The 53,920-nt window shown below is 56.2% G+C and carries 55 protein-coding genes; 25 read left to right on the forward strand and 30 right to left on the reverse strand.

The window, feature by feature from the left end; all coding sequences use genetic code 11:
- Window positions 1-115: 115 nt before the first annotated feature.
- Complete coding sequence (locus RBB62_RS17735) at window positions 116-673, reverse strand: NUDIX hydrolase (RefSeq protein WP_309400525.1); 558 nt, start codon at window positions 671-673, stop codon at window positions 116-118.
- Between the two features lie 169 nt (window positions 674-842).
- Between RBB62_RS17735 and ispH the strand changes: the two genes are divergently transcribed.
- From ispH to RBB62_RS17750, 3 genes are all read left to right on the forward strand, one after another.
- On the forward strand, window positions 843-1,718 hold the full coding sequence (gene ispH, locus RBB62_RS17740; RefSeq protein ID WP_309400526.1) for a 4-hydroxy-3-methylbut-2-enyl diphosphate reductase: 876 nt from the start codon (window positions 843-845) through the stop codon (window positions 1,716-1,718).
- A 126-nt stretch (window positions 1,719-1,844) separates the two neighbouring features.
- Window positions 1,845-3,254, forward strand: a complete 1,410-nt coding sequence (locus RBB62_RS17745) for an aspartate aminotransferase family protein (protein WP_309400527.1) — start codon at window positions 1,845-1,847, stop codon at window positions 3,252-3,254.
- A 147-nt stretch (window positions 3,255-3,401) separates the two neighbouring features.
- The gene (locus RBB62_RS17750; protein WP_309400528.1) at window positions 3,402-4,490 is read left to right on the forward strand and encodes a serine hydrolase domain-containing protein; all 1,089 of its coding nucleotides are present in this window, start codon (window positions 3,402-3,404) and stop codon (window positions 4,488-4,490) included.
- Window positions 4,491-4,743: 253 nt separating this feature from the next.
- Here RBB62_RS17750 and RBB62_RS17755 read toward each other — a convergent pair whose 3' ends face one another.
- The 3 genes from RBB62_RS17755 to RBB62_RS17765 form a co-directional block, all read right to left on the reverse strand.
- A complete protein-coding gene (locus RBB62_RS17755) occupies window positions 4,744-6,303 on the reverse strand; it encodes a DHA2 family efflux MFS transporter permease subunit (protein ID WP_309400529.1) in 1,560 nt (519 codons plus the stop codon).
- Complete coding sequence (locus tag RBB62_RS17760; RefSeq protein ID WP_309400530.1) at window positions 6,293-7,528, reverse strand: HlyD family secretion protein; 1,236 nt, start codon at window positions 7,526-7,528, stop codon at window positions 6,293-6,295. The genes RBB62_RS17755 and RBB62_RS17760 overlap by 11 nt, the downstream gene beginning before the upstream one ends.
- Before the next feature lie 78 nt (window positions 7,529-7,606).
- Window positions 7,607-8,368: a class I SAM-dependent methyltransferase gene (locus tag RBB62_RS17765; RefSeq protein WP_309400531.1), complete on the reverse strand. Its 762-nt coding sequence runs from the start codon at window positions 8,366-8,368 to the stop codon at window positions 7,607-7,609.
- A gap of 234 nt (window positions 8,369-8,602) precedes the next feature.
- On the opposite strand from RBB62_RS17765, the gene RBB62_RS17770 reads away from it, so the two are divergent.
- The 7 genes from RBB62_RS17770 (at window position 8,603) to RBB62_RS17800 (ending at window position 16,971) form a co-directional block, all read left to right on the forward strand.
- Complete coding sequence (locus tag RBB62_RS17770) at window positions 8,603-9,334, forward strand: IclR family transcriptional regulator (RefSeq protein ID WP_309400532.1); 732 nt, start codon at window positions 8,603-8,605, stop codon at window positions 9,332-9,334.
- Window positions 9,335-9,347: 13 nt separating this feature from the next.
- Entirely contained in the window at window positions 9,348-10,802 is a 1,455-nt protein-coding gene (locus tag RBB62_RS17775; RefSeq protein ID WP_309400534.1) for an L-fucose/L-arabinose isomerase family protein, read from the forward strand.
- Window positions 10,803-10,882: 80 nt separating this feature from the next.
- The gene (locus RBB62_RS17780) at window positions 10,883-13,390 is read left to right on the forward strand and encodes a hypothetical protein (RefSeq protein ID WP_309400535.1); all 2,508 of its coding nucleotides are present in this window, start codon (window positions 10,883-10,885) and stop codon (window positions 13,388-13,390) included.
- A gap of 77 nt (window positions 13,391-13,467) precedes the next feature.
- On the forward strand, window positions 13,468-14,229 hold the full coding sequence (locus tag RBB62_RS17785) for a GntR family transcriptional regulator (protein WP_309400537.1): 762 nt from the start codon (window positions 13,468-13,470) through the stop codon (window positions 14,227-14,229).
- Between the two features lie 32 nt (window positions 14,230-14,261).
- Window positions 14,262-15,005, forward strand: coding sequence for a deoxyribose-phosphate aldolase (deoC, locus tag RBB62_RS17790; protein WP_309400539.1), 744 nt, complete (start codon window positions 14,262-14,264; stop codon window positions 15,003-15,005).
- Window positions 15,006-15,150: 145 nt separating this feature from the next.
- Entirely contained in the window at window positions 15,151-16,518 is a 1,368-nt protein-coding gene (locus tag RBB62_RS17795; protein ID WP_309400540.1) for an NAD-dependent succinate-semialdehyde dehydrogenase, read from the forward strand.
- Window positions 16,519-16,578: 60 nt separating this feature from the next.
- Window positions 16,579-16,971 carry a four helix bundle protein gene (locus RBB62_RS17800; protein ID WP_309400541.1) on the forward strand — a complete coding sequence of 131 codons (393 nt, stop codon included), beginning with the start codon at window positions 16,579-16,581 and terminating at the stop codon, window positions 16,969-16,971.
- Window positions 16,972-17,006: 35 nt separating this feature from the next.
- Here RBB62_RS17800 and RBB62_RS17805 read toward each other — a convergent pair whose 3' ends face one another.
- The 3 genes from RBB62_RS17805 to RBB62_RS17815 form a co-directional block, all read right to left on the reverse strand.
- Complete coding sequence (locus RBB62_RS17805; RefSeq protein ID WP_309400542.1) at window positions 17,007-17,654, reverse strand: hypothetical protein; 648 nt, start codon at window positions 17,652-17,654, stop codon at window positions 17,007-17,009.
- 283 nt (window positions 17,655-17,937) lie between these two features.
- A complete protein-coding gene (gene lnt, locus RBB62_RS17810) occupies window positions 17,938-19,596 on the reverse strand; it encodes an apolipoprotein N-acyltransferase (protein WP_309400545.1) in 1,659 nt (552 codons plus the stop codon).
- A 3-nt stretch (window positions 19,597-19,599) separates the two neighbouring features.
- Window positions 19,600-20,073, reverse strand: coding sequence for a hypothetical protein (locus RBB62_RS17815; protein ID WP_309400546.1), 474 nt, complete (start codon window positions 20,071-20,073; stop codon window positions 19,600-19,602).
- 153 nt (window positions 20,074-20,226) lie between these two features.
- Here RBB62_RS17815 and RBB62_RS17820 point away from each other — a divergent pair, with 153 nt between their 5' ends.
- Both RBB62_RS17820 and RBB62_RS17825 read left to right on the forward strand, forming a co-directional pair.
- Window positions 20,227-21,726 carry a DUF1800 domain-containing protein gene (locus RBB62_RS17820; RefSeq protein ID WP_309400547.1) on the forward strand — a complete coding sequence of 500 codons (1,500 nt, stop codon included), beginning with the start codon at window positions 20,227-20,229 and terminating at the stop codon, window positions 21,724-21,726.
- A gap of 15 nt (window positions 21,727-21,741) precedes the next feature.
- Window positions 21,742-22,980, forward strand: a complete 1,239-nt coding sequence (locus RBB62_RS17825; RefSeq protein ID WP_309400548.1) for a DUF1501 domain-containing protein — start codon at window positions 21,742-21,744, stop codon at window positions 22,978-22,980.
- Between the two features lie 51 nt (window positions 22,981-23,031).
- Here RBB62_RS17825 and trxC read toward each other — a convergent pair whose 3' ends face one another.
- Complete coding sequence (trxC, locus tag RBB62_RS17830) at window positions 23,032-23,484, reverse strand: thioredoxin TrxC (protein ID WP_309400549.1); 453 nt, start codon at window positions 23,482-23,484, stop codon at window positions 23,032-23,034.
- A 54-nt stretch (window positions 23,485-23,538) separates the two neighbouring features.
- Window positions 23,539-24,039, reverse strand: a complete 501-nt coding sequence (locus RBB62_RS17835) for an NYN domain-containing protein (RefSeq protein ID WP_309400551.1) — start codon at window positions 24,037-24,039, stop codon at window positions 23,539-23,541.
- A 90-nt stretch (window positions 24,040-24,129) separates the two neighbouring features.
- Here RBB62_RS17835 and RBB62_RS17840 point away from each other — a divergent pair, with 90 nt between their 5' ends.
- From RBB62_RS17840 to RBB62_RS17870, 7 genes are all read left to right on the forward strand, one after another.
- Window positions 24,130-24,666 (forward strand): bifunctional pyr operon transcriptional regulator/uracil phosphoribosyltransferase PyrR, encoded by a 537-nt coding sequence (locus RBB62_RS17840; protein ID WP_309400552.1) that lies wholly within the window; start codon window positions 24,130-24,132, stop codon window positions 24,664-24,666.
- Entirely contained in the window at window positions 24,667-25,614 is a 948-nt protein-coding gene (locus RBB62_RS17845) for an aspartate carbamoyltransferase catalytic subunit (RefSeq protein WP_309400553.1), read from the forward strand.
- A gap of 1 nt (window position 25,615) precedes the next feature.
- Complete coding sequence (locus RBB62_RS17850) at window positions 25,616-26,899, forward strand: dihydroorotase (protein WP_309400554.1); 1,284 nt, start codon at window positions 25,616-25,618, stop codon at window positions 26,897-26,899.
- A 9-nt stretch (window positions 26,900-26,908) separates the two neighbouring features.
- Window positions 26,909-27,766, forward strand: coding sequence for a CPBP family intramembrane glutamic endopeptidase (locus RBB62_RS17855; protein ID WP_309400555.1), 858 nt, complete (start codon window positions 26,909-26,911; stop codon window positions 27,764-27,766).
- A 7-nt stretch (window positions 27,767-27,773) separates the two neighbouring features.
- Entirely contained in the window at window positions 27,774-28,754 is a 981-nt protein-coding gene (locus tag RBB62_RS17860; RefSeq protein ID WP_309400556.1) for a thiamine-phosphate kinase, read from the forward strand.
- Between the two features lie 72 nt (window positions 28,755-28,826).
- Entirely contained in the window at window positions 28,827-29,480 is a 654-nt protein-coding gene (locus RBB62_RS17865; RefSeq protein WP_309400558.1) for an HAD family hydrolase, read from the forward strand.
- Window positions 29,481-29,684: 204 nt separating this feature from the next.
- Entirely contained in the window at window positions 29,685-30,269 is a 585-nt protein-coding gene (locus tag RBB62_RS17870) for an FKBP-type peptidyl-prolyl cis-trans isomerase (RefSeq protein WP_309400559.1), read from the forward strand.
- Between the two features lie 297 nt (window positions 30,270-30,566).
- Here the strand turns inward: RBB62_RS17870 and RBB62_RS17875 are convergent, their stop codons facing one another.
- From RBB62_RS17875 to RBB62_RS17890, 4 genes are all read right to left on the reverse strand, one after another.
- Window positions 30,567-31,529 carry an HAD family hydrolase gene (locus RBB62_RS17875; RefSeq protein WP_309400560.1) on the reverse strand — a complete coding sequence of 321 codons (963 nt, stop codon included), beginning with the start codon at window positions 31,527-31,529 and terminating at the stop codon, window positions 30,567-30,569.
- A gap of 49 nt (window positions 31,530-31,578) precedes the next feature.
- Window positions 31,579-33,150 (reverse strand): arylsulfatase, encoded by a 1,572-nt coding sequence (locus tag RBB62_RS17880; RefSeq protein ID WP_309400561.1) that lies wholly within the window; start codon window positions 33,148-33,150, stop codon window positions 31,579-31,581.
- A gap of 195 nt (window positions 33,151-33,345) precedes the next feature.
- Entirely contained in the window at window positions 33,346-34,761 is a 1,416-nt protein-coding gene (gene sthA / locus RBB62_RS17885; RefSeq protein WP_309400562.1) for a Si-specific NAD(P)(+) transhydrogenase, read from the reverse strand.
- A gap of 162 nt (window positions 34,762-34,923) precedes the next feature.
- Window positions 34,924-35,118 carry a hypothetical protein gene (locus tag RBB62_RS17890; RefSeq protein WP_309400563.1) on the reverse strand — a complete coding sequence of 65 codons (195 nt, stop codon included), beginning with the start codon at window positions 35,116-35,118 and terminating at the stop codon, window positions 34,924-34,926.
- A gap of 127 nt (window positions 35,119-35,245) precedes the next feature.
- Between RBB62_RS17890 and RBB62_RS17895 the strand changes: the two genes are divergently transcribed.
- Window positions 35,246-36,001 carry a TVP38/TMEM64 family protein gene (locus RBB62_RS17895; protein ID WP_309400564.1) on the forward strand — a complete coding sequence of 252 codons (756 nt, stop codon included), beginning with the start codon at window positions 35,246-35,248 and terminating at the stop codon, window positions 35,999-36,001.
- A 233-nt stretch (window positions 36,002-36,234) separates the two neighbouring features.
- On the opposite strand, the gene RBB62_RS17900 is transcribed toward RBB62_RS17895, so the two are convergent.
- From RBB62_RS17900 to RBB62_RS17945, 10 genes are all read right to left on the reverse strand, one after another.
- Window positions 36,235-37,665 carry a dienelactone hydrolase family protein gene (locus RBB62_RS17900; protein ID WP_309400565.1) on the reverse strand — a complete coding sequence of 477 codons (1,431 nt, stop codon included), beginning with the start codon at window positions 37,663-37,665 and terminating at the stop codon, window positions 36,235-36,237.
- A gap of 848 nt (window positions 37,666-38,513) precedes the next feature.
- Window positions 38,514-39,023 (reverse strand): hypothetical protein, encoded by a 510-nt coding sequence (locus tag RBB62_RS17905; RefSeq protein ID WP_309400567.1) that lies wholly within the window; start codon window positions 39,021-39,023, stop codon window positions 38,514-38,516.
- Window positions 39,023-40,933, reverse strand: a complete 1,911-nt coding sequence (locus tag RBB62_RS17910) for a LamG-like jellyroll fold domain-containing protein (RefSeq protein ID WP_309400568.1) — start codon at window positions 40,931-40,933, stop codon at window positions 39,023-39,025. The genes RBB62_RS17905 and RBB62_RS17910 overlap by 1 nt, the downstream gene beginning before the upstream one ends.
- A gap of 12 nt (window positions 40,934-40,945) precedes the next feature.
- Window positions 40,946-41,653: a hypothetical protein gene (locus RBB62_RS17915; RefSeq protein WP_309400569.1), complete on the reverse strand. Its 708-nt coding sequence runs from the start codon at window positions 41,651-41,653 to the stop codon at window positions 40,946-40,948.
- Window positions 41,654-41,655: 2 nt separating this feature from the next.
- Window positions 41,656-42,018, reverse strand: coding sequence for a hypothetical protein (locus tag RBB62_RS17920; RefSeq protein ID WP_309400570.1), 363 nt, complete (start codon window positions 42,016-42,018; stop codon window positions 41,656-41,658).
- 146 nt (window positions 42,019-42,164) lie between these two features.
- Window positions 42,165-42,521, reverse strand: a complete 357-nt coding sequence (locus tag RBB62_RS17925) for a hypothetical protein (protein WP_309400571.1) — start codon at window positions 42,519-42,521, stop codon at window positions 42,165-42,167.
- Window positions 42,514-44,175 carry a hypothetical protein gene (locus tag RBB62_RS17930; protein WP_309400572.1) on the reverse strand — a complete coding sequence of 554 codons (1,662 nt, stop codon included), beginning with the start codon at window positions 44,173-44,175 and terminating at the stop codon, window positions 42,514-42,516. The genes RBB62_RS17925 and RBB62_RS17930 overlap by 8 nt, the downstream gene beginning before the upstream one ends.
- 12 nt (window positions 44,176-44,187) lie before the next feature.
- The gene (locus RBB62_RS17935; protein WP_309400573.1) at window positions 44,188-44,784 is read right to left on the reverse strand and encodes a hypothetical protein; all 597 of its coding nucleotides are present in this window, start codon (window positions 44,782-44,784) and stop codon (window positions 44,188-44,190) included.
- 234 nt (window positions 44,785-45,018) lie between these two features.
- Window positions 45,019-45,606 (reverse strand): hypothetical protein, encoded by a 588-nt coding sequence (locus RBB62_RS17940; protein ID WP_309400574.1) that lies wholly within the window; start codon window positions 45,604-45,606, stop codon window positions 45,019-45,021.
- Window positions 45,606-46,241 (reverse strand): hypothetical protein, encoded by a 636-nt coding sequence (locus tag RBB62_RS17945; RefSeq protein ID WP_309400575.1) that lies wholly within the window; start codon window positions 46,239-46,241, stop codon window positions 45,606-45,608. The genes RBB62_RS17940 and RBB62_RS17945 overlap by 1 nt, the downstream gene beginning before the upstream one ends.
- 29 nt (window positions 46,242-46,270) lie before the next feature.
- Here RBB62_RS17945 and RBB62_RS17950 point away from each other — a divergent pair, with 29 nt between their 5' ends.
- From RBB62_RS17950 to RBB62_RS17965, 4 genes are all read left to right on the forward strand, one after another.
- Complete coding sequence (locus RBB62_RS17950) at window positions 46,271-46,627, forward strand: hypothetical protein (protein ID WP_309400577.1); 357 nt, start codon at window positions 46,271-46,273, stop codon at window positions 46,625-46,627.
- A gap of 19 nt (window positions 46,628-46,646) precedes the next feature.
- Entirely contained in the window at window positions 46,647-47,198 is a 552-nt protein-coding gene (locus RBB62_RS17955; protein WP_309400581.1) for a hypothetical protein, read from the forward strand.
- A 222-nt stretch (window positions 47,199-47,420) separates the two neighbouring features.
- The gene (locus RBB62_RS17960) at window positions 47,421-48,071 is read left to right on the forward strand and encodes a hypothetical protein (protein ID WP_309400583.1); all 651 of its coding nucleotides are present in this window, start codon (window positions 47,421-47,423) and stop codon (window positions 48,069-48,071) included.
- Between the two features lie 8 nt (window positions 48,072-48,079).
- On the forward strand, window positions 48,080-48,256 hold the full coding sequence (locus RBB62_RS17965) for a hypothetical protein (RefSeq protein ID WP_309400585.1): 177 nt from the start codon (window positions 48,080-48,082) through the stop codon (window positions 48,254-48,256).
- Between the two features lie 48 nt (window positions 48,257-48,304).
- On the opposite strand, the gene RBB62_RS17970 is transcribed toward RBB62_RS17965, so the two are convergent.
- The 7 genes from RBB62_RS17970 to RBB62_RS18000 form a co-directional block, all read right to left on the reverse strand.
- Window positions 48,305-48,775 carry a Mu-like prophage major head subunit gpT family protein gene (locus RBB62_RS17970; protein ID WP_309400586.1) on the reverse strand — a complete coding sequence of 157 codons (471 nt, stop codon included), beginning with the start codon at window positions 48,773-48,775 and terminating at the stop codon, window positions 48,305-48,307.
- Window positions 48,776-48,872: 97 nt separating this feature from the next.
- Complete coding sequence (locus RBB62_RS17975) at window positions 48,873-49,874, reverse strand: phage protease (protein ID WP_309400587.1); 1,002 nt, start codon at window positions 49,872-49,874, stop codon at window positions 48,873-48,875.
- A 109-nt stretch (window positions 49,875-49,983) separates the two neighbouring features.
- Window positions 49,984-50,418 (reverse strand): phage virion morphogenesis family protein, encoded by a 435-nt coding sequence (locus RBB62_RS17980; RefSeq protein WP_309400589.1) that lies wholly within the window; start codon window positions 50,416-50,418, stop codon window positions 49,984-49,986.
- Entirely contained in the window at window positions 50,415-50,600 is a 186-nt protein-coding gene (locus RBB62_RS17985) for a hypothetical protein (protein WP_309400590.1), read from the reverse strand. The genes RBB62_RS17980 and RBB62_RS17985 overlap by 4 nt, the downstream gene beginning before the upstream one ends.
- Window positions 50,590-52,056 carry a phage minor head protein gene (locus RBB62_RS17990; protein ID WP_309400592.1) on the reverse strand — a complete coding sequence of 489 codons (1,467 nt, stop codon included), beginning with the start codon at window positions 52,054-52,056 and terminating at the stop codon, window positions 50,590-50,592. The genes RBB62_RS17985 and RBB62_RS17990 overlap by 11 nt, the downstream gene beginning before the upstream one ends.
- A 2-nt stretch (window positions 52,057-52,058) precedes the next feature.
- Window positions 52,059-52,490, reverse strand: coding sequence for a hypothetical protein (locus RBB62_RS17995; RefSeq protein WP_309400594.1), 432 nt, complete (start codon window positions 52,488-52,490; stop codon window positions 52,059-52,061).
- Between the two features lie 144 nt (window positions 52,491-52,634).
- The gene (locus RBB62_RS18000) at window positions 52,635-53,060 is read right to left on the reverse strand and encodes a hypothetical protein (RefSeq protein ID WP_309400595.1); all 426 of its coding nucleotides are present in this window, start codon (window positions 53,058-53,060) and stop codon (window positions 52,635-52,637) included.
- Window positions 53,061-53,112: 52 nt separating this feature from the next.
- Between RBB62_RS18000 and RBB62_RS18005 the strand changes: the two genes are divergently transcribed.
- The gene (locus tag RBB62_RS18005) at window positions 53,113-53,859 is read left to right on the forward strand and encodes a KAP family P-loop NTPase fold protein (RefSeq protein WP_309400598.1); all 747 of its coding nucleotides are present in this window, start codon (window positions 53,113-53,115) and stop codon (window positions 53,857-53,859) included.
- Window positions 53,860-53,920: the final 61 nt, after the last annotated feature.

Consider the following 53,920-nt stretch of genomic DNA (forward strand, 5'->3'; position numbering starts at 1 on the left):
ACATGCACAACGAAAACCCAAAACCATTCCAATGGACCGCTACGCCGGATTCCATCTTCGAGAAAATGAACCACTCGATTTCTTAAGTGAATTTAACTCGCGGGACACTAGCCGCTTAATCGCCGACGAAAGCACTTTCATCGTTTTGGCGAACGCGTCCCCAAATCAGGCGGAAACTGGGCGCATAGTTGCGGCGATCCGCGCGAATGAGGGCATCCAGCTCATCTGGGGCATACCATGCTCCAGAGTCGATTTCGACGGGATCGAGTGTCATTTCTCCATCCCACGTGAGGCTATAAACCTGGACAAACTCCTCTCCGGTATAGCGACAAGCAGGGTGCTTAAAGAGCAAATCCATTTGTTCAATTCCTGAAACATGGATACCCAATTCTTCGCTAATCTCACGAACGGCAGCAATGTCGTAATTTTCTCCAGAATCCACGTGACCAGAACAAGACGTGGTCCAGACGCCAGGCATCTGATCCTTGTTCATCGAACGCTTTTGGAGAAACAGCTGATTTTGACTGTTCCAAACTAAAATGTGGACGGCTCGGTGGCGCAACCCTTCGGCATGTACCTGGTAACGCGGTGCCTGGCCAATGACGACATCCTGTTCATCGACTACATCAAACAGTTCTTGGGGGGAAGAGGGCATTATGAGTGAATATGACATTATAGGGGCAAAATGTTCCTTATGAAGCGTTTAATAAATATCTTAGTATCATATACCGTAGATTCGTTTATTGCAGTTCGAATATCGCAGTTCTCATGCCAGTTCACCAAATTATTCTTGCCTCACTCAAGGCCGACACACAGTCTCTGCGGCTTGATTAGATTTTGCTATGGAAGTTATTCGAGCTGATAGTGCTGGCTTTTGCTGGGGAGTTGAACGCGCCATTGACATTGCCGCGAAATTCGCTGCTGAAGGTAAGCGTCCGGTCTATACCGATGGCCCCCTGATTCACAACAAACAGATGATGGAACGCCTTGAGGCGACCGGCATCAAGGAAGTCGGCGACTACCAAAGCAAGTCCGACCTGACCGTTTCCGATCAGGACCGCGAAAGCGGCGTACTCGTCGTCCGCGCTCATGGCATTTCCCCGGATCGCCGCGACTACCTGAAAAGCCTCGGCATGAACTTTAAGGACGCAACTTGCCCGGACGTCGGCATCATCGCTGGCAAGATCAAGATGCACGCCCGCAAGGGCTTTGCCACCGTGATCTTCGGCGACCCAAAGCACCCGGAAGTAATGGGCCTCATGGGCTACACCGAAGGTCGAGGCCACGTCGTCAAGAACGATGAAGACATCCGCAGCCTCCCCGACACTATTGGCCCTCAAGTCTGCATGGTTTCGCAATCCACAATGTTCACTGATGAGTTTGAGCGACTTTCCAACATTCTGAAGGAGCGCTTCCCAGATGCGAAGGTTTTCGACACCATTTGCGGCGCCACCAAGGAACGCCAAAGTGACATCCATGTGCTCATGAACAACGGTGCCCAGGCGATTGTCGTCGTAGGGGGCCGTCACAGCGCCAACACCAAGAAGCTTGCCGCGCTTGTGGAAAAGACTGGTTTGCCCGCGTATCACATTGAGACTGTCGCCGAACTCGACATTGCCCACCTGGCCCAGAGCTACGCCAAAGTCGGCGTAACAGCGGGTGCGTCGACCCCAGAATTCCTGATTAAGGAAGTCGTAGAGCAGCTTCAAATCGCCTGATTTGGCGTATCGGCTTACGGGTATAGCTTGTCAATTAGCCGAAAATCGATTTTAAAAAGACATTTTCAGGCGTCGGGTCTGCTATTTTGGCACGAAACACGGTGTCTGTGGTCTTAGGAGCGCATCATGTCCGAATTTGACATTACCAGCCTGATCAAAGAACGAGCAGGCGAGAACTACGATTTACACGAGCAGCATGTGAACCGCACGCTGGTCAAGGTATTACGCACTATTGGTTTCGACAAGGTTTACGCCCGCGCCAAGGGTTCATACCTGTATGATGCTGAGGGCAATGACTACTTGGACTTCCTCAGCGGATACGGCGTCTACAACATTGGTCGCAACCACCCGCTAGTCGCCAAGGCGATTAAGGATGTGCTTGATCAGGACCTCTCCAATATGGTCCAGATGGACTGCGCGCTCCTTAGCGGTTTGCTCGCGGAAAAGGTAGTGGAGATTACGCCCGAACACCTCGACGCCGTATTTTTCTGTAACTCAGGCGCCGAAGCCGTTGAAGGCGCGCTGAAATTCGCACGCGGGGCCACTGGAAGAAAACGCATTCTGTCACTTGCTGGCGGCTACCACGGGCTGACGCTTGGCGCCCTCTCCTTCACCAACAATGGAAATTTCCAAGAAGGCTTTGGCCCACTGCTACCGGGGGCAGAAAAAGTCGGCTATGGCGACCTGAATGAGCTTGAAGACAAGCTACGCCAAGGCGATGTCGCGGCGTTCATTGCTGAGCCTGTGCAAGGAAAGGGTGTTTACTGGCCGGAGGAGGATTACTTCCCTCAAGCGCAGGAGCTCTGCCGCAAATACGGCGCACTGTTCATTATGGACGAGGTCCAGACGGGCTTTGGGCGAACCGGCAAAATGTGGGCACTCGAACACTGGAACCTCGAGCCCGACATCCTCACGATGGCTAAGGCAATTTCTGGCGGTTATGTCCCTGCCGCAGCGTTTGTCACCCGCCGCGAAATTCACCAGAAGGTCTTTAACCGCCTTGACCGATGCGTCGTCCACTCCACCACATTTGGGCGCAACAATCTCGCCATGACGGCGGGCTTGGCTACAATCCATGTGCTTCAGCAGGAAAACCTCGTCGCCAACGCCGCTTGGGCCGGCAAAGTCATTGAAGAAAAGCTCATTGAGCTCAAGGCCCGCCACGAGCTGATTCAGGATATACGCGTCAAGGGCTGCATGGTTGCCGTCGAGTTTGGCGAACCGCGCTCCATGAAGATGAAGCTCGCCTGGAAGGGCATTCACGCCGTGGACAAGGGGCTATTCCCGCAAATGATCGTCACCCCGCTTATGACCAAGCACCGCGTGTTGACTCATGTTGCCGGGCACAACTTGGATATCATCAAGGCGCTGCCGCCGCTCATCATTGGCGAGCCGGAAATCAACCGCTTCATCAACGGTCTCGACGACGTACTCCAGGACTGCACGCGCCTGCCCGGACCTATGTGGGACTTTGGCCGCAACCTCGTTCAAACAGCCATCAAGCAGCGTAAATCCAAAAAGCTCGCCCCCGCCTAACCAACCAACCAACCTCCGGTTGGATCGGAGAGATTTTTGCCAAGCATACGAACCAGCGTCCCAATGGATCGGAGAGTTTTGCTACGCAAATGGCTTTGCAGACTATATGTTTGCTTAAGCAAACGTATGCATGGATAAGGAATTCCGATGATTCCCCGATTCAATTCCGCCATCCAGCCCTTGCTGGATGAATTGGTAGCCGAGGGCGGCGAACGCGGCCTTCAAGTCGCAGCCTACGTCGACGGCCAGCTCGTGCTCGATGCCTGGGCCGGCGTTGCAGACAACCGCACTGGGGCCGAAGTCAGCGCCGACACCTTGTTTCCGGTTTTTTCCGTGACCAAGGGAATGGTCAGCACGGCTCTGCATTTGCTCGCAGAGCGCGGGCAACTGGACTACGAAACACCGGTCGCGAACTACTGGCCTGAGTTTGCCGCCAATGGCAAGGCCGCCGTCACCGTGCGCCAATGCATGAACCACACCGCCGGCCTTTACCGCATGCCGCACGATCTCGACCATGCAAAGCTGGCCGATTGGGCATTCATGGTCGGCGCCATTGCCGCCCAAGCCCCTACCTACACGCCCGGCGAACGGCAAGTTTACCATGCCATGACCTACGGCTGGATTTCGGGTGAAATATTGCGCCGAATTGATGGCCGGGACTTTAAGCAATTTCTCGCCGAGGAGCTCAACGCGCCACTGGGAATTGAAAACCTCTTTTGTGGCATCCCTGAAGGCATCGATGAGCGTATTGCCTGGCTGGAAGAAACCGGCGCCGAAACGCCAGACAACCTCGGCAACGGCTCAGTCCCAAATTGGCTACAGCCGCTACATGCCTGGATGAATCGCGACGACGCGCGTCGCGCCTGCATCCCCGCCAGCACTGGCGTCATGTGCGCCCGTTCGATGGCGCGCCATTACGCGGCATTGATTCCCGGCGGTGTGGATGGCGTTGAGCTGCTGCCGACGAGTCGACTCGCGTTGGCCAACGAGCGCCAATGGCCCAGGGACCGCGAACACGCGCTGAAATTTGGACTGGGCTACGCGTTGGGTGGCGATGACTCCACCTATGGTCCCAACCCTCACGCTTTCGGTCACGGTGGCTATGGTGGCGCGATTGCTTTTGCGGATCCCGATGCCCGACTCGCGTTTGCTTTGTGTAAGAACCAACTCAACGTGGGCGACAACACCAAGCGCATCATCACCGCCTTCCGAGATCTACTCGATAAAGAGCACTGAAGAGGCCAGTTCGCAACCACCGCCAAGACGCGCTCGTTGGACTCTGAGGCACATCTAATACCACCTCTCACTTGTGTTGAGAGGTGGTATTAGATGTTTACCAACGCCCGATGGATAGCCGCCTTCAATTGGTTGCCTGCACGAAACGCACATACGCGCGAGCCGCAAATCAATCATTCTCAGAGGGCGTCCAACTCAAGTGGTCTTCGCCGACTCGATCAGACTTTTTAGCCCCCCTATGGTAACACGCTAGTTAGTGAGCTGAGGCAACAGGTGCGCTACGATCAGGGTTTTTCCGCATAAAAGTGACCAGCGGCAGTGCGAAAACTAGAGCCAGTCCAAATATCGTAAAAATCCGATCAAAAGCAATGCTGGTTGCGATCTGATGCGAGGTCTGTTGTAATAGTTCGGTTGCAATGTAGTGGGCAGTCGGGTCATTAATTCCCTCACGATGTAGCGTGTCCATCACTTGCTGCCCAATATAAGTCAGCTCCGGCGAACCACTGCTAGCGGCGTCAACAATTACCGCCTCAAACTGACCTTGCATTGTGCTGAGCACCGCCGCCGCCACTGCCACACCCACACTGGCTCCGAACTGACGCGTCAGGTTCAAGAGTCCCGTAGCGGAGGCATGTTTATCGGGCGTTAAATCGGCCACGGCGAGCGCATTGAGCGGCACAAAAATCATCCCGAGCCCAATGCCGCGCAGGAGCAGCGGCCAGGTAAAGGCGGTGTCCGGCGTGAGCGCGTCGAAGTAGCTGTAGCGCCACATCGCATAGAGGAAAATGGCGACGCCAAAAAAGATCAGCACGTAGGGATTGCAGCGGTGAGAAATCTTGCCCACGACAAACATTACGAGACTCGTCCCCACTGCGACGGGCAGCATGATCATTCCCGTTTCAAGCGCCGTGTAGCCCATCAAATCCAAGAGTAGGAGCGGGGTCACGAAGACAATCGCTAGCGTGCACAGCGCCTGCACAAAAGTGAACAGACAACAGGCGGTGAACTGCAAATTTCCGAAAATACGCAGGTCGACCACGGGGCTGTCGAAGGTCATTTCGCGCCAGACAAAAAGGCCTAGGCAAAAGAGCGTCAGCCCGCCGAGTTCGAGGCCCGAAATCGAGCTAAACCAGCCGATTTTATTACCGTCCTCGAGCAGCATTTGGCAGGCGCCCAAGCCGACCGCGAGCAACACTAGACCAAGGAAATCAACCTTCTTCACCTTCTCGCGGTACTTGGAATCCGGCACCAGAAGCACGACCATGACCAGCGCCAAAATACAGATGGGGATATTGATGTAAAAGATCCACGGCCAGGAAAGGCGCTCGGTTAAATAGCCACCCAGCACCGGGCCCATCGCTGGGCCGACCATGATCCCCATGCCCCACAACGCCATTGCCCGCGAGTGCTCCCTCGGTGGAAAAACCTCATATAAAATTGCCTGAGACGTCGCGACCAGCGCGCCACCACCGATCCCTTGCACGATGCGCCAAAACACCAGCGACTCCAATGTGCTTGCATGCCCACACATGAAGCTGGCTATCGTGAACATCACGAGCGAGCCTGTGAAATACCGCTTCCGCCCAAAGAGCGAGGCCAGCCAGCCCGTCAGCGGGATGATAATCACGTTCGATAAAATATACCCTGTCGATACCCACGCAATCGCATCTAGTGACACACCAAGGCTGCCCATCATCTGCGGCACCGACACATTGACGACTGACGTGTCCAGCCCCTCGACGAGCGAGGCCAGCGTCACTGCCAGCGCTATCCAGTAGCGCCGCGGGTCAGCAGGTTGTTCGTCATTCGCCATTGGCTTCAGTCGCCGCAGGCTCGGCTGGATCTTCCTTTTTCTTGGGCTGCGGCGCCGCGGTTTCCCCGTCGGTGTTGGCGTCAGCCGCGGTCTTCTTGGGATTATTGCCGGGCTGCGCCTTTTCGCGCGGCTCGATGGCAATGGTGATCTCTGCGCTCATCCCCGGAACGAGTTTCTCGATGCGCTCCTTGGTTTCATCGAAGCGAATCATAACTGGAATCAGCGCCTCGACCTTGATGAAATTGCCACTGGCGTAATTGCGCGGGATGATGCTGAACTGGTTGCCAGCCGCTGGCGAAAGGCTCTCGACGACGCCCTTAAAAGTAGTGCCAGGAAACGCGTCGATGGTGATGTCCACCAAATCACCGATATCGATGCGCTCAAACAGCGTTTCCTTAATATTCGCAACAAGCCACTTTTCGTCCTGCGAAACAACGGTCATCAAATACTGGCTTTGCTCAACCGTTGTGCCGGGGTTGACCTGTAACTGCGCCACGTGGCCACTGATCGGCGCTTTGATCTCGGTCGACTCAAGATTAACCTTTGCTTGGGCAAGTTCGGCCTTGGCCTCCTGCAAATTGTAATCCAGCAGCTGCGCATTGGCCATCGCCTCCTGCACTTGCTGCTGTGCGGCGTAGGCTTCCTTTTGCAGAGTCAAGAGCTTGGCGTTGGCTTGTTCGGACGTTGCCTTGGCCATATCCATTTGAGCTTGAACGAAAGCGGGGGAATTTTGGTTGCTTTGAATGCGGGTAAGCTTGTCGTTAGCGGCATCGGCGCTGGACTGAGCTTCGGCCAGTTCAGCCTGAATCACCCCCAAGTTTGCTTTGGCCGTAGCGAGTTTGGCTTGGGCCAGCCCACCACCCTGCCTCTCCTTGGACTCTACACCCTTTTGCGCAATCAGGGCATTCACGTTGGCTTGAGCGCGGTCGACTTCCAACTTGTAATAGCGGTTTTCCAGTTGGGCCAACAAGTCGCCCTCAACGACTGGTTGGTTATCCAGTACGGTCACCTCGGTCAACCAACCTCGTTCAGGCGCGAGAATCTTAATCATCTTGCCCTGAACCATCGCATTGTCCGTGACAATGTGAGATGCGTCAAACTGATATCGCTGATACGAATAGATACCAGCGCCAATCAGCCCCAAAACCGCAACCGGCCAGATCAGCCAGTTGAATTTACTGCGCGTAGTAGGAGCTGCGGTTTCCTGCTTAGAATTTTCCGCCATACCAATAGTATGTGCGATAAATAAGTGATACGAGCAAGGTTACATTTCAACCAAACGATGAAACCAAGCAATATTAATCTAGCTTATGCGCCCCCAGAAGACACGCGTATCATATTCCAGTGTGATACGATTTGCGAGCTGGTGCTTCAGGAAGATTTGCTCCAGACGGCGCAGCATCGGCAGGCAGTCAGGATCACCCGGCGCCGGCACGTAAGAACATGACAACAAGCGCCCGCGCAGTTGCTCCCAATTACACTCTTGACGATTCGGGAAAATACGCGACTCGACCGGATTGTCTCCCAGAAATTCTGAGAAGTCCTGACGCGATGGCCCGCGATGATCGACCGCATGGTAATCCGTACCAAACTCTTCCAGCAGGCACTCATAGGCGCGCTGAAAGGACGAGCCATCCATGCGGCGCTGATTCCAAATAATATAAACCCAAGCACCCGGCTTCAGAATGCGGCGAAACTCACGACGCGCCGCCGGGCGATCAAACCAATGGAAGGCCTGCGCCACACATACGGCCTCAAGGGTCTTGTCCGGAAGACCGGTTTCTTCGGCACGGCCATCCCAGCTTTGAAAAAGCGGATAGCAGCGCAGTTGACGAGCGCCCGCTTCACGCATTTCCCGGTTGGGCTCAACGCCAATCACCCGAAAGCCCTGCCGCAAGAGCAGGCGGGAAAATATACCAGTGCCTGCCCCGATGTCTCCAATCGGCGCGCCGGGCTGAAGCCCACATTCATCGCGCAAGATTGCGGCGGCTGCACTCGGATAGCTGGGACGATACTTGATGTAATCATCAACCCGCTGACTAAAACGCTGGGTGGGCTCACTCATGGGAAATTTTTATTTAGGCTATCAGGATTCATACCAGGCGCAAGCCAATCGTAATCTTTGGGAATAAATTTTTCCCGCGGATTCAAGGGAACTCAAACTAACTGAGCATGAGAGCCTTAAACTCTCAAATTCATTCCCTCTTTTCACATAATATTAAACCCCGAAAGCGCACCATCGATTCCAAAGAATATTTTGCTTGCAAGCGCTTGATATAAAACTAAACACTGTTCATCTATGTCGAACACCATTCAGTCCGTTGAGCGAGCGCTGTCGCTTCTAGAACTCGTCGTCGATCGCATGGATGGGATTGGCGTTCGCGAGCTTGCCCGTGAAGCCGAGCTCAAGGCTCCCACTGCACAGCAATTGCTGAAGACGCTACAAGCGCGCGGTTACTTACATTTTAACACCGACTCGCGTCGCTATCACCCCGGCCCATCGCTGGCTAAGCTTTGCCAGCAGATCGACCCGCTCGCCACCCTGCGCGAATCAATCCGCGAACCGCTGAAGGAATTTCATCAGGCCCTCGGCGAAACGCTGATTGCGCAAACGATGATCAATGGCGAGTCGCAGATTCTTCTGGAATATCAGGGCAACCACCCGTTGACCGTTCACCACGGCGAAGTCGTCGTGGAAGATCCGCACATCTGGGCCTCGGGCAGCGTGGTCCTCGCTTGGCAAAGCGCCGACTACCTGAGCCGCTACGCCTCCACGCGTAGCTGGTCACGACAGCGCCAAACCGTCTACGAAAAAACTTTGGCGAACATCCGTGAAGATAAGCTGGCCGAAATGATCGATAACCAAGGCAGCGGCGTCGCCGCACTGGGCACACCCGTCCTAGACCGGCAAGGCGACTTCGTTTGCGCGATCGGCTGCAGCGTCCCCCTCGCCCGCTGGAATGAAGAACGCAGAGCCAGCATGTCGGCCGGTCTCCTCGCCACCGCACAACAAATCAGCGAACAACTTTAAACCAAACCCAACTATGAACATCCCCCGCATCAAACCCCTCACTGCCAAAGTCGGCGTAATCGGCGTTGGCCACCATACCTACTGGGCCCAGTTCGATGGCCTGCTGGACGAAATGCGCCGCAAACAGGACGTCCTCGTCGAGCGACTGGAAACCAACGGCGTCGAAGTCGCGGACTTTGGCCTGGTCGATAACGCCAAGGCCGCCTACGCCGCGCTGCCCGACATGAAAGCCGCCGACCTCGACGTGCTCTTTGTCGACATGGTCACCTACGCAACGTCGTCCACCTTTGGCTGCATCGTGCGCGAAATTAATTGCCCGATTGTGCTCGTAGCCATGCAGCCGCTATCGGCAATGGACTACCCCAACGGCACGACCTACATGCAGCTCTGCAACGACGACTACTGCTCGGTGCCTGAGTTTACCGGCGTCGCCGTCCGCCTCGGCAAGCCCGTGCCTTACGTCATCCTCGGCCATGAAGATGGCGACCCCGTAGTCGACGCCGAGCTCAAGCGCTGGTGCGACATCGCCAAGGCGCGCCACGATTTACGCAAGGGCCGCGTCGGCCTGATGGGCCACGTGCTCGAGTCGATGCTCGACATGCATTGCGACCCTACGATGGTCACTACCGCCTTCGGCTGTCACGTGCCGCTGATCGAACCGCACGATCTCTACCGCCACTACCGCGAAGCCGATGCCGGCAAAATTGAGGAAAAGAAAAAGATCATCCTCAGCTTCTTTGACACCCCGGATCCGATCAGCGACCCGCTGACTGAAAAACTAACTGACGCCGACCTCCACGAAGCCGCCAAGTGCGCCGTCGCGCTCGATGGTTTGATCGAGGAATACGATCTCACTGGCCTGGCTTATTACTACGAGGGTGAAGCAGGCTCGGACATGCGCAAGATGGTCACCAATCTCATCGTGGGCAACTCCCTGCTCCAAGGCGCAGGCTTTCCGATGTGCGGCGAGTTCGACATCAAGAACTGCATTGCGATGCTCATCTTTGATCGCCTCGACATCGGTGGCAGCTTTGCCGAATTCCACCCCGTGGACTTCCAGCAGGACACCGTGCTCGTCGGCCACGACGGCCCGCACCACATCAACATCGCCGAGGGCAAACCCGTCCTCCGCAGCCTGAAGAAATACCACGGCAAGCCCGGCAGCGGCGCTGGCGTGGAGTTCCAGATCAAGGAAGGCCCGATCACCATGATGAGCGTTGGCCAGACTGCGGACGGCCGCTTTAAGTTCGTCATCGCTGAAGGTGAATCCGAGCGTCGTCCGATCCCGCCCACCGGCAACACCAATACCCACGGCCGTTTCGGCAAAGACGTCCGCAAGTTCCTGATCGATTGGGTTAAGGAAGGCCCAACGCACCACTTTGCCTTGGGCATTGGCCACCACGCCGACACGCTCGTCCTCCTGGCGGAAACACTCGGCATCGAAACCGTTGTCGTCCGCAAGGCATAAACTCCCCCAGTTGGCGCGCAGTCGTAATTGGCTGCGCGCCTTCACTTTCTCCTGCAAAGTAACTTTCTAACGCAAAGTTTATGGCACACTCTTGGTTCCCCACCCCCGATGGCTACCGCTGGCGCGACGTGCAGCTCGAAATGTCGCTCAAGCCATTTTTCGATAACACCCCTTCCACCCGCGAAGCCGTGCTCCGCGAAGTCTTCACCCAATGGAGCGCACTCTGTCGCCATGCCGAAAGCATTTCCATCATGCTGTGGATTGCCGACGGCTCCGAGATACTCGAATACGATGGCTGCGACGACACGGAGTTTGAATGGGCCCGCTACCACGGCTCCGCCAACCGCCACCGCAAACTCGAACAAAAGGAAGCAGAGGAAGCCGAGAAAGACCCTGACCTCTCCGGCATTGGCGGACACTTGGTCGACCCCGAAAAGAAAGGCATCCACTCGCGCAGCTATCTTTATCGCGAGAATCCGGCCGTCTTTAACTTTGCCTGGCTGCGCGATTTGGTCGCAGACATCAAGCGCATCGGCGCCGAGCTGACCGGCAAGAAAATCTACGTCGGAGAAACGTTCGACATCGGCCCGGAGTTTGCGAAGTCGCGTTTCAAGTATGAGTGGCACACGGAAATTCTCGGCGATGGGCCCGTCTTTAAAGACGAGTTCATTTCGTGCGAAGCCGAGCTCAACGGCGACGACCGCGCCTACGCCGCCTACCCGAACGGCATTCCCGATGGCACGCGCTTTGGCGTGTTCCTTGGTAAGCAAGCTACGGCGTTTTTCGAAGCGATGGGCTTTGACTTTTTGTGGCTGTCCAACGGCTTCGGCTTTTCATTGGAGCCTTGGGCGTTGGTGGGCGAAGTCTTCGACGGCGCTGATTATCACACCGAACGCGTAGAAGGCATTCAGGAACGCGTGCTGCAATTTTGGAAAGACCTACGCGCGGAGTTCCCGCTCAAGTATCACATCCGCAGCCGTGGCACCAACCTCGCCACCGGCATCGACCTCGGCTCTGACGCCTCGCCGCTCAAGCATATTTACGAAGGCGGCTTTGGCGTCGATGCACCCGTTAATTCTCCCTGGGCTGCGCTCGATGGCGACTTCGGCTTGGAGCTCTCTGGCTGGATGAGTCACATCGCACGATTTCCTGGCGAAACGTTCCGCTTCCGCTTTTACATCCACGATCCATGGTGGATCAATAGCCCGTGGCTCGACCGCTATTCGCGCCAACCTCACGACATCTATTTGCCAGTCGCCATCAGTCGTCTCAACTCTGAAGGACAAGTTGAAATCCCGCGCGACCTCGCGCTGCTAACCGTGGATGACTCCTTCGGACAAATGCCGCTTTCTGTGCCCGCCGAGGTCACGGCATTCATGCTGCGCGCCCGCGAGAAAGCGCCTGATGCGGCGGGGCCATTCCTCTGCGCTTATCCCTTCGACGAGTTCCATGAGATTGCAAAAACACGGCCCGACCTCACGCTGCACGCCGACGCCTACATCGGCGCCGCGATCAACGAAGGCTTGCCGCTCAACACCGTTGTCGACACGAAAGACTTGTCTACCGCATTGGCCAACTCTGGCCAAGAAGACGCCATCATCGTCACTCCGGTCCCGATGCCCGGCAGCAAGCTGGAAGCTGAGCTTATCGAACAGTTGGAAGCCGACGCTGACGTCCTGCTCTACGGTCCGGTGTTGCCCGGTTCAAAGTTTCTAAAGCTACTTGGCTTGGAATTGAGCGAGTCAATCGAAGGAGACTTTGCATTGCAAAGTTCGGAGCTGATTGAGCCCTATCCTGGCAACACGATTCGCCACACCGGCTTCTTGTCCGGCGGCGGCTGGGCGGAGTCCATCGCAGAAAATGCCAATTGCGCTTACGCTGAAGCCGAGCAAAACGGCCAATGTCGCGCAGTCATGGCGATTGCTAAGTTGACTAAGGGTCGCCTCGCCTGGACCCGCGCTTCGCTGAGCACCGGCGAATACAATCCCGACAAGCCGCGCAAAATTAAGGGCCCGATTCTGAAGCCCTTAAACCGCCAGAAGTTCTACCCAGCCGGTCGGCAAATTCGCAATTGCCTGACTGCCTTCGGTTGGCAAATCGACAGCATTGAAACGATCAACGAAGACCGTCCACCTTACCTGACGGCACACCGATTTAAGAACGCGTTCATCGTATCCGGCCACAGCCGCGATCCCAATGCAACGATCGCGGTCAAGCATCCGCTGGGCGCGCCGCTGCGCATCAACCACACGACGCACATTGCAAACGGCGCAGCTCAACTAACAGGCGAAGTTGCCTGGACCGGCGAGGTCCGGATGTTTGCTGACTGCGCTCAAGGCAGCATCAAGGTGCTGGAAGTTCCAGTCATCATGCATGGAGTCTATCGCCGCGTTGTAGTGAGTGGCTGCGAAGGCGCGACGCTGCGCTTCCTTGTGGAGACTGGCCATACAGATAAGATTCGCCTGCTGCTCAACCCGGTCTTCCCCTATTTCGTTGGTGAATTCATAGAGCCGGTTATCGAAAGTACGCCGCATGGCGATGTCATCACCGTGCCCGACGTCACTGGCTCGATTCTCTTCGAATGGTAGTAATTTCAGAATGGCTCATAAAGAGCCATTCTTTTTTGCGTTGACAAGTGGCTAGGCCACTAGCCACTATTCCTAGCATGATTGAAACGCGCAACGTCTACATTCAGCTCATTGAACTCTGCCAACAACAGTTGGCCGAAGGAAAATGGGAGGTTGGCGCGCGCTTCCCTTCTGAGCGCGAATTAGCTGCTGAGTACGGCCTAAGCCGCGCCACCGCGAACAAGGTTCTATCGAAGCTTGTCAGCGAAGGTTGGTTGGAGATTCGGCGCGGCGCAGGCTGCTTTGTGGCGGAGCGCCCCACCTTGTTTTCTGAGCTTCGGCAAATGGACAGTTTTACCGATTTCGCGCGTGCCAACGGATTGATGCCATCTACGGAAGTTACGGCGTTTGAGTCGCTACGAGAAGTCAATGATCACATTGCCGCGAAGCTTCAGCTCAAGTCGCGCGAGCGGGTTATTTCAATTGTGCGCCGACGCCTGCTTAATGGTGTGCCCGTCATTCACGAGGAACGCTGGCTGCCAAGCAAACGCTACCCGCGCCTCAAAGCGAAAGACCTCGAAGGATCGTTTTACGCAATCTGCCGTGAACGCTACAGCCTACATGCAACGCGTGAGGACGCCACGCTCTCAGCGGCAATTCCCCCGCGCGCATCTGACATGAGCGGGCCAACGCTTTGTCTCGATGGCGCAGCCTACGACGCCGAGGACAACCCGCTTTGGCTCCAGCGCCTGCACTATCATGGCGAGTGCTTTGAAATGCGCCACACATCGGAAAACCTATCGGCCTTCCCCCGCATGAGCCTCCGTCTACGCAAAGAGTTTTTGGGTAAACTCGCCTAATCAATTTTCAACCAAGAACCCTCCAACATACTATGTCCCAACCCACCCTCACTGAACTGGCCAAGATGATTGACCACTCGCTCCTGCACCCGACGATGACTGACGCCGATGTGCAGGCCGGCTGCGAACTGAGCCGCGATTACAACGTCGCGACTGCGTGCGTGAAGCCCTACTCGATCCGCCAAGCGCTCGACATTTTTGCCGGCACCGACGTCATGGCCTGCGCGGTCATTGGCTTCCCCCACGGCAACAGCACAATGGGTATCAAGATTATCGAAGCAGAGTCTGCCGCTCTCGCTGGCGCCAAGGAAATCGACATGGTCGTGAACAACGGCAAGGTCAAAGGCGGTGACTGGGATTACGTGCAACGCGAGATCGATCTGATCAACCAGGCGGTCGTCAACGCAGGCTCGATCCTGAAAGTCATTTTCGAAAATGACTACCTGACTAACGACGAAATCATTCGCCTTTGCCATATCTGTAACGAGGTTGATGTCGCGTTTGTGAAAACCTCATCCGGCTACGGTTTTGTGAAGGGCGATGACGGCCAATACAGCTATAAGGGCGCCACGATGGAGCACCTGAAGCTCATGCGCGAGCACACCGCGCCGCACATCCAGATCAAAGCCGCAGGCGGCGTGCGTACGCTGGACGATCTACTGGCCGTGCGCGAAATCGGCGTCACCCGCATTGGCGCAACGGCGACCAAGACCATGCTCGACGAAGCCGTGGAGCGTGATTTCCCCGGCACGTTACCCATCTTGCAAACCGCTTGATGGTAGAAAAGCACAGATTTTCGAAGGGCGGTTCCAATTGGGCCGCCCTTTTTTCGTGATATGGTCATGAAGCGACGTTAATATGCTAGGTCTTGACGCCAAGAGGTGTGACTCCGATGATGCTCCAGATAGCGATCGTCTAATAATGCCTCTACAAACCGTGAACCCCGCCACCGGCGAGCTCGTCCGCGAGTATCCGTCATTCGATATTGCCGAAATCCTGCGCGTTTTGGAAGCAGTCGAGACAGACGCCGCCAAGTGGCGCGAAACTAATTTTGAGGAACGCGCTCGATGCCTGCGCAAAGCCGCCGAAATATTGCGAGGCAACAAGGAAGCCTACGGCAAAACCATCACGCTGGAGATGGGAAAACCGATCAAGGAGGCCATTGGCGAAGTTGAGAAATGCGCGCTGGTCTGCGATTACTATGCGGAAAACGGCACCAAATTCCTGGCTGACGAACCCTTGAAAAGCTCTGGGCAGCATGCATTTGCCACCTTTCAGCCTCTAGGCTGCGTATTGGCGATAATGCCTTGGAATTTTCCCTTCTGGCAGGTCTTTCGCGCCGCGGCTCCTGCCCTGATGGCGGGCAACGCGATGGTGCTGAAACACGCGTCCAATGTTCCCCAATGCGCGTTGACACTGGAGGCGATATTCCAGCAAGCGGGCTTCCCGATGAATCTTTTTCGCACGCTGATGGTCGGTGCCGACGGCGCGGCTGTCGCCATTGCGCACCCCACGGTGAAGGCTGTGACGCTGACTGGCTCCACTGCCGCCGGGGAAAAAGTCGCCGCGATGGCCGGGTCCCAGCTTAAAAAGACCGTCCTCGAACTCGGCGGTGCCGACGCTTACCTGATTCTCGAGGACGCCGACATCGACCTCGCAGTCAGCAAGGTTGTCGCTGGACGCATCCTCAACGCCGGCCAAAGCTGCATTTCGCCGAAGCGAGTGATTGTGCAGCCTGAAATCCGCCAAACCTTTGAAGAAAAACTGGTTGCCGCACTGAAGGATATCGATTTCGGCGACCCAATGAAGCCCGAAACCAAACTTGGGCCGATGGCTCGCGAGGACCTCCGCAACGAAGTTCACCAGCAGGTGACCAATAGTATTCAGGCAGGCGCCAAGCTGCTTCTGGGTGGCACAAAGCCCGATCAACCCGGCGCTTGGTATCCGGTCACCGTCTTGTCAGATCCGCCAGAGGGCTCCCCAGGCTACGCTGAGGAAATTTTTGGCCCGGTGATCTCGATTATCCACGCGAAAGATGAAGCTGACGCAATTCGCATCGCAAACGACAGCGAATATGGCCTCGGCGGCGCTATTTTTACCCAAAACCACGCACGCGGCATAGAAATTGCGCGTAATAAGCTCGTGACTGGCTCAGTTTTTATTAACGATTTTGTCAAATCCGACCCACGCCTGCCCTTTGGTGGCGTGAAGAAGTCTGGTTATGGCCGTGAACTGTCCAGCTACGGCATAAAAGAGTTTGTCAACGTCAAGACAGTCCTCTTGGCTTAACGCGAATTTTTTATCAAACCAATATCCCACCCTTTTCAATTTCCTCCATCAAGTCGCGCAATGAGTAATTTCTTCCCACATGAAACACAAAAAGTCTACCAACTCGGCATCGACTGGGTCGTCATGGTAGAAAATTTCATCGAGGGAGACACCCGACGCAAAGGCTTGGCAGAGCAGCTTGACAGCATCTCGAATTCTATTCCGATTCACATTGTTGCGGCTTTGGGCAAAAATTCCGCCTCAGATCGTGTGAAAGCGTTTGACGCCGCCAAAAGCCAAGTTCTCGCCTGCTCCGCAGTGCTCGACATGATGGTTGCGCGCAACGTGATGGAGCATGGAGACGCCCTCCGCGGCAAGCGCCACCTCTCTCAGATGGCGCGCATGCTCAACGGCATGATCCAGTCGGCCAATACAAACGAGCTCATCCGCAACCGACTCCAAGTGCCGAGCTAAAGGTCTCTGCGAGTAAACGCTGCAGGATTTCCTAGTTATCGCACGAGTATCGTGTAGCTGACCACATTGGGCATCGGTGACATGAAATAGACATCTACCGCGTCATCGGCGGGAATCGTTGTCGTCGCAAACGAGGTCTTAATTCGCTCATTCGAAGCAGACTGGAAGTTGCAAGCCATACGGGTTATTAAATCAGTATGGGTCACATTTTTCACACGCACCCAAACGCGCAACGAGCCATCGGCAAGTGGATGAGCCTCAATGCGGCCAAAATCCACATTGTCCGACCGCGCATGGGACATCTGCGTGCCTGAGGGAATAAGAACCGTCCCATCCCAATCCTGCTCAAGCTGATTTTTAGCCATCGGTTGACCTGACTTAGCGATAGCCGGCGCCTTTTCGACGCGCACCACGGTGTGGCCAACTTCAGAGCCGCGCAGCTCAGGCTTTTGAGAGCCAATAGAAATACTAGCCAACGCCGCCGGAAACTCGGTCGCGGTATCTATGGTATGTGGCATTTCAATTTGGCCTTCGTCTCCCGCCGACACGAAATTACTAGCCGACTGTGGCACCTGACTCGAGGAAGTCGATTCCTGATCGCAGCCGATCATTGTAAATTGCAGAAGCGCGAGCACACTGACGCCCGCCGCCCATGAAAAAGATAGGTTAGAGCCGATTTTCACAGCAGTAATAGTAGTTGGTATTTAAGGGGGAGTTTGAGCCTAATTACCGGCAGCAAAAGGTCAGCAAAAAAGAGTAGAAAAAGGCTCCAAGACCACCCTAGGTGGTGACTTAGATGGCGTCTAAAAAGTCTGATCGAGTCGGCGAGATGTATTCGAGAGGCAAAATTCCGGCTTCTGAAGCGAGGCGAAACCAGTTTCGTCGAGGTGAAGAAATGAAATTTTGACCACGAAGACGCTCTCCAACGAAGGTCAATTGAGTTTTTAGACGCCCTCTAAGAGCAATCTATATTCCTGAGCGCCTCTGCCGTCGACGCTGCCAAATGGCGCCAAGCAAAAAGCAACCTCCACCCCACAGCACCCAGTCGCCATAACGCGCATAGAAGGTCAACTGATCTTGCCAAACGGGATCATAACTTAGTGCAAACGATTTCGTGGCACGGGCATAAATCAAGCCATCAGGACCCGTTAGCACATCACGCACGTTGCCATATTCATCGATCCAGCCACTCCAGCCGTGGTTGCCACAGCGTATCACCGGACGCCGGGTTTCCACCGCACGCAGGACTGAATGCGCTGCATGTTGGTATGCCCCTGCTTCCTCGCCATACCAACCATCGTTGGTCAAAACGGCGATAAAGTCCGCCCCCTCACGCGCTACTTCACGCCCAAGACGGGCAAAAATATCCTCATAGCAAATCAACGCGCCAACCTTCCAGGTTTTGCCGTTAACCGTCAGTGGCAAGGGGCGTGAATGATCACCTGGCTTGAGATCGATGTCCAGCGGCACCACGGTTTTTACAAAGAACAACGCATCCCGCATCGGAATATATTCTCCAAAGGGAACCAGGCGACGCTTCGAGTAATAGCCGTCAAACAACCCATTTTCAGGCTCCAGAAGGAAGATCGCATTGGCCCAATCACCGTTGGGAAACTCAGCCAGCGCGCCGGTCATTAGCGGAACGCCGACCTTATCCACGCCGCCTTGAATCCAATGCTCCATATTGCGGTCGCCATCCTGCCTGATCATCGGGTAAGGCGGCGCAGCTTCAGGCCAGAGAATCAAATCGGGCTTTGGCGTCAGTTGGGAAGCCTGTTCGGTCAGTCCACGCAGTGTGCTTAGGTTCTCCTCCACCATTTCGTGCGTCCACTTGAGGTCGGCAGGAATCCAGGGTTGCACAACGGCCACGTTAAAAATCGGCTCCCGCGCCTGTGCTTTAGCAATCGTGCGGACATACAACCAAACGGATAAAAATACTAACGCCAACGCCACGTAAAATTCCGGACAGAAGCGCCAACGCAGCTTCAGCCGCGCGGTTGCTTCACCCTCGGCCATATCCTCTGTCGGCTCCGCTTGGCGCGACTTCAAGATGGGCTGCAGGAACAGGCGGTAGATATAAACCGCCAAAGTTAGGTTGAAGAAAATGAGAATGAACGACACCGCATACTGCCCGCCATATTCAGCGGTTTGCAGCATGGGTGGTCGCTGCCATTGGCTAGCCGCCAGTGGCAGCCAGGGGAAGCCGGTCAGCACCCACGTTTTAAGCCATTCCAGGATCACCCAATACCCGGCAAGTCCTAACAAAGCCAAGAGTCGCGCCCCAAATCCGCAGAGCATGACCGTTGGCAAAAACCAACGAGCAAGCACAGCCCAACTCATCGGAAACATCCCTAATATAAATGAAAGCAAGACCAGCCCCACCGAGCCCATCGGCGGGTGCACATAGCGCAGCCAGGCAATCAACAACAGCCAGCTCAGCCAAAAGCCAAGAAAGGAGCAAATGATCGTCTGCTGGCGCGTTGGCCGGGCCAACAGCCAGAGCAACATGGGCACGACAAAGACGTAGGCCGCCTCCGCGACATCCCACGGGGGAAACGCTGCAAAATGCAGAAGGCCCGTGACAATCCCTGCCAGCAAGCCGATCAACCAAGGGCGACGTCGCATGCGCTACTGACTCGATTCCGGGAAGCTGGCCATCAGTACGGTCAAGACCGACTCCAGGCTATCGCCCGCCAAAGGCGAATTGGCCGACCAAAGCGTTTGGCCGTTGGCCGCCGCGTTGAGCATTAGGTAGTAGGCATTGCCGGCGCTGGCGTGTCCATCACTAAAAGTGGGCTGTCTCTTCGACATCACCTTGCCCCTCTCGTAGCTGCCATCGAGCACAATGCTCGCATCGCTGGCGCTATCGACAACCGTGTAGCCCTTTGCGCTAAGGATCCTTGTCAGCGCCTCGTGGACCTTATGATCATACCTCTCGCCAGGCCCCTTCGATTCATCTGACACCGTAAACTCCGGTTCCAGGTAGATGGAATTGGCGGCGGCGAGCTGCTCATTGCCTGCCGAGCTGGAGTCCACATCAACGTTGCCACAACCAGTCAACCAGCCAAGTGCGGTTAACAGCGAAGCGATAGTAAAGAGCATTTTTCCCATGCCGAACGTATCCGCCCGAAGCTTCCGTATTGCAATTGAATTTTCTGAAAAATAAACTGCCGACTGAACGCTCTTACTTGAAATCAAGCGCTCCAAATGACATTTCTGTAACTAATCCCTGCCTCATGGGTTAAATATCTGAGTATGAGTCTCGAATTTGGCCAATCAAGCCCCCGCCAAGTTTGGCAGCCCCTGCCACCCGATAGGTGGAATACGCAGACCGCTGCCCACCTCCTGCGTCGCATGGGCTTCTCGTCCCGCCCTGCCGATGTCCAACATGCCGTTAACGATGGCTTAGCGGCCACCGTTAAAGACGCTTTCAAGGGCCGCGAGTTTCCCGTTCCCACCAAAACATGGGATGCCGAGCAGGAAATCCAATACTATCGGCGTGGCATGAAAAATCAGGACGAGAAAACCCGCCGGGAGCTTCGGGCGAAAATCAATAAGGCTGAGCGCACTGCCTTCGCAGAATTTGGCATGGCGTGGTTTGAATTCGCGCGCCGACCAGAGAATTCTGCTCAGGAGAAATACGTACTCTTCCTGGAAAGCATCTTCGTCGTCGCTCGCAATAAAATCAAAAAAGCAGGCGTCCTCTACGACCACCAAAACATCCTGCGTCGCGAGGGCTTTGGCAGCTATCGAGACTTGACGAAGACCATCAGTCGCTCGCCTGCAATGATCCAGTATCTGGACCTCCATCGCAGCACCAAGGACGCCCCCAACGAAAACTTCGCCCGCGAGCTCATGGAGCTCTTTACCCTCGGTGAAGGCAACTACACCGAGCAAGATATCAAGGAAGCCGCGCGCGCTTTCACCGGCTATTACTACAAGGGCTCGGAATTCTATTTTGCGGAGTTCAACTTCCGCCCCCACGCCTACGACAACGGCGTGAAAACCGTCTTTGGCCAGACCGGTCGCTGGAACGGTGATGAAGTCATCGAAATGATCTTTGAGCAACCCGGGGCCAAGCTCTTTGTGCCGCGCGAGCTGTGCCTTTTTTACCTGAGTGAAACGCCCATTCCCGACGAGTATCTCCAGCCTCTCGCTGACGAATGGGCCAAGCGCGACTTCGATCAACGCTGGCTCCTGCAAACCATCTTCACCAGCGAATTGTTCTTCGCCCCGCAGTTCCAGGGCGAGCTGATCAAGTCGCCGATTCATTACACCATCGGCCTCTGCCAGGACATGAATCTGGACATCTTTCCCGTGCCCCAGCGCTTGGAAAATCAGCTGCGCGCAATGGGCCAGCCGTTCCAAAATCCTCCCAACGTGCGGGGCTGGCTCGGCGGCAAGCATTGGATCACCGCGTCGACGCTTTCCGCCCGCCAACAGCTCGTCCGCAACCTCCTTTACCCGCCCAACCTCAAGAACCTCAATGCCGACGAGCAAATGCGCATCGAGGAGGCTGTCGAGGACGGCAAGGGTCCGTTCTTCGTCGATGACGAACGCCTGGAGCCCCTGCTGGCCAAGGATTCGCCCGACCTGATTAACCATCTTTGCCGCTACTTCCTGCCCCGCGATCCGTCGGACGACTTCAAGGAGCAGTTGATCACTCACGTCAAAGTCCCGCCGCGCCAGCGCACCGACCGCGTGCGCCAAGCCCTGCTGGCCCTGCTTCAATCACCCGCCTACCAAGTTTCCTAACCAACCCTCCCCCCGATGAAAAACCGCAACACACCCATCGCTGTCACGCGTCGCGAATTCATGCAAACCGGCATGGGCGGCTTGGGCATGATTGCCTTTAGCGGCTTCGCGCCCAGCTTCCTCGCCACCACAGCCCGGGCCAATGTCGCCTCACCGGAGAAGGACCGCCAGATCCTCGTGCTCATCCAGCTGGCCGGTGGCAACGACGGGCTCAACACCCTCATCCCTTTTCAGGACGACGAATACTACAACCTGCGGCCCGACCTCGGCATCAAGGAGGGCTACCTCCCCATCTCCGACCTCATGGCCCTGCACCCCAGTTGCGGCGGCATGGAGCGCCTCTACAAAGACGGCCATTTGAGCATCATTCAAAACGTCGGCTACCCCAACCCCAACCGCAGCCACTTCCGCTCCACCGAGATTTGGGAAACCGCGACCGACAGCGACATCATCGGCCGCGAAGGCTGGATTGGCAGCTATTTTGATAACTACTGCGACGGCGCAGGCCACACCAGTCAGGACCCGCTCGGCCTGCACATCAGTAACGAAACACCCGGCCTTTTCATGTCGGAAAAAACGCATTCCGTCTTCGGCCTGCCCTCCCGCGGGAGGATCCGCCAAAAGAAAGATTCCGAGATCGAGCTGTTGGAAAAACTCACCCAGGCACCCGCCGCCTCGGACTCAGGCGGCTACCTGCAGCACATGATGATGGACGCCATCATCACCGAGCGCCGCGTGCAGGAAGTCATCGATGACTACAAGCCAATGGCCAACTATCAGGGCAACCTCGGGCAGTCGCTCCAACGCATTGCGGCGATGATCGCCAGCGGTATGGAAACGCGCGTTTACTTCGCCTCTCAGGGCGGCTACGACACCCATGCCAATCAGGCAGGCGGCCATGCCCAGCGTCTGCGCGAGCTTTCTCAGGCTCTCAGCGCATTCCAGCAGGACTTGCAAAAGCACCAGCTCGACGACCAGGTGCTGACCGTGGTCTTCTCCGAGTTTGGCCGCCGCCCGCAGCAAAATGGCAGCAACGGCACAGACCACGGTGCCGCCGCCCCACTTTTCATGATGGGCCGCAACCTGCAAACCCCGCTCCTCGGCAGCCCGCCCGACCTAATGAACCTCCAAAACAAAGACCTGCGCCACGAATACGACTTCCGCCAGGTCTACGCCACGGTCATTCAAGACTGGTTCCAAGCCGACCCCACCAAGGTCATAAGCGGGCAATTTGACACCCTGCCCTTGATCTAAAGCGCGGGCTGTACCTAATACCAACTCAACCTTACTGAGACAGAGTCTCCCCTAGCCTTTCAAACCAGCCAATTGGCCGCGCAGCCACTGCACGAACTGCGGCTTCGGCAACGCGCCTTGTTGTTTGGTGATAAAGTTGCCGCTGGCAAAGAGCATCAGTGTGGGAATGGAGCGGATTTGAAACAGGCCAGCGGTCTGCGGACACGCCTCGGTGTCGACCTTGAGGAACACAGCCTCGGTGGCCATTTCCGCCGCGACTTCGGCATAGGCCGGCGCGAACATCTGACACGGGCCACACCAATCCGCCCAGAAGTCCACCACCACCGGCAAGCCGGACATGCCCAGAAAGCGGCCGAAACTCTCGTCCGTCGCGCTGATCGGCTTCCCTGGCAACAGTGGTGCCTGGCATTTCCCGCACTTGGGGCCAGCGGCCAGCTTTTCCTGCGGCGCACGGTTAATGGCGTTGCAGCTCGGGCAGACAATTTGGATGGGCTCGGTTGACATGCCCATTAGACTAATCAAGCCCGCGGCCTTGCAAAGCCAGAAAGCTCGGCGGCGTTATTTGAGTCCGTCCAAGGCGTCCCAGGGGCTCTTTTCTTTCCACTGCTGCTTCACCTTTTTCTGGCGGGTCTGGATGGTCTGGCGACTGCGGGAATCACAGCGCTTCACCCAGTCCCACAGCTCCTCGGGGCGGATCGCAAAACCGCCGCTCGCGCGGATGGATTCCGCGATGAGGTTGTCCCGGCTCACGACGGTGCACGACTTCGGGTTTTTCGCGTTTTTCACGATCTGCTCGATGAGGCCGTCGGCGGAGAGATCACTCGGCGAATAAAGCACCGCGAAGGTCGAGATTTCGCCGGGAAATTGCACGTCCACCATCGCCCCGCGGCCATCGAAAACAATGGTCACCCGGTAGTTGTCCACGTCGTGAATCACGCGCACGGCCTCGACGAGGTGGTCGCACGTGCCAGCCGGGTCGCGCTTAAAGCGTTCAGCGAAGTCAGGCCACTGGTGAATCACGTTGTAGCCGTCAATCAGCAGATGGTTTTGCCCCGACATGAGGCCTACGTTTCCAAAATCGCCGGAAATAGCAATACCCGTGTAAAAACCATTGCGCGTCGGGCGGGGTCATTGCAAACTTCGCCGCCAATGGAAACCCAAGTTTGCATCGGCCCGGATCAGATCAACGACGCCATCGCGCGGATCGTTGATGAAATCAAGGCGCTTGAGCCATCGCCGGAAAATCTCGTGGTCGCAGGCATCGCCAATGGCGGCGTGCCGTTTGGCGAAATCCTCGCCCAGCGCCTCAGCGAAAGCTACGGCGCGAGCATCCCGCTTGGGCAGCTGAACATCACATTTCAGCGCGACGACATCGGCACGAACCCTATCCCTTCCGAGAAATACCGCACCTCGCTCCCTATGGAGCTGAGCGGCAAGACGGTGATCCTGGCTGACGATGTGATTTTCTCGGGCCGTTCTGCCCGCGCGGCGCTGGCGGAGTTGTTCGACCTCGGGCGCCCGGACTGCGTGCGCCTCGTCGCCCTCTTCGACCGCGGCGGCCGCAAGCTGCCGATCCAGACCGACGCCTCGGGCTTCTGCGAAAACATCGATGGCAGCAAACGCGTCAAGGTCGAGCTCGACCCAGCCAACAGCGCCGCGAACAGCATTACCATTTCCCCGAAATAAATGAGCACAGAATCAGAGTGGAAGCGCAAGGACCTCGTCGGCATTGAGGAGCTCAGCCGCGAGGAACTGGAAATTATTTACACGAAGGCCGAGGAGTTTAAGGCGACACTCAACCGCAAGCAGAAGAAGCTACCGACGCTGCGCGGGCAAACAGTCGTCAACCTCTTCATGGAGCCCAGCACGCGCACGCGCCTGGCCTTCGAGGTCGCCGCTACCCGCCTGAGCGCCGACGTGCTGACGGTTTCGGGCAACGCGAGCAGCCTCGTGAAGGGCGAGAGCCTCCGCGACACCGCCAAGAACATCGAGGCGCTGAGCGCGGACATCATCATCATGCGGCACTCGGCCGCCGGTTCGGCGCGCTACCTGTCTCGCCAGATCGACATCCCGGTCATCAACGCCGGCGACGGCGCGCACGAACACCCGACCCAAGCCCTACTCGATACCTTTACGCTGCGCGAAAAACTTGGCAAGGACCTGACGGGCAAGAAGGTCACCATTCTCGGCGACATCCTCTTTAGCCGCGTGGCGCGCTCCAACATCTGGGCGCTGCGCAAGCTCGGCGCGGAGGTCACCTTGGCCGGCCCGTCAACGCTGGTTCCCGAAGCATTTAAGCACTTTGGCGTGAAGGTCATCCACGACCTCAAAACAGCCCTGGCCGACGCCGACGCCGTGATGCTGCTCCGCATCCAGCACGAGCGCCAGTCGTCCACGCACTTCCCGTCCCTAGGCGAATACACCAGCATGTTCGGGCTCAACGAAAAGCGCGAAGGCTGGCTGAAAAAGGACGCCATCATCATGCACCCCGGCCCCATCAACCGCGGCGTGGAGCTGGACTCCAAGCTGGCGGACTCCGGCCGCTCCGTCATCCTCGAACAAGTCACCAACGGCATCGTCGTCCGCATGGCCGTGCTTTACCTCTGCGCTTCTTACGCTGCGAATCTCCGATAGCATGAGCATACTTTGGATCAAAAACGGTCGCGTGATCGACCCCGCCAATAACCGCGACGCCCAAGGCGATGTATTCGCCGTGGACGGCAAAATCGTCGACTCCCTGAGCGCCGACCAAAAGGCTTTGGCCGAAGTGGTCGACGCCGAAGGCTGTGTCGTCTGCCCCGGGTTCGTCGACCTGCATTGCCATTTGCGTGAGCCGGGCGACCGCCACAAGGAAACGATCAAGTCCGGCAGCCGCGCGGCGGCCAAGGGCGGGTTTACCACCGTCGTGGCGATGTCCAACACCAAGCCGCCGGCCGACACCGTCGGCGCGATCCGTCAGATTGTGGACGTGATCGACCGCGACGCGGTGATCAACGTGCTGCCCACCGGCTGCCTCACGCAAAACCGCGAAGGCCAAGCCCTGGCCCCGATCGGGTCGTTGAAAACCGCGGGCGCCGTAGCCGTGACCGACGGCGGCCACTGCGTGCAAAACCACGAGCTGATGCGCCGGGGCGTAGAGTACTCGGCGATGTTTGGACTCGTCGTCATGGACCACTGTGAGGACGTGACTCAGACCGATGGCTGCGTGATGAACGAGGGCGTCTGGTCACTGCGACTCGGCCTGCGCGGCATGCCCCGCGCGGCGGAAGACATCATGGTGTCCCGCAACGTGATCCTGGCCTCGCACTACGGCGCGCACATTCATTTGCAGCACATTTCCTCAGGCTATTCGGTGGACATCATCCGCCGCGCCAAGCAACGCGGGGTAAAGATCACCGCCGAAGCGACGCCGCATCATTTGTCGCTGACCGAAGCTGCGCTCAAGGACTACAGCACGCACTTCAAGGTCGTGCCTCCACTGCGCACCGAGGTGGACCGCCAAGCCCTGATCGAAGGCCTGCAAGACGGCACAATCGACTGCATTTCCACGGCCCACGCGCCACACACCGAGATCGAGAAAGACAAGGAATTCGACTACGCGCCCTTCGGCATGAATGGCCTCGAAACCGCGTTGTCCGTCTGCCTCGATACGCTGGTGCGCTCCCAGTTGCTAGAGCTCTCCGACATGATCGCGCTGTTGACCCATAAACCGGCCAACATCCTGGGCCTCGACCGTGGAACGCTGAGCGTGGGCGCGTCTGCGGACATCACCATCTTCGATCCGGAAGAAACCTGGGAGGTTTCCCGTGAGAACTTGGCCAGCCTCTCCCACAATTCACCCTGGCTCGGGCTTACTTTGCGCGGCAAAGTGCGCACGACATTCTCGGAAGGTCGCCAGGCTTATCCGTTTGCCGACTAACGGCGGCCGATGTTCATCAATGTATACCTAACCACGCTTCTACTAGCGGCTCTGGCTAGTCTCATCAAGGAGGGGCGTGACCTCTTTCGACACCAGCGCCCGCCACTCCTGGCGTGGAACATCACCTTTGCGCAGTTCTTGCAGATATTCGCACTGGCGGTGGTTTGCTACTTCTTCAGCAGCCTCATTGCCGCTGAGGCAACGAAAGACTGGGCAGAAAACCAGGCCCTGGAGCCTTGGCGGTTGACCTTGGTTGGCTATGCCGCGCACCTGTCCATTTTAATCCTGCTCGCGTTCCTGTTTAACACCAAGGTACGCGACGCAGTGGAGCTCAAGCTCACCGACACGCCACTACAGCTGATCCCGCAACGCATGCCCATCCACCGGGCGATGCTGGCCGGGCTGACGCTGTTTCTCGCTGCTCTGCCAATACTTGGTGTAGTGAGCATGGTTTGGGGGCAGGTGCTGGAGTTGCTGAATGATTTCGGTTTCAACATCCCGCTCGACCGTCAGGCGCAAATTGAGATGTTTGCCAACGTGGAGAACCCTTACGCCACTGCGGCATTGATTTTTCTGGCGGTGGTCATCGCACCGATCAGTGAGGAATTGTTCTTCCGCGGCTTCATCTACCGCTATCTCAAGGGGCAGGCACCAAGGCTTCTCGCCATGATAATTAGTGCGGCTTTCTTTGCGTTGATTCATTTCAACTGGATGGCGATGGCGCCGCTATTCCTGCTTGGCATCGTTTTGTGCTGGGCGTATGAAAAGAACGAGAACATCCTCGCCTCCATCTTTCTTCACGGAATCTTTAACGCGAACACCATCCTGATCATCTTCCTGGCTCCCGATCTCGAGGCCCTTTCCTAGACTGCAAGTGACACCTTTTACCGATCAGCCCGAAGACCAAATCGCCCAGCTCGGCGAAATTGGCCTCATCGAGAAAATCACCAAGTGGATGGAGCCGATTTCCCCGCCTCCGCCCTTTGGCATTGGCGACGACTGCGCGGTGATGGACTCCGGGGATGTGGGCACGATCCTGACTACCGTCGATGCGCTGATCTGGAACGAACATTTCGACGACACCTTTACGCCCGAAGAAGCCGGCGCGAAACTCGTTAAGCGCAACCTCAGCGACATCGCCGCCATGGGAGGCGCGCCCGCCGGCGCGGTCATCGCGCTGACCCTCGCCGACAACGTGAGCGTCAGTTGGCTGGAGCGTTTTTATGCCGGCATTTGCGAAACGGCATTGCAGAACTATTTCCTCATTGTCGGCGGCGATGTGACCCGCGGCGGCGCCAAGGATTTCTTCGGCTCGCACCTGACCTTGATGGGCAGCGTGCCGCGCGCGATCCGGCGTCAGGGCGGACAAAAAGCCGGTGACTTCATCCTCGTAACCGGCGACCTCGGCGGCACCCGCCACGGCAAGGAAAAGACTTTTCAGCCCCTCCTCAGCGAAGGCCAGTGGTTTGGTGAGCAAAACGTCGTGAAAGGCATGATCGACGTCACCGACGGCCTCGCGAAAGACATCCCCGCGCTGTTGCCCGATGGCTGCTGCGCACACTTGGACATCGCCTCCGTACCGATCAGCGATGCCGCCAAAGCGTTGGCCGCAAAGACCGGCAAGACCGCGCTGGAGCACGCCCTCTGCGACGGCGAAGACTACGAGCTACTCGTGGTGCTCGACTCCGAAGTGGACCCGCAATTGATGATCGATGAGTGGGCCAAGAAATACGACTCACCGCTGACCTTGATCGGTAAAATCGCCCCTGCCGCCGAAGGCCAAAATCGCAAGCTCATCGATGCCACCTCCGGTGCCTTGATCGACGCTGCGGCCTTCGAGCATTTTGGCCAATAGCCAGCGGCGTTGCCCGATGGTAACGCATTTTAATCTAGCGCCCAACGCGCTGCATCGCTAACCCATTGCGACATGAATATAGGAGCCATTTTTGATTGGGACGGCGTGGTCATTGACTCTTCGGCGGCGCATGAGCGCAGTTGGGAACTGCTGGCAGCGGAGCGCAATTTGTTCCTGCCCGAAGACCACTTCAAGAAAGGCTTTGGCCGCAAAAACCAGTTCATCATCCCCAATCTGCTCGATTGGACCCACGACCACGAGGAGATCGAGGAGCTTAGCTTCCGCAAGGAGGAGCTTTATCGCGAGATCATCAAAAAGGAGGGCATCGACGCCCTGCCCGGCATCAAGGAGCTGCTAAAGTTTCTCCACGAGCAAGGCGTTCCCTGCGTCGTCGGCACCTCCACGCCACGCATCAACGTAGAGACCATCATGGACGTCCTCGGCGTGCGCGAATATTTTCAGGACATCGTGTCGGCGGAAGACGTCACCCACGGCAAGCCGGACCCCGAGGTATTCCTGCTCGCCGCGAGCAAAATCGGCCGCGAACCCGCGAGCTGCCTGGTGTTTGAGGACGCCCACTACGGTATTGAGGCCGGTCTGCGCGGCAGCATGAAGGTGGTTGCTGTCGCCACGACCCACCCAATTGAGGACCTGCACGAAGCCCACATGGCTGTCCACCGGTTGAGTAATCTGAATTACGAAGCGATGCTTGACCTCGTGCGTTGATAAAAGCGGGAACAAAACGACCGCGAAACCTCTCTTAACCGCGAAACAACCCATTAATTCGGCAGGGAATTCCGTTGACCTCCCCGCCTCAATACGAAATATCAACCGCTTATGATACTCAAGCACCTACGTCCCCTCGCAGCCGCCGCTCTGCTTTCCATGCCCCTATTCGCACAGGCAGAGGACGCAGCCAGCTCTAACAATATGAAGATACTAGAAAACTTTGGATGGTTCGTCGCCGAAAGCACCCAAAAGCTCGAGTTGAGTGATTCCGAACAGGAAGCATTCCTCAAGGGAGTTAAGGATGCGCTCAACAACACCGGAGGCCCGGAAGACAAGCAAGCGGCTGCCATGGAAGTGCAGCAATACCTGCAGTCTCGCTTCAACGGCATCATGGAGAAGGAAAACGAAGCTTTCTTTGCCGAACTAAAGGCGAATCCGAATATCAAGCAGAGCCCAACTGGCCTCTACTACGAGATCATCGAGGAAGGCGACGCAACCCGCGCTGGACCGGAAGACTCCGTGAAGGTCCACTACAAGGGCACACTCGTGGACGGCACCGAGTTTGACAGCTCCTACAAGCGCGGCGAACCCGCAACCTTCCCGGTTGGCGGCGTCGTTAAGGGCTTCGGTGAAGGCGTCCAGCTCGTTGGCGCTGGCGGCAAGGTAAAGCTCTACATTCCGGGCAATCTCGGCTACGGCCCGAACCCGCCCCGTGGCAGCCAGATTCCGCCGAATGGCACGCTGATCTTTGACGTCGAGATGGTAGAAGTCAACCCCGACTCCTAAGACCTTTTCTCATTCATTTCAAAAGGCGGTTCCTGCGGGAGCCGCCTTTTTCTGTTTGTTTGAGGACGATGCTGTCTTTCTACAGATCGCCCAAGAGCCCAGCTCTGGAAATTATACCGATTCCCAACCGTATTGAGACTTAAAAAGAACCCAACATACGGAGGATTTAACAGGAAGATCGGAAAGAGCGGGAAGCAGCAAGAAACTTCCCGTTCTTTCCGATCTTCCTGTTTGAAATTAATTTCATTACACCAAGTGATACTGCGAAACTCTCAAATCTTTTGAGAAATGTTATCTCTATTCAAACGGGTATACCTTCCCCCAGTCCTTTTGCATATCGACGATTAGCCAGCCGCGCTGCGGGCCTTCATCCAGACCACGACTCAACTTACCCACATGCGAATCCCGGTCGTAGGCCCATTCACGCTGGGCATCAGTGTGATGCACAAGCATGCCGAAGCGTGCTCCCTCTCCCGATGTGGTGTATTCGAGCATTTCAAAATCTCCGTCGGAGTTGCCCGCAGCAAAAATCGGGCGACGCCCAATGAATTGGTAAATCCCCACTGGCTTACCGGCTTGGTCATCAATCAATGCGATCTCTGGCTCTTTGATGATGACGGGCTTGCCAGCATGCACTTCGTATTTCGCCTTGAGCGTAGTGCCCACCACTTGCTCAGGCGGAATACCGTAAGTCTCTTCAGCAAAGACCCGTAGAAAATCAATGCCTCCTCCAGAGACGATGTAAGTCTTGAAATCGTTGGCCCGTAAGTATGCCAACAACTCCAGCATCGGCTGAAAAACCATCTCTCTATAAAGCATGCCGGTTTGAGGGTGTTTGGCGGTATCCAGCCAATCCCGTGCGGATTGCTCAAACTCCTCCGCAGTCATGCTACTATGGGCAACGAGGGCCGCCTCTAACAACGCTTCCTTCTTCGCCGAAAGCGCTGACTGATAATCGCCTTTGAGGATGGACGCGTAGGGCTCCTGTGTTTGCCACTCAGGATGCTCAGGGGCCAGCTCTCTTATTTGGTCGAAAACAAAGATCAGCTGAAAATAGACCGGTTTTTCCGACCATAGACAGCCATCATTGTCGAAGGTAGCGATGCGCTCTGCCGATGGGACGTAATTCGGTGATTTCGGATCGGTCACCTTGTCGACAAAGCTGATGATCTCTTGCTTGACGGGTGTGTTATTCCACGATGGAAGTGGGTCCGCACAAAGGCAGGCCGTGAGTCCGAGAAAGAATCCGAGCAATTTCATGACTTAAAAAATAGGCCGCACTCGTGACGAGATACGGCCCAGATTGAATTTAGTGGCTGATCATTCCCCGCTTAATTTGCTCTTCAATCTTCTTGAGATTGAAAGAACCAGGCGTTTGGCTGGGCGGATATTCCTGAATGGTCTTCAGGAACTTGGCTGCCTTTTGCTGCATGGGAGCCAGGACGTAAGCGCGATCCAAAAACCAATCATTGTAGGTATTGGAGTTGTGCTGGGCGCGCTCGTAGGGGTCGCGTCGCAGGTTAAACAGCAGCGGCACACGCAACTCAGTGAACGGCTCACGCCAAACACCAAAAGCCACACCACGGTTTTCCAGGAAGACCGCCTTCCATGCGTCGTATCGCATTGCGACTACGTTGCCATCGTCATTGACGTAGATAAAGTCATCTCTGGCGGACTGATCGGTCTTGCCCATCAAATAATCCGACTGATCCATACCATCAATGTAGTTGCGGTAGCTGCGGCCATTGAGCTCTACACCTTCCAGCAACTGCTGCTTAATGTCCGGATTCCCCGCAATCGCCGCAAAAGTAGGCAGCCAGTCTTCGTGGGAGGTAATTCCAGTCAGCCATTCGCCTTCGCGGAATTTACCCGGCCAACGAACGAAACACGGCACGCGGTAGGCACCCTCCCAGTTGGAATTTTTTTCCGAGCGAAATGGCGTCGTGCCAGCATCAGGCCAGGTATTGTAATGTGGGCCATTGTCCGTGGAATACTGGACAATGGTGTTTTCGGAGATACCAAGCTCGTCCAAAAGGTCTAGTAGCTCGCCCACATGCATATCGTGCTCGACCATACCGTCTGAATACTCGTCGTTCTGGCCCGAAATGCCACGGTGCTCTTCTTTTACATGGGTACGGAAGTGCATGCGCGTGCCGTTCCACCAACAGAAGAAGGGCTGGCCCGCCTCATGCTGGCGCTTGATGAAGTCCTTGGCGGCAGCGAGGGTTTCCTCGTCAATGGTCTCCATACGCTTCTTGGTCAGCGGTCCTGTGTCCTCGATACTCTGGCCCCCCTTACCGTCGGCCTTACACTTCAGGACACCACGTGGGCCATAGACGTCGATAAACTTCCGTCCATCGGCGAGGACCATATCGCGTGGATAGTCTTCGTTTTCGGGCTCTTCCTCGGCGTTCAGGTGGTAGAGGTTGCCCATAAATTCGTCAAAACCGTGCATTGTAGGCAGGTGCTCGTCGCGGTCGCCCTGGTGGTTTTTGCCAAACTGACCAGTGGCGTAACCGAGCGACTTCATCACCGTCGCAATGGTGACATCTGTTTTCTGCCAGCCTTCTTTTGCGCTGGGCAAACCAACCTTGGTCATGCCACTCCGAACCGGGACAGAACCCGAGAGGAACGCTGCCCGACCGGCAGTACAGGATTGTTGGCCATAATAATCAGTGAAGCCAATGCCTTCACTAGCGATACGGTCGATGTTGGGCGTCATGTAGCCCATCATGCCGTGACTGTTATAACTGATATTGGTGATGCCAATGTCGTCGCCCCAAATAACGAGAATATTAGGTTTCTTTGTATCTTGGGCGGATGCGCAGAGCGCAGCAAAACCGACGCATAGCGCCAGCAGCAGGGGTTTAGTGCGTAACATAATGTATAGAGTAGGTTAACGTGGTCTTAGACACTTCACGTCATTAAGACATGTACAAACTAATATACACCAAGAAGGAACTAAAGCCAAATACACAGAAAACTTTATGGCTACCTAATAGCCTAGGCATGACTCGCCACGCCAACCTATCTGCCATTGACCAAAGGAGCTGCCTCTCAGTGGTCGTAGCGGTGCCTAGTGACCGGCTGGAGCCTCTAGGTAGTGGCCCTCGATCAATGCATTGTAGCCGGCATATTTGTAGAGTTCGTGCAAGGTCGGCATGTTGTAAACACGGTTGATTAACGTTTCCAGCGTGCTGTGGTTGTCAACGACAGCCATACCATAGTGAACGAGCTCTGTGGCGATCTTGCCAAAAATATGCACGCCCAGAACCACTTGGCTTTCCTTGTCGACGACCAGCTTGAGTATTCCATTTTTAACGCCCATGATCTTGCCGCGAGGCATGTCTACATAACGCGCGCGACCGACAATGACCTCATGCCCCTTGTCCTTGGCCTCATCTTCAGTCAGGCCATAAACACTGACTTCTGGAATGGTGTAGATGCCATAAGGAAAATGCTCCGTGAGCTTCACCTGGTCACCAAAACCAAACATGTGGGAGACAGCCACCCGCCCCTGGTCCATTCCCGTGCTGGCCAGCGCAGGAAAGCCAATCACATCGCCCACGGCAAAAATACTGGGCACAGCCGTACGGTATTCCTTGTCGACGACGATGTTCCCACGCTTGCCTAACTCCACGCCGACATCTTCCAAACCCAGCTTGCCAGATTGACCAGAGCGACCAGCTGCATAGAGGAACATGTCCGCCTGAATCGGATCGCCGTCCGAAAGCTTGGCGTGGACGTTATACTCGTGCTCGTCGGGCAGAATCGTCACCTCGTCGATACGCTGGTTGAAAATAAACTCGATGTTATCGCTCTTCATGCTCTCCATGAGCATGTCGCGGATCTCGGGATCGAGGAAGCTGAGGATGTCCGGGTGGCTGTTAACCAGCTTAACCTTGACGCCCATGATGCCAAAAATTGTCGCGTATTCGCAGCCGATTACGCCCGCCCCTACAATGACGATAGACTTCGGGATGCCTTTGATGTTTAAAATTGTGTCCGAGTCGTGCACGAACTGACCGTCAAACGGGATGCCTGGCGGGTGAAATGGATAAGAGCCAGTGGCGATGAGGATAAAATCTCCTTCGATCAGGTCATCATCTTCACCTACAATCTGCACGCGATTCGGGGAGATGACCGTGCCCGCTCCCTTGTAGATGTCGATATTGTGAAGGAGAAAATTCTTCTCAATGCCGAGCTCCTGCGAGTCCTGCACTTCATTTTTACGGAAAAAGAAGTCTTCCGCGTTGGCCGCATGCTGGAGCTCCTTGTCCACGCCCCAAAGGCCGGTTTCATTGCGGCCCGAGTAATACAAGGCGGTTTCCTTGAGTGTTTTGGACGGCAGCGTGCCGGTATTGGTGCCCGCTCCACCGAGCATGGACTCCTTTTCCACAACTGCGACGCTCTTGCCGTGGTAGGCGGCTTTCATCGCTGCTTTCTCCCCCGCGGGGCCCGATCCGATAACAATCAAGTCGTATTGCTTCATAGCTTACCCAAACCTATAGCACATCCTTGGCTCATGGGAAGCGCAAGCTGCCAAAATCAGCAGATTTTTTCATTCCCGTGCAATTATTCGTCAACTAGCCACCAAACCGGCAGAATTGACGCCAGCTCTGCTCCCCGACTACCTTGGACAGCAGCCGCTTGCCTACTCCTGGCAAACGAGCAAATGGATGTCGCGGGCAACGGGGCGCTCGCGTCCAACAAATCGCTCATCTACTGCCGAATTGATGTTGGTATGCAGGTCTTGCAGATCAACACCAGAGGTGTAGATGTTTTCAAAGTGGCAAGTGGCGGTGTATTCGCCATCCTTGTGTTGCTTGACTTCAAAGATGAGTCCCATGATTAAATTAGCCAATATAGGGAAAAAAACGTATGATTTCAATTATGACTTCGCCGTAGCAGGAAAGTTTCTTATTTTTTTACACAATAAATTAAATCCCCTAATATAAAACATAAGCTAGAGCGCAATGGCATCATTCCCCAAAGGAAAACAGCCCAAAAGCCGACCCACGCGCACCACTATAGTGCGTATCCTCACGGCAGTGGCAGTCATCTTGGTGATCCTGCTACTGCTCGATAAGCTCGCCCCACTGCTGCCCCAAGCGGAAAAATGGATCGAGGCACAGGGCATTTGGGCGCCGGTATTCTACATACTGCTCGTTGTTTTACTCACGCTGATTTGCTTTCCGATGGACGTGCTCTTTATCGCAGCCGGGATGATTTTCGGGCTCCGCTGGGGGGCTCTGTATCTAGTCATCGCCACCATGCTCAGCCAGGCGATTATCTTCCTCGTGTCGCGGCACCTCTTGCGCGCGAAAGTAGAGCGCTGGATGCGCAACAAGCCCAAAATGCAAGCCATCAACCGCGCCATCGAGCTGCGCGGCGCGCGCCTGCTCTTCCTGATCCGCATGGCGCCGGTGCCAGCCTCCCCGATCAGCTACTTGATGGGCGTCAGCAAAATGCGCTTCGACCACTTTCTAATCGCCACCCTCGGTATCATTCCGGTTTCTTTTGCATCGATGTATTTTGGCTACGCGGCAATCCACTTCGCCCAAACAACGGATCACCCCAAACACCACTTCGACCTCCAAGACTTCGCCATCTACGCTGGCTTGGCACTAGCCATCGCGGGCTCGGCTTATATTGGGCACACCGCGCGGAAAGCCCTACAGCAGGCCGAAGCGGAGCTTAAGGAGAGCAAAGTAAAAGAAGGCGACGAATAGCCTGAAACCGCTTCTGGAAAGATTGGTGAAATTGGCAGCATCACTGGGTGAATGAAGATATATTTCAAGCAGGAAGATCCTTCCTGCATGCTGAGTTGTATTAATGTCTCAGTGCAATTGAGGATCGGCACGAGGACATGCCAGGCGAGACTCTGGCGGCCTCCATTATTCACGAAACCGCACGTGGATTTGCTCGCATTTAAGATTAATCGCAGTGCCCTTTAGACGGTCCTTTAATAGCTGAAATCAGCATAGTCGAAGAAGTAGCCTACGTTGTCTGGATCGTCGAAGGGAGGCTCGATAGGCAAATACTCCAGCGAGAAAAAACGGCGGTCCTCCGGGCCAAGCGTAGTCTGGGTGGTCATGTCCGCATCGTCGCCGTCGAAGTCAGACCCCAACGTATTCCAGTTGGAGAGGTCGTCGCTGTAAAACCACTGATAATTCAGGCGTGCGTTGGTTGAAGCGACCAGCTCCACCAGGCCGGGCGTTGGCTCGGGCTCGACTGCGGTGTCCGGGCCGGGCTTCAGCTTGTATTCCAGCCACTTGAGCACTTCTTCGCGGCAAAGGCGCTTGGCCTTTTGATCGGCATTTTCGGCGTTCGTATTCCAATCGATCTCGTCCGCAATGGTCTCCAAGTCGAAGGAGTGCTCCACGTGGTCCATGATGTAGTGATGCTGTAGCGGATCGTCTACGCCCTCAGCCTGAGCCTGGAGGCTCGAAGAAGCCAGCTGCTTGATCGGGTAGAGGTTGCCCGTCATTGGCAAAACATCGGAGTCACTCACACCTAGGAGCGAGTCGTCCGTCCCGTGAAACACGAGCGCCTGCATGCGACGGTCGATCATGTAACGACCGGCCGCCACCGAGCTTGCCTGTCCATGATAGCCGTAGTGAGAACCGCCACCGTAGTAAAACGCGCCAAACTTCGGGAACGGCAAGCTGTCCGGAATGCGCACCGGGCTATCGACTACTTTAGTGGTAGTCTCCTCCTCATATTCCTCGGGATCGGTGTCGGGAATCTCCACGAGATCGATGTAACTCACTTCATAAGTGCCGAGGTCCACCGACACATCGAGCACGGCGTTCATCGCCGTCTGCGCGCCGTGGGAGAAGCCCATCAGGCCGATGTTGTCGGTGTCCACATCGCTGCGTCCAGCCAGGTAGGTCAACGCGGCGACGACATCCTTCGGGCGCTCGTAATTAGGCGAACAGAGATCGTCATCGACAGCGGAATCATAACTCGGGCGGCGGCTACCGTAGTTGGCCGGGATGCCGCGCGGATTGTAGCTATCGACGAGCAACGCGATGTAGCCCATGTCAGCCAGGAGCTCGCCCCACTGCTCCAGATGCGAGAGCGGGCCGTTGGCAATGATGTCGTTCGACCACATGCCACCGGAACCGTGAAGCAGAATCACCGTCGGATACGGGCCATCAAATGCATTCACATCGGGCACGTAAATTTGCCCCGCCAGGGTCAGCTGGTTGGGGTCGTTCGGATAGCCATTGAGCGCGGACAGCGCCGCAGTCGGGGTCGGTATAACCTCCCGCTCCAAATCTTCGGGCATATCGAAGAACACAATCTCGGTGGTAAAAGCCGCCTGAACGGCTGTAGCAGTCAACAAACATACCGACGCCAATGCGCCGCGAAAGAACAGTTGTGAGGGCATAGTTGCAGAATAAAAACTAATAACCTTAGCAAAATTTGTTACTTTCGACAATTCAACGTCTAGTGACCTCCCACCTTTACCAATTCGTTTACAAGCCGCGATCCGAAGAATCGCGGAGGAGAAAGGAAAAGGATTTAAGAAAAAAGCGGAAACGCACAGCGACGTCCCAAAGTGCTGGAAAGTCGCTTGCAAAAAGCATGCATCGCGCTGCGTAAACCGTTGATTACCAGCATCCATTATTATTGAGAGCCACTCACTATTAATATTCTATTGTTCAGTATTTTTCCTTGCGAACGAAGCGATGCATGATAGTGTTATTTCTATCACTTAAAGGTAGGGCGCAGTCTCCAGACAAGCCGCCCGGTGGAGTGGTATTTGCCAATGGCAAATCTAACGGTCCAGCAGGATGCTGGCGGCTTGTCTGGAGACTGCGTCCTACCTTTCCACTCAACTTTTAGAACTCTACCAACTCATGAACTTCCCTTAGCCACTCCCCCTCCCCGGCCTGCCTGGAGTCGCAGCGCCACTGGAGCCGTTTTGACGGGAGCACATTCGCGGTAAAATCCATCCGCGACGCCCCCAGGCTTTAATGCAACCTTGGTTGCCCAGCGGCAAGCGGACCATGTCACGGGCAGGCCGCGCCCGAGCCCACACGCCACGCAAACATGCGCATTGGCGACGGCCGTTTTCCGCCAGCGATTTCCCACACCGGAAGCCGCCTTATATTTTTGTTCCTTGACGTAAACGGCCGGAATAATTGAAAAGGGTTGTTTTTAGGGGTGAAATGGGTCGGCTGCGGGCTTTCTGAGGTAAGGGTGCAGGTGGGCTGCGGATGAGCTGCGGCGGTGCTACAGTTGGCTGGCGTCGCGGAAGGCTTGGTCGATTTGGGCGGAAGTGAGGCCGAGGGCGGAGCCGATTCCGTCGACGAGCGGGTCGTCGCGTTCGTAGATCGTGGCGTACTCCCAGGCGATCTGCGCTTCGGATTTGCCTGGCTCGGGCATGGCGTTGATCACGGCGTCGACATCGTGGCCCTCGGCATTCAGCCAGAGGCGCAACTGGCGGACGGTGACTTGTGCCGGTACCGGTAGCGCCACATTCGGGTCAGGGACGCCGATTAGCGCGGCGGCCTCGTCGATCTGAGCTTGGGTGATATCCAGCTCGTTGACCATACGTTCGCCAGCCTCGTCGGTGGTGAAATAGGTCAAAGTGAATGTGTTGGCATCCCAAGACCCGCTAGTGGCGCCCTCCAAAAGCTCGATCGGCGGCGACAAACGGGAAAAGGGAATGCTGTAGGTGCCGCCCTTGCCGGTTTTCTTAAAGTGGAAGCCGTGTTCGTTGACGGTGTGCAAAGTGGTCATTATTTAATCCTCATGAGTAAGACGGTTACATCCACCTCCGTGGCGTCGGAGTCGGTCGTGCAGCTAAGCGCAATATTACGCCGCGATGTTGTGTTATAATTAGCTGTTAGCGGAAAAGCCGTGCGGCGATCAGCCGTAATCGTAAAACCAGTGGGTCCCGTTCCCATGGTGAGTGCATTAACACCGCCTCCTTGCGTTGTTTGGACCTCCAGATCAGATGCAGTAAAAAATCCTGAATTGCTCGTAGTTATCGTCGCATAATACGGCATGCAGTAACCGGGGTATAAATCACGGCTCCCATCGATTATTTCCTGAGTGCCAGAACCTCCATTGTAAGCATCCACAGAGAAATCCCGAAGGTAGCCTAGCTGTTTTTCGACTAGGTGTGTCCAACCAGTTAACGTCTCACTCAATAAACCGTCGTTGTAGTTTTTAGTCAGGTCGTGGATCTGGTAGCCGATGCCTTCATCCATTGGATAACCTGCAACTAATCCAAGTTGTTCTACCTGAATATTTTTCACATAGAACACGTCACCAGTCGAAGTTCCATTTGCGATGAGTCGGAGTTGTGCGGTTGCGGCAGCGGCTGGCAGGATGCCCGTAACCGTGGTCCAAGCGTCCTCGGTCGGCGCTGCGTCCACGGTGACGACTTGGGACTGATCATCAAATTGAACCGAGGTTATCGTTCCAGTATTCGAGCTAGGGATGTAGTAATCGAATGTCGCTCGGTAAAAACTGCCGATAGCGAAAGTGCTTCCCTTGCCTGCTTTCACAAAGCCGTCGCCATCATCAGTCATTTCAAAGGTGTCGTTTTCTCCACCTATCGAATCGATGTCGCCAGCGATAGTTCCATTCACTGCACCAAAGCCATCTACACCCGCAGAAAAATCCGAGGTGTAGGTAGTGTAAGCGGCATACTCCGGATGCGCCGCGTAAAACGCGCCCAGCCCGCTCTGGTAGAGTTCGGTGACTTCGCTGGTATCCAGCGCGATATTCCAGAAAGCTACTTCAGAATAAGCCGCGTTCAATTCGTCGGACACTACCCCATAGCCGCGCGCTAGCGAATCAAGCGACAGCTGCGTAAGTCCCGAAGCATCGACCGAGGAAAACGCTTCGCCATTACGATAAATCGTCAGCGTATCGTCATCGCCCCAGACGAAGACAAAATGCTGCCATTCGTTCGTATCGACAACCCCCAACGTTGCGCCAGTGAAATTCCGCACGGTAGATGCGTTGTCGCGAATCCGAAAATAATCGACCACGCCTCCGGGCGAAATCCAAGGGCCGCTGTTGGTTAAATTACCAAAAAGGCTTCGGTTCTGGTCGGCCCCAAGGTCCGCCATCCGCACCCAACAGGAAATCGATGTGCTCGTAGTGAAGGTGAAAGTCGGGAAATTGAAATAACCAGCGCTACCATCGAACTGCACCCCGGCGCGAGGTGCTCGGCTCTTGGACAAGCGATCCAAGGCAGCCTCGATGGCGTCGATTTCGGCTTCGGTATTAAAGAAGGACTCAAGCGCCGTATCTAGAGCATCAGCCCAGGTCGCAGCGGAAAACCCAGAGAAGCCGGTTGTTGGATCAGCAGCGAACGCATCGCTTTCGCTGTCGTGGTAGAAATAATCGCCCAGGGCAGACTCCAAAAAATCGGCCCAGTTAAGCGGATCGGCGCTGGAGGTCGTCGGGTCGTCAAACTGTTCGTTAATCTCGGTTTTCGTGAAGTAAGTCGCGCCGAGATCGTCGGCCACTTCGCCAGCGATGTCGGCCGCATTGGCGCTCCAGATATTCGTCGGGAAAGCCACCACGCCCGAGCCGTCGACCACTACCGGGTCGTAGCTGCTGGTGGGCGGCATGTATTGGGCAAACGCCAGCAGCGGCGAAGCCAGGAAGGCAAGAATCGTGAGTTTGTTCATGGTCAAAAAAAGTTAAGCTTCGCCGACGTCAGCGATGTGCAGGCGGGCGGGTTCGGTTCCGTTGTTGGTGTAAACAAAGAGGTCGTGCCAAAGGCCGGTGTCCGGATCCACGAGCTGGAACGCCTTGCCGTTTTTGACCCGAAGGTTTGCGTCGGCGGGCGCCTTCTGGACGTAACGGGCGTCGCTGGTTTCCTTGTCGTAGTATTCGACGGCCGGCTCGGGCGCATCGCCTACGCTGGGCACGCCCTCTTCGGCAAACGTCACCAGGCCGGCTGCCAGGGGCACGGTGCGCCCCGGGTCGTCGTTGGTCGTGGCGTAGATCGCCAGCCAGCGGTTGCCGGCGGAAACGTTTTTCGTCTGCGCCCCCGTGAAGGCAAACACGACGTGGGCGTCGTCTTCCGCACCGGCGTCCCATTCCTCCGAAGTCAGCGCGGCGTTCAGATCGGCGTTGGCCACCACGAGCTTGAGCAGCGGCGCGTCTGCTTCGTCCGGAGCGTAGCGGCCAGCGCGGGGCAGCTTCACTTCCAACGTGATCGATGAATAAACCGAGACGTCCAGGAGAGTGTCGCCGTGAAACGCTCCCCCTTCGAACTGCAGGTCCATGCCTCGGGCGATCTGGGGCGTGGAGTCGCTGCCCGTGGCGAGCAGGTCGGACAGATCGGCAAAGGGGTTGCCCAAGTCTATTTTCAGGCGGATGCGTTGGCGGCGGAAAGCGGTCATGTTCAGGCGTCAATGTTGTTGCGGATCACGACCAGGAAGCTTGGCCGGAAAATTTCGGAGTTATCGCCGGCGGCAAACTTTACCTGGACGCGGGCGCGAAAGCCTTCGAGCAGCTGCTGGTCGTCGAGCGCGATCGCTGCGTCGAGCACCGCGCCCGATATATCCACCGTGCCGACAAACCGGGTGTGTCCGTCCTGCCCGGCCTCGGCCGTGAGGGCCAAAGAGAAGAGCTCGCCAGCGACGAGGCCATCGTAGCGCTTGGCGCTGAGCGTGGCGGTGTAGCCGTCGGGCAAGCCCCGGGTGTCGAGCTCAGTCCCCGTGGAGCGACACGGGTAGAGCTCCAGCCGTCGCTTATCGCCGAGCACCCACAGCGGGTTGGCGTCCAGGTAGGACGCATCGCGGCGGCCGGTGAATAACCGGTTGTCGGAGTTGGCATCGAGATCGAGCCAGATGGAAAGCGGCGCGGCAAAACCCATGAGGCCCGCAGCTTAGCGTAAACAACGCCCAGCGTCTAAGCGCCCTGGCCATCGTGGCCACGGCGGGCAAACTTTCGGCCGAGCGCGTTGAGCTTGTTGCGGCGCTGCGCACACTTGCTGTCCGGCCGCAGCGCTCCCGCGGGATCCAGGCAGGACAACCGCAGCGCTTTCGCAATGGGCTTGGCGATTTTTTCCACAGTGTCGCCAAGGCCGAGGTGCCCCTCAGCGCTCGCGGGTGGCTCTGCCTCCCGCCTCTCCGATGCAACGGGACGTTGCTTGACGCCGGCGGCTTCGGCGCAATCCCAGTGCCAGATTAAGTCGGGTTTTTCAGGCCAGAGCTTTTGGCGGGCGTGGCATTGGTTGCCACAGAGCGGACAGAAAAACTTAGCCATAGCTGATGGGGGCTGGCGGGATGACTTCGATTGAGCCTTCGTAGTGGTTGCGCTCTTCGCCGTCGCCGACCTCAATCCAAACTAGCTCATTATCCCCAGCCTCGATGATGGTCCAATCGTCCTGCGTCTTGTTCGACTCACCCTCATCAAAGCTCAGGCTGACGTTCATCGGCGTACTACTCAAGGCACCTGTTTCGAGGTTCATGGTGTATTTGGTGAGCGCGAAGGTTTCCGATTGCGGTGCCATGTCGGCAGTCGGCGCTTTGGGCAGATAGCCCCGTAGCTTGAAACGAAAGCGCGAGCGATTGTAGCGCAGCTCATCGGCCGAGAGGAAGCGGATGCTGGCGGGGTTGCTGTTACCGCCCAATGCATCTGGCAGGGTAAAGGCACTGCCGCCATTCCAGTCTCCTCCTATCAGGTCATCCACTTCGGCCTTCAACGCGGCCGTGGTGTATTCCTCACTCAGCGAACAAGCGATGTTCTCGTCGATGCCGTTGCGGGTCCGGACAAACTCACGGGCCGTGGCGCTTTCGGTGGTTGGCGTGGCGGGTCGTCGGCCTGTATTGGGCTCATCGGTGGCTGGCTGGAATATTGTGCCCAACGGCCAGTTGGCCAGCTCGTTGGCGGTTCCGTAATCGTCGCTGAACTCGTAGACGTCATCCCAAAAATCTTCCGCATAGTAGCGCTCGCTGTCGTAATCGGTGGAGGGCGTTCCCGCCCAACCTCCGGTGATCGTTTCGCGGCGGTAGATCCTGGGCGGGGAACTCGGGGTGTAGCCATAGATGCCACGCTTCTGCGCGCTGCCGCCCTGATGCTCGACCGCGAGTGAGGCGCTGCTTGTTACGGCCACGCCGACTACGCGCACGGCGTAATCCTGATCTGGTGCAGTAACGGTGTACCAACCAGTGCTCGCTTCGTACTCGCCGGGGTTGGCGGTGACAGTGGCGGTTTTCTCAACGTAGGTGTAGGTGTCTTCTTCCTCTTCGCCCTCTTCGAGGTCCGCCTTGTAAGTTCGTTCGCGCCAGTTGATCGTAAAACTCGTTGCCGACTGGATGTCATATCCACCCAGTGCGATGGTGACACGGTAACGAAATTCCTGCTTGGAAATCTGAGTATTATCTAAGATCAGGTCGGAGTGCTCATTGAGTGCTATCGAACTGCCGTTCGAGAAGTAATTCAGCCATTGGGCGTCGGAATTGGCCTCACAGGCGGCCACGCGGATTCCCTGTTGTGTCACGTTGGCAGTGGCGATGGTAACTTCGTCGGCGGCTTCGGCCACGGCAGCCTCTTTCAATTTCACTGTTTGCTTCAGGTCTAAAAGCAAAATCATTGTGGCTTCAGGCGTAGGGTAGCTAGCCACGATGCTGTTGGCCTCGTCACTCAACGCATCGCGCTGTGCTTCCAGCGCCGACTGCTCGCCCTCGGTCAAGCCATCGTATTCGAGCTGATGCAGGATCTTGATTCGCTCGTGATCCTTCGCCATCACCTGCGCGCGCTTGGTGTCTAGCTCGGCAATCTCGCTGTTCATCTGGGACTGGATCGAGGTCAGCTCAGCCTGCGCTTCGGACAGTTCGTCGTTGGCTTCTTCGAGGGCGGCCTGGGCAACTGTCTGGCTGGCCTGAGCGCTAGCGAGACCAGCCTCTGCATCTGCCACGCGGTAATCGATTTAGGATTGGTACGATGTGGAATCTAATTCCCACGACGGATCAAGGTCTTCCAATGTAGCATCGATGTGCTTGTGCTTATGGATTTTCTGGGAGAACTGGCGGGATACCGCATGTGCTGCATCAATCGAAAGGTAGGCACAAGCCAGCAGGTCCTCGTCCACCAAGCTCTCAACATTGGCCAGTGTGAACTCACTGCTAAAGGTGGCATCGTCGTACCCCCATCCGGAAGTATTCAGAAGCTGACTGGACTCATCCTCAGAAAAACTATCCTCACATCCTTCGGAGCAGTCGCCACATTTATCACATTCATTTGTTTGGGTCTCGTGATAGTAGCGATGGATCGGTTGGTTTGACGGGAAATAGCCTCCAAATTTTGGGGCATACCTAAAAATGCCAGTTTTGCTATAACTGTAGCTCCCTGCGGAGTCTTCACCGCCACATGTCCCATCGGTTCCGATGGATGTTGAGTTGGCATAACTGCGCGAGATAGCGGTGTAGCCTTTGGTGCTGTCGCGATCATTAATTAATTCCTGCGATTCAGCAATAGTTGACGTAATGTAGCCTGTCCCACTGCCACTACAGCTACCAACGCCCACACGCAAAATAGGGTATTCGCTATCATCGGTTTTAAGGATTGAAACCTTGCGAAAGTAGTCGCCAGACTCATCCCGAAACCTTGCTTCTGCGCACTAGCGCTGCGGCTCTGGTAAACCACCGACACACTCGGAACGCATGCACACTCGCATGGCTGCACTCCACGAATGAACGCTGGGTAAGCCAGCGCCGCGCCAATCTTGGCATAGCGTGGAACGTCAAGAGCTGGCAGAATCTCAGGCATTGATAATTCTGGCGCTGCGGTAAACCTCGTCACAGGCCGGATCGGTCACGGTGACTTCGACCGCGAGGTTTTCTTTTGCTGCCTGAAAGACTTTGGTTACTGTCGTGTTCGATGAATTAAAGGAAAACAGCCCCGCATACAGCTTCGTTGGAATGGTGCCATCATTGGCCGGTGCTGCGGTAGTTGGGATTGTGGCCCCACTCACCAGTAAAGCACTCACAGCATCCCCACGCTGATCAACAGTGACCTCAATCCAAACCCAGTGGCCCGTTGCGTTGGCAGAGAGCGCCAACGCGGCATTCCAATTCGACGCCAGGACGTGCCCATTGACGGTGCCTGGGATCAGCCGCACATCGAGGCCGTCGAAGCTGTAGGGCTTCCAGGGATGATCGTCAGCTTTGTTTCCACCGCTCTTTGGAATGTTTGCCAAATGAGGAGTCCAGCCATTCGAACCACGATGAATAATAATATCCGGTCCGCTAAGGGGGCGTAGCGATTTAAGAAATCGAACAACATCCCGGCCCCAGGTTGCAAGAACCTGCTTGCCTGCTTGTGGTGTGTTTGGAAGTGGTGCGCTCATTAGCTGTATGTTTCTTCATCCCAGTATTCCGCACCGGTCCATTCTTCGACACGATCCCATACATCAATTTCGCCAGGATAGATAATGCGATCGTCGGTTTTGAGCCATGCGTAATCGCTCGTTCCTGATGGTGTGTCTGGTGGATTTTCAATTTTGCCGCCACCAAATGTTTTCGGCTTAGTTGGGCTGCCCGTGCGCTGAGTCACCACCGGGGCAAATAAAATATAGGTGCGCTGACCACGCCGGCGTTTTGTGTAGAGTTCTTCAGCAGCAGATCCAGCTTCGAATGTTTCGCTGTTTTCATCTTCAAGCTTACGCTCAATGGCCGCCAGCGATTCGGCAGTTTGCTCCTTGGCGCCACCTGCTCCTGGGCGGTAGCGAGGATGCATTTCAATTTCCCGTTCGATCTGTGTCAGACCAAATTCAATGCGAACATTATTCCCATCCGAGCCCCCAATCGTAATGCCACTGCCTTGCTCAACCAAGTTGACGATCAGCTCACCAGAAGCGCTATCTTCCCCTTTTGTTAGCTTGCAGGTATTCACGAGAAAAAGCCCATAGAGTTCACTGATGTCCTGCATCACGGCGCCGCGCACTGGCAATTCTTTGAGCAGCGATTGATAAGGTCCAGTCACCCACCGCTTAACCAAACTGATTTCGCACCATGCCACAAACCACGCCAGTCATTCAAGGGGACGGAACCGTTATCTGGGGCTCCGGCAACGCGCACAGCACCGGCCTCATTGTTAGCGGCCGCAAGCTCCGCACTGCCGACACCAAGACAATCCTGGACAACAACGGTTTCACCAAAAGCAAAGTTTGGTTCAACCACCGCAACGAGTGTGAGTTCGAAGCCATCGTCCAAACCGCCGTGCCAGAAATGGAGACCGGCGACGCGATCACGATCGGCGGCGTGGCGAGCTGTATGGTCGACGACGTCGAAGAGATGTGGCGCAACAACGAGGAGGCGAAATTCCGCGTCCGCGCCACAGCCTACGACGGCATCACGCCCGCCGCTTAACCGCTAACTTTTCGGAACCATGCCTAAGCGACCCACGAAGAAAAAAACCAAGCCCGCCTCGAAGTCCACCGGATGGACGCCCGAGCAAATTGCCGGCGCCCTGGAAGCCCGCGACAAGTTTAGCCAAGCCACGCCTGGCGCCGTGCTCGACGCGCTTTATCCGGAAGGAATGAAAATCGGAAACCGGGCTGTCATACCGCTGACAATCGCCAGCTACACTTTCCTGGAACGCATTGGCAACCCGATTACGGATCCCGCCACGGCCAAGGATAAGATGGATAATCTACGGTTGATGGAGCTTTGCTTTGTGCTGACTCGATCAGTTGCTGAAAGCCGCGAAATTTGGGCCGAAGGAACCGAAGCCTGGGAAGACGCTGTATTTGCCTTTGGTGAAAACCTACCACTCGAAGCAACACAGGAACTTGGCTTTAAAATTGGCGCCATCATCAAACAAGCGACCGCAACCGTGATTAATTCCCGCCCGCCGGGAAACCAAGAGGCGGCGTCGAAAAAGAAGCTAGCTTCGGCGCCGCAGCAGGAAATGGGCTCGGCTGGGTCGTCACGCTCTTAGACACACTTTTAAGCGAATACGGCTGGACGCTCGATTACGCTGACGGCCGCAACCTGACTGCCGACGGCGACGGCGGTTGCTCGCTTGCCCAGGCGTTTATGCTCTTCGCCAGCGCGAGCCTCCGCTACGGCAACGAGGCCGCAGGCCCAACCTATCTGGAAAAAGAAATGATCAAGGCCCTGCGCCAACCAAGCAGCTCGCCCGCCTGGGCGTGACCAGACCATGAACCTCTTCGCTACCATGACACTCGACGCCGACCGGTTCAATGGACCGATGGGGCGCTCTGTCTTGGGGCTGAATAGTTTAATGGGCGGCCTTCGTGGCATCATTGCGCCGCTCGCTGCAGTGACAGCCGGAATTGTGGGAGCGGCAGGCGCGGTCGGGCTGCTGCAAAAGTCGAGCAGTGAAGCTGCCGGCATTGAAGACCTGCAAACTTCCTTTGTTACCTTACTGGGCAGCGTTGGCGATGCTCGTGATCGCATCAGTGAATTGGAGCAGTTTGCCGCATCAACACCGTTTCAAATCCAGGGCATTGCAGCGGCTTCGCGTACTTTAGAAACGTTAACGCGTGGATCTTTGTCGACGGGGGATGGCTTGCGGATGGTCGGTGATTTGGCGGCCGCCACGAATCAGCCGTTTCAGGATCTCGCGGTCCACGTAGGCCGCCTTTATGACGGCCTACAGTCCGGCCGCGCCGTGGGCGAAAGCCTGTCTCGCCTACAGGAGCTCGGCATCATCAGCGGGGATGTCCGCGGCGAGATCGAAGTACTACAAAAAGAAGGCGCTAAGGGGGACGAGGTTTGGGGCGTAGCTGCCGCCGCATTCGGGCGCTTTGCCGGCGAAATCGCCGATCGGGGAACTTCAATGGGCTGACCAGCAGCTTGGACCTCGGCCCAGACTTCGGCGTCTTCCTTGCCGTCCTTGTCGTCATCGAGCGCCTGGCGGATGAACTTGCCCGGGAGCAAGGCGGCAATGTTCGTCATCGTTACGTATTCAGTGGCCATGGGAAAAAGTTGGTTGAGTTGGTTGGTCCCTATGACGGCGAAGGCCTATCCTGACCTCCGCCGCCGGTTTGGGAACCACGGTAGAACAAATTCGGTTGAAGGTTAGGCAGCGGTGGAACCGTCGGAGCCGTAGGCGAGTTCGGGGAGACCGTAGCCGTAGCCCGCGCGCTTATATGCTTGGTAGAGGAACTCGTGATTCTTGAAGACGTGGTCGCTTTCCGGATCGTCGAGGGCGAGCAGGTCGACCGGCTTTTCATCTTGGATGATGATCGGCTTGAGAGGCACGCCCACGTTAGCCTGGGCCACAGCATTGACCGCGGAATTAGCGTAGCGGAAAACGCCTGGAGCGACGACGACATCAATGTCGCCGGCTGCCCCGTCGGCGTTGAGCGCGTCGAATTGAGCGCGGCCGATCACGACGAGGCCGGCGGTATCGGAGGCCGGATTGGCGCGGCCGTTGGCGTCTTTAGCGACGAGCACGCCGGAATAGATCGCGACCGCTGCGGCGACCGGGAAGTTGACGGATTTACCGCTGCGTTGCGGTGCGTCGTAAGGTTCAGAAGCTGGAGGCATGATGTTTTAGATCGGTGTTAAATTTAGTATTCTTTCGCCTCCAAAGCCCGGCGGGGAACTCGTCCCGTCGGGCTGGAAAGTCGGAGGCCGGAAGCGGTTAGCCGTTGTATTTCTTCCAGTCGTCGTCGCTGATGTTCAGCTGACGCTTCACCTCGGCTTCGCTGGAGTCGGTAGCGCCGACGCCTGCGGAGGCCAGGGCCTTGATGCCGTCGGGCGTGCGCTTGTCCATCGGGACTTGGTCGGCGGGTAGCTCGGCGACGAGCGCCTTGAAATCTTCCAGATCCAGCTTGTCGGCCGAGAGCGGCACGATTTTGCCGTCGCGGATCGCCTGCGCCTTGAGCACGTCGCGTTCGCGGGTGTCGGCGGATTTTTCCAGGGAGTCGATGCGGGCGGCGAGCGCCTTTAGGTCGCTGTTGCCTTTCTCCTCCGGAGTCTTGGTTTTCTTTTCGAACGCCTCAATCTTGGCGGCCAGGGCTTTGACTTGACCGGCTTCTTCGCGCAGCTTTTCCAAATCTGCAGTGAAGGTTTTCAGGGACGCGTCAATCGCTTCTTCAGTGGCGTCGGCCTTCAAGCCGAGAAGTTGGATAAGGTTGGTTTTATACTTCATGGTTAGATTTGGATTTTCGGTTTCAAAGGGATCAGCAGAGTGCAGCGATAAGCCACGGACTTCGCCCTGGCGGCAAAGCGCCGTGCTGTGGAGGAAGATCACCTCGCCGGCGTCGTTGTCTTTGATGGCGGGGCTGAGATCGATGTAGTGGCCACCCTCGACCATCTCGCGGCCTTCCTTGGTCCACTCGATGTCGTCATAAACAATACCTTCGCCCTCGACGACCTTGACGCTGGCGTAGGCAGCAACCTTCACGGGCTCGCCCTTATAGAACGGCGTATCAGGCACACTGTTATGATTGAAGTCCAGGGCGACGCGGTCGAAGTTGACGAGCGCCTGGTTGGCGGGCAGCTGGGCCAAAGTCGTCGCGTTAACTTTCAGGATCTTGCCGCCGTTTATCTCGTTGTCGCCCCAAGGCATGACGACGAGACGCTCCGGAAGTTCTTTAACTTCAGCGTCGGTAAGGCTGCGGGATCGGAAAGTGCGAATCATCCCCGCCAGCATAGCGGATTCGCCTACTCCCGTCTAAACACCCTGGCCATGGTGGCCACCCCTGCACGAAAAAGGGTTAGGACAATTTTTGTCCTGACGAAAAAAACACTCAGCGCAACAACACCGCCAGCTGCGCCTGAGCAGCAGCCTTAACACGGCGGTGGGCTTCGGGGATCATGCGCTCGCCGCGGAATGGGAAGTACGGACGCGCCGGGATCCCGCTACCGTAGCCGCTTTGCTTCTGGCTGCCAAACTGATGGACGGCCGCGTAAAGCCGATCCGTGCCGACGACTGCTTTGCGTCGATCGACTGACACCAGGCGAATGCTTTGGCGGAGCGCCGTGGTTCGCTGCAGGTTGCTGGGGGTGCCGTCTTTCTTGTTGGGCCAGCGACGCGCCCGGGGCACGAGCTCGCTGAAAGTCTGGACGGTGTAGCTCTGCAGCGTGACACCCATCACCCGCAAAATCGGCGTAGGATCCTCAATAGCTTTCGCTTTGCGGCGAAGCCCTGGCGACAAGGTATCCTGGATGATGCGCAAGCTCATGCTTCGTCTCTATCAAAAATCGAGCGGTATTCCTGGGGATCGGCGTCGGTGATATCGAGCACCTTGCTGCGGCGGACAAACTTCTCGGCCTCTTCGCGAGTCATGCCGGAATCGACGTGAGCCTGGATGAGCTCCTCGCGTGCCTGTTGGCGTTTTGCTTCGACTGACAGTTTATCGTTCATTGAGCCATCCTCGTTTTGAAAATAGATCGTCCAGGGCTTCCGCGATCTCGCCGAAATCTTCATCGGGCCACTGAATCAAGTTGCGGTACCGGAATGGATATTCGCGATTGAAGTTTAGTTGCTCGAGCAAAATCGGCGACTTCGATCGAACCGCAATCCACTGGCTATAGCTGCGGGCAAAGATTTCGGCCTCGCTCATATAATAAGCGATCTTCTTATCGGGGATCATGAAGTCGCGCAGCTGCTGGTCGAAAGCTTTCAACGTGCGATCGCGTTTCCAGATTTCACGGAGCGGCGCGAGATCCTCGCTGATTTCGGATCCCATCTGCAGGCCACTGCCCCAGGCGCGGTGATCCAGCCAGTGGCCGATCTCGTGAACCAAAGTAAAGTGCGGGTCGTCGACGTTGTTGATGTTGAGCTTGAGCTCGTTGAGCAGGCGATTGTAAGAGCCGTCGTAGTCGGGGTGATCTTCCGGCAAGACGGGCAGTCGTGGCAGCGGGCCGTCGTCGTGGACTTGGTCGATCGCCGCCATGGTTTCGTTGATTTCTTTGATAACGCCTGGCGCGAGATTCTTGGGCTTGAGTTTGGGGCCCAGCGGACGGTGCGCCCGGGGGAGCTCCTCGCCGCCCAGCCATTGCCAGACAGATGCCTCTCCCTTGAGCCCGGGCAAGTTGGTTCCCCGCGCCCAGTTTTCAAACTCGCCAAAGACCTCGGGATCGTAGCGATCGCGGATCATGCTCAGCGGCATCCGGAGATCACCAGGGGTGCCCGGGCCGGAGCGGCCGCGTTCTTCCGGAGCGCGCACGTCGAACACTTCGCCCGGGCCACGGACAAACCGGCCGGAGCGCAGCTGCGAGCGCGCCGTTTCATCGAGCACGAGCCGGCGATCGGGCGGGCGCTTCTTATCGGCCTTGCGGATTTGATCGGCTTCGTATTCCGAAATCTGCACCACCTGGCAGCGGCAACCCCAATCCCAGGGCGGCATGTGTCGCTCCCAAAATGGATCGTCAACGGGCAACACGATGCCATGCAGCGCGGCGTGATCAGGGCGTGTCCGGGCGTCGTTGGTGGCGATGTAGCGCAGGTAAGGCAGCGCCTCTTTCGTCTGTTGAATTGTTTCCCACTGGCCAACGCGGTAAGCCTGAAAGCCATGCATCCGCATCAGCAGCTCGGCGCGGCGATTGGCGCCCTGGGCGTCGAACCACGGGCCAATGTCTTCCAGGATACCAGCCTTGATCTTATTCCAATCCCCGCCCCGCGGCAGCTCGGCAATGCGATCGCGAACCGTCTGCAGCACGTCGGCCGACTCAATGCCGGTGATCGTGAAAGCCCGCGCCTGCACCTCTGGCAACAGTCGATCGAAGATCTCGCGCGACACGACAGGCTTGTCCGCAATGAACTGCGCCGCCTCTTCGTAAGGCGTCGGCGTTAGCAGGAACTTGGAAGGTTTGGCCATGACTACTGACCGCCTCCTTCATAGTCTTCGCCACCTAGTTGGCGAAGTTCTGAATGAGCTAGTATTGGCAAATCAGGGAGCTCAAAAACTTCGTTTGGTGATAACGGTCGAACAATTGCACTGGCGATGAAGGGAATGGTTTCCGCATCATCGCTCAACGCCAATGGCACAATTCCATCAAGGACAGTAGATAAAACAGTGGTGCGATTTCTTCCATTAATAAGCTGAAAGCCGCAATCACACTCCGATTCGGTTAATTCGCCAATATAGAATAGTGGCGGAGTCACAGCTGTATTAAACCATAAGTTTGCGTAGGCAGATTCCAAGATGTTTGGATCTAAATAGTAGGTCGACAGCTTCCAGCGTGGAATGAGCTCATTCCAGTCTACCAGATAGCCCTTGTCTTCATCTTCCCATGTTAGCGTTACTTTCATACTTTGAAATTGAGGTTAAGATTTTTATGCCGCTACGGAGCCCCTGCAATTGGCGGCAAAATTATTTTCTGGGCGAACCCGTGCCATCGGCAGGGCTCGGACTTGTGGAAATTCTTGGCGATTTTTGGAATCCTTTTTCATGGGCTATTCTCCAATGGCTTTGTTGTAGGCCTGCTTGTTTTTCGCGTCGTCCCAAAACTCGGGGTTTTCCTGGCAACGCTTCATGTGATCCCAATAGCTTTCCAGCGAAAAGATCCAGCAGCTCGGCGACACGCGGGCGCCTTCAAGGAAGCCGGCAATGATGAGTCGCTTGAGTGTCCGGTAGCGGATGCCGAGCTGCAGCTCGTGAACTTCATTCAGCCGCGGCCAGCAACCGTGGATCCTCGCCACGGGCCGATAGGTGCCATCGCCAACTGGTTGCCAGTCGGCCACCGCGACGCGGGGAATGCAATCCGCCGGCAGGTCCACCACGCGCTCCCCTGGCGCCGCAGCGACAGTCTGGCGGCCGTCGCTCCCATGGATCGGGACGAGCGCTCTAGATTCTCGCGTAGTTTTTGTTTGCTGTGACATTTTGATAAGACCGATCTAAGGCCGCGTTGCTTGCCGTTATGTAAGGAGAATTATGTTTGAAGATATTGGAGCCAATTTTGCCAGAACCGAGGCCGTTGAACGCGGGATGCTTTATCCCGAACCGCCCAAGGATTGTTTCGAAGACGACTTAATGAAATGCGAAGCAGGCAACTCTGCCAGAGCTGCCATGGCGACAAATCTGATGAATCTTTGCAGGAATGTGAAGGAACCCCTTCGTATCATGCTGGATGGAGCTTGGGGAAGCGGTAAGTCTTGGTTTCTGGATAGATTGGCTGACGACTTTGAACAAAACGCAGAGGATTTCATTACAGTGAAGATCAATGCCTGGAAAATCGATCATGCAACAGATCCATTTATGGCCTTTGCTAGTGAAATCAGCGAACAAGTTGAAGTCTTTCAGGATGAAGTGAAGTGGGCGATGAGTCGTATCATTAAGGGGATCTATTATGCTTCCTCGGTTAGTGCAGGCTTCTACAGATTTGATCCAGGTAAGTTTGCGGAGAAGATGGATGCGAAAGACGACTTTTTGCAGGAGGGAATTGATACGTATCTGAAGACAACTAGAGCACGCGATGAGCTCATTGCTGCATTTAGCAACGTGCTGAATGGAGAGCTTGAGATGAAACTTGTTATCTTTATTGACGAATTGGATCGGTGCGAACCACGGTTCGCAATTACCCTGCTGGAAAGGGTGAAGCACTTTTTCGAAGCCAGAGGAGTTGTAGTGGTTGCGGCGGTCGATAAAATACAACTTGAGCACTGTATTAAAGTGAAGTAGTTACGAGGCAATCTGACAGTTGTGTGATAGACCATGGATTATCAGTCTGGTCCTAATGCAA

Origin of the sequence: Cerasicoccus maritimus, assembly GCA_031296935.1 — a bacterium.
GTDB lineage: Bacteria > Verrucomicrobiota > Verrucomicrobiia > Opitutales > Cerasicoccaceae > Cerasicoccus > Cerasicoccus maritimus.

Excerpts from the sequence above, each read along its gene's own strand:
- RBB62_RS17735 (WP_309400525.1), bottom strand. The coding sequence starts at position 673 with ATGTCATATTCACTCATAATGCCCTCTTCCCCCCAAGAACTGTTTGAT.
- ispH (WP_309400526.1), top strand. The coding sequence starts at position 843 with ATGGAAGTTATTCGAGCTGATAGTGCTGGCTTTTGCTGGGGAGTTGAA.
- RBB62_RS17745 (WP_309400527.1), top strand. The coding sequence starts at position 1,845 with ATGTCCGAATTTGACATTACCAGCCTGATCAAAGAACGAGCAGGCGAG.
- RBB62_RS17750 (WP_309400528.1), top strand. The coding sequence starts at position 3,402 with ATGATTCCCCGATTCAATTCCGCCATCCAGCCCTTGCTGGATGAATTG.
- RBB62_RS17755 (WP_309400529.1), bottom strand. The coding sequence starts at position 6,303 with ATGGCGAATGACGAACAACCTGCTGACCCGCGGCGCTACTGGATAGCG.
- RBB62_RS17760 (WP_309400530.1), bottom strand. The coding sequence starts at position 7,528 with ATGGCGGAAAATTCTAAGCAGGAAACCGCAGCTCCTACTACGCGCAGT.
- RBB62_RS17765 (WP_309400531.1), bottom strand. The coding sequence starts at position 8,368 with ATGAGTGAGCCCACCCAGCGTTTTAGTCAGCGGGTTGATGATTACATC.
- RBB62_RS17770 (WP_309400532.1), top strand. The coding sequence starts at position 8,603 with ATGTCGAACACCATTCAGTCCGTTGAGCGAGCGCTGTCGCTTCTAGAA.
- RBB62_RS17775 (WP_309400534.1), top strand. The coding sequence starts at position 9,348 with ATGAACATCCCCCGCATCAAACCCCTCACTGCCAAAGTCGGCGTAATC.
- RBB62_RS17780 (WP_309400535.1), top strand. The coding sequence starts at position 10,883 with ATGGCACACTCTTGGTTCCCCACCCCCGATGGCTACCGCTGGCGCGAC.
- RBB62_RS17785 (WP_309400537.1), top strand. The coding sequence starts at position 13,468 with ATGATTGAAACGCGCAACGTCTACATTCAGCTCATTGAACTCTGCCAA.
- deoC (WP_309400539.1), top strand. The coding sequence starts at position 14,262 with ATGTCCCAACCCACCCTCACTGAACTGGCCAAGATGATTGACCACTCG.
- RBB62_RS17795 (WP_309400540.1), top strand. The coding sequence starts at position 15,151 with ATGCCTCTACAAACCGTGAACCCCGCCACCGGCGAGCTCGTCCGCGAG.
- RBB62_RS17800 (WP_309400541.1), top strand. The coding sequence starts at position 16,579 with ATGAGTAATTTCTTCCCACATGAAACACAAAAAGTCTACCAACTCGGC.
- lnt (WP_309400545.1), bottom strand. The coding sequence starts at position 19,596 with ATGCGACGTCGCCCTTGGTTGATCGGCTTGCTGGCAGGGATTGTCACG.
- RBB62_RS17815 (WP_309400546.1), bottom strand. The coding sequence starts at position 20,073 with ATGCTCTTTACTATCGCTTCGCTGTTAACCGCACTTGGCTGGTTGACT.
- RBB62_RS17820 (WP_309400547.1), top strand. The coding sequence starts at position 20,227 with ATGAGTCTCGAATTTGGCCAATCAAGCCCCCGCCAAGTTTGGCAGCCC.
- RBB62_RS17825 (WP_309400548.1), top strand. The coding sequence starts at position 21,742 with ATGAAAAACCGCAACACACCCATCGCTGTCACGCGTCGCGAATTCATG.
- trxC (WP_309400549.1), bottom strand. The coding sequence starts at position 23,484 with ATGTCAACCGAGCCCATCCAAATTGTCTGCCCGAGCTGCAACGCCATT.
- RBB62_RS17835 (WP_309400551.1), bottom strand. The coding sequence starts at position 24,039 with ATGTCGGGGCAAAACCATCTGCTGATTGACGGCTACAACGTGATTCAC.
- RBB62_RS17840 (WP_309400552.1), top strand. The coding sequence starts at position 24,130 with ATGGAAACCCAAGTTTGCATCGGCCCGGATCAGATCAACGACGCCATC.
- RBB62_RS17845 (WP_309400553.1), top strand. The coding sequence starts at position 24,667 with ATGAGCACAGAATCAGAGTGGAAGCGCAAGGACCTCGTCGGCATTGAG.
- RBB62_RS17850 (WP_309400554.1), top strand. The coding sequence starts at position 25,616 with ATGAGCATACTTTGGATCAAAAACGGTCGCGTGATCGACCCCGCCAAT.
- RBB62_RS17855 (WP_309400555.1), top strand. The coding sequence starts at position 26,909 with ATGTTCATCAATGTATACCTAACCACGCTTCTACTAGCGGCTCTGGCT.
- RBB62_RS17865 (WP_309400558.1), top strand. The coding sequence starts at position 28,827 with ATGAATATAGGAGCCATTTTTGATTGGGACGGCGTGGTCATTGACTCT.
- RBB62_RS17870 (WP_309400559.1), top strand. The coding sequence starts at position 29,685 with ATGAAGATACTAGAAAACTTTGGATGGTTCGTCGCCGAAAGCACCCAA.
- RBB62_RS17875 (WP_309400560.1), bottom strand. The coding sequence starts at position 31,529 with ATGAAATTGCTCGGATTCTTTCTCGGACTCACGGCCTGCCTTTGTGCG.
- RBB62_RS17880 (WP_309400561.1), bottom strand. The coding sequence starts at position 33,150 with ATGTTACGCACTAAACCCCTGCTGCTGGCGCTATGCGTCGGTTTTGCT.
- sthA (WP_309400562.1), bottom strand. The coding sequence starts at position 34,761 with ATGAAGCAATACGACTTGATTGTTATCGGATCGGGCCCCGCGGGGGAG.
- RBB62_RS17890 (WP_309400563.1), bottom strand. The coding sequence starts at position 35,118 with ATGGGACTCATCTTTGAAGTCAAGCAACACAAGGATGGCGAATACACC.
- RBB62_RS17895 (WP_309400564.1), top strand. The coding sequence starts at position 35,246 with ATGGCATCATTCCCCAAAGGAAAACAGCCCAAAAGCCGACCCACGCGC.
- RBB62_RS17900 (WP_309400565.1), bottom strand. The coding sequence starts at position 37,665 with ATGCCCTCACAACTGTTCTTTCGCGGCGCATTGGCGTCGGTATGTTTG.
- RBB62_RS17905 (WP_309400567.1), bottom strand. The coding sequence starts at position 39,023 with ATGACCACTTTGCACACCGTCAACGAACACGGCTTCCACTTTAAGAAA.
- RBB62_RS17910 (WP_309400568.1), bottom strand. The coding sequence starts at position 40,933 with ATGAACAAACTCACGATTCTTGCCTTCCTGGCTTCGCCGCTGCTGGCG.
- RBB62_RS17915 (WP_309400569.1), bottom strand. The coding sequence starts at position 41,653 with ATGACCGCTTTCCGCCGCCAACGCATCCGCCTGAAAATAGACTTGGGC.
- RBB62_RS17925 (WP_309400571.1), bottom strand. The coding sequence starts at position 42,521 with ATGGCTAAGTTTTTCTGTCCGCTCTGTGGCAACCAATGCCACGCCCGC.
- RBB62_RS17940 (WP_309400574.1), bottom strand. The coding sequence starts at position 45,606 with ATGAGCGCACCACTTCCAAACACACCACAAGCAGGCAAGCAGGTTCTT.
- RBB62_RS17950 (WP_309400577.1), top strand. The coding sequence starts at position 46,271 with ATGCCACAAACCACGCCAGTCATTCAAGGGGACGGAACCGTTATCTGG.
- RBB62_RS17955 (WP_309400581.1), top strand. The coding sequence starts at position 46,647 with ATGCCTAAGCGACCCACGAAGAAAAAAACCAAGCCCGCCTCGAAGTCC.
- RBB62_RS17960 (WP_309400583.1), top strand. The coding sequence starts at position 47,421 with ATGAACCTCTTCGCTACCATGACACTCGACGCCGACCGGTTCAATGGA.
- RBB62_RS17970 (WP_309400586.1), bottom strand. The coding sequence starts at position 48,775 with ATGCCTCCAGCTTCTGAACCTTACGACGCACCGCAACGCAGCGGTAAA.
- RBB62_RS17975 (WP_309400587.1), bottom strand. The coding sequence starts at position 49,874 with ATGATTCGCACTTTCCGATCCCGCAGCCTTACCGACGCTGAAGTTAAA.
- RBB62_RS17980 (WP_309400589.1), bottom strand. The coding sequence starts at position 50,418 with ATGAGCTTGCGCATCATCCAGGATACCTTGTCGCCAGGGCTTCGCCGC.
- RBB62_RS17985 (WP_309400590.1), bottom strand. The coding sequence starts at position 50,600 with ATGAACGATAAACTGTCAGTCGAAGCAAAACGCCAACAGGCACGCGAG.
- RBB62_RS17990 (WP_309400592.1), bottom strand. The coding sequence starts at position 52,056 with ATGGCCAAACCTTCCAAGTTCCTGCTAACGCCGACGCCTTACGAAGAG.
- RBB62_RS17995 (WP_309400594.1), bottom strand. The coding sequence starts at position 52,490 with ATGAAAGTAACGCTAACATGGGAAGATGAAGACAAGGGCTATCTGGTA.
- RBB62_RS18000 (WP_309400595.1), bottom strand. The coding sequence starts at position 53,060 with ATGTCACAGCAAACAAAAACTACGCGAGAATCTAGAGCGCTCGTCCCG.
- RBB62_RS18005 (WP_309400598.1), top strand. The coding sequence starts at position 53,113 with ATGTTTGAAGATATTGGAGCCAATTTTGCCAGAACCGAGGCCGTTGAA.